This window comes from Actinoplanes rectilineatus (genome assembly GCF_000962825.1).
GTDB classification, from domain to species: domain Bacteria; phylum Actinomycetota; class Actinomycetes; order Mycobacteriales; family Micromonosporaceae; genus Actinoplanes; species Actinoplanes rectilineatus.
The window spans coordinates 1-57,671 of the sequence record NZ_JZKF01000021.1 but is presented as its reverse complement, the minus strand read 5'-3'; the positions used below and the strand labels follow the sequence as shown (position 1 = coordinate 57,671).

Sequence of the window (57,671 nt, the reverse complement as noted above, 5' to 3'; positions counted from 1 at the left end):
CTCCAACGACGTCGCGGCCACACCTGGCGCCGAGGCGACGGGCGAGCCGGCGGCGGAGTCCACCGAGGAGCCTGCCCCCGCCGATGAGGCGAACACGCCGGAGATCAGCGATGAGCTGGCCACCACCGAGTTGACCGCCAAGAAGGTCGCCCAGATGGGTTCGACCGTGCAGGACGAGGACGGCTGGGTCCTCTACCGGTTCGACGACGACGAGGACGACCCGGCGAAGTCGAACTGCAACGACACCTGCGCCAAGATCTGGCCGGCCGCTCTGACCAACGACGGCGAGCCGAAGCTCACGGGCGTCGACTCCAAGCTGGTCGGCACGGTGACCCGGGCGGACGGCACCAAGCAGCTGACCCTCAAGGGCTGGCCGCTCTACCGCTACATCGGCGACAAGAAGCCGGGGCAGTGGAAGGGCCAGAACGTCAGCGGCAAGTGGTTCGTGATCACGCCCACCGGTACCAAGAACCTGACCTGCCTGCCCAAGGTCTCCAAGCCCGTCGCGCCGCCGGCGGACGCCGCTGACGACGAGGCGTCGGACGACTCCGGCAGCGACTACAGCTACTGATCCCCTGACCTTTCCCATACCTGGCCCGGCACACCGAGGCAGCGGACTTTGGAGGACGACATGAAGGCCCGCCGTACCCCCCGATGGCTGGTCGGCACGGTTGCGCTCGCTCTGGCGTTCATGGTGACGCCGGCCGGCGTCGCCCACGCCGAGGACGAGGTTCCCGTTCCCCCGAACACTGGGCTGACCGATACGGGTCAGGGTCCGGTGAGCGATGCGGACAAGGACTTCGTCATCAAGGTCCGTCTCGCGGGCCTGTGGGAGATCCCGGCCGGCAACATCGTGGCCGAGGGTTCCGACAACCCGACCGTCGTCAACATCGGCAAGAGCATCGCCGCGCAGCACGTCGCGCTCGACAACCTCGACCGTGCGGTGGCGAAGAAGCTCGGCATCATGCTGCCGAACGAGCCGAACGACGACCAGAAGGGGTGGATCTCCGAAATGGAGAACGCCGCCACCCCGACCCAGCTCGACCAGATCTTCATCGACCGTCTCCGCGCCGCGCATGGCAAGATCTTCCCGGCCATCGGCACGATCCGCGCGTCGACGCGAAACGACAGCGTCCGGCTGCTTGCGCAGCAGGCCAACCAGTTCGTCATGACGCACATGACGCTCCTGGAGAGCAGCGGCATCGTCGACTACTCGGGGCTGCCCACGGCCCCGGCACCGGCCGCCCCCGCGGGGCAGGGTCCGGTCCCGATCGACAACCAGATGCTCGCTGCGGCCTCACAGGGCACCGGCCAGCCGGGGCTCAGCAACACCGTCATTCTGCTCGTCCTCGCCGCCGCCCTGGTGGTCGGGGTCATCACGACCATGCGCATCTTCCGCGCGCGGTAGGTATCACATCGCCCACGGCGACAAGAGGCGACAAGAAGGGTGTCACCCATGCGAAGGTCCAGTTACCGGCGCGCCAGCTCTCCGAAGTGGTTCAGCGGTCGTAACCGCATCATCGCGGTTGCTGCCACGCTGGTGGCGTTCGGCGGCATCGTGACTGTCACTCAGGTCTCGAACGCCAGCACCGACGCTCCACAGACGAAGGCTCTGGCGGCCTGCGACGACTTGAGTGCTCCCACCAAGAGCAAGTTGTCGACGGAAACCCGTAAGGGTACGTACACCACCAACAACGGCAAGGTCACGCAGCATGCCGACGACGGCGCCGGCGACGTGGCGACCGCCGCTGAGCTGCGCACGCGTTGCCGCAACTGGGTGATGAACAACGTCTCCAACGACGAGACCGAGGCCACCACCACCGCCCGCCGTGGCAACAACGGCCGCGGCAACGGCGGCAACAACGGTGGCGGCAACAACAACGGTGGGAACAACAACAACGGCGGCAACAACAACGGCGGTAACAACGGTGGTGGCGAGGCCAGCGCCGAGCCGTCCGTCGAGCCGTCCGAGGCGACCGGTGAGGACGGCGCCGACAACGGCGGCGACAACGCCGGCGGCGACCAGAACAACGGTGGCGACAACGCCGGTGGCGACAACGCCGGTGGCGACAACGCCGGCGGGGACAATGCCGGCGGGGACAACGGTGGCGACGCGGGCGACGACGGCGACGACGGCGGAGCGGTCGTCACGCCTCCTCCGGGCGCCGGCCTGGGTGTTCTGACCAACACCTGTGACACCAGCCAGCTGCCCCCGCACGACGGTTTCCAGAACGGCAACCGGTGCGTCTCCACCGAGTTCGGTGAGGTCGGTGCGGCCGCCAACAACTCGACGCTGCTGATCACCAACGCGCCGCGTCAGGTCAACCGGAACCAGGCCTTCACCATCCAGGTCAGCACCCGGAACCTGATCCGTGACCGCTTCCTCGCGGCCGGCCAGGGTGGTTACTACGTGGAGAGCTCGGTGCTGCAGAACGGCATCGTCCGCGGCCACTTCCACACCGCCTGCCGGATCCTGGACAGCAACAACGCTGCTCCCGCCCCGGACCCGGTGCCGGCGTTCTTCGTCGCGACCGAGGACAACCAGGGTGGTGCCCAGCCGGACACCGTCAACATCCAGGTGCCGGGTCTCGCGCAGGCCGGCAACTTCCAGTGCTCCTCCTGGGCTGGTGACGGCTCGCACCGTATCCCGATGATGGAGCGCGCCAACCAGACGCCCGCCTTCGACTCGGTCCGGGTCCGCGTCCGCTGACGCTGATCCCCACCGATCGGTTGCACCTCTGATACGCGGAGCAGCTGCCGTTCGCCGGGGCTGAACCGGACCGGGTTACCGCGACCCGGTCCGGGACCCCCCTTCGATCCCGGCGACCGTCCTTCCCCCTGCCGGACGGGAACACGGCAGGCGCCCGGCCACCACCGGGCGGGCTCCGCACCGGATGACCGGACCTTTCTCGGGTGTCCGGTCACCGCCCGATGGCCCTGACCCCGGAGCACGGTCAGGGCCATCGGCTTGCCCGGACGTCGGTGCCCGGTGACGGGGATCGGTGGCATAGTGGCGCGGTGACCGTGACCCGCCGGCTGACGCCACCCGAGCGTTACCAGTTCAGCGCGTCACTGCGGCCGCTGCTGGTGCCGAAACACGACCCGTGCGGACGGTTCGCCGACGGCGAGTTCGCGCTCGCGGCGCGTACCCCCGATGGACCGGCGGCGTTGCACCTGGCCCGCGCCGCGGGGGATCTCGTCGCCACCGGCCACGGACCGGGGGCGGGGTGGATCGTCGACCGCGCCGACGCGATCGCCGGACTCCGCGACGACCCGGGTGACTTCGCCGAGCTGGCCGGGCGGCATCCCCTGATCGCACGCCTCTTCCAGACCTTCTCCGGGGTACGCCTGGCGTCGACCGGCCGTGTCTTCCCCCGGCTGCTGCGCGCGATCCTGGAGCAGAAGGTCACCGGCAAGGAGGCGCATCACGCCTACCGGGCCGTCTGCCGCCACTTCGGGGAACCCGCTCCCGGACCCGCGGGCCTGGTGCTCCCGCCTGATCCGGCCGCGGTGGCCGCCTCCGCCTACTGGGTCTTCCACCCGTTCGGTGTCGAGCAGCGCCGGGCCCAGACCCTGATGCGTGCCGCTCAGGTGGCCGGCCGGCTGGAGCGCTGTGCCGATGCGGCGGAGGCGACCGCCCGGCTGATCGCGCTGCCCGGCATCGGCCCGTGGACCGCCGCCGAGACGGTCCGGCACGCGTTCGGCGACCGGGACGCGGTCAGCGTCGGTGACTTCCACATCCCGAACACGGTGGCGTGGGCGCTGGCCGGCGAGGCCCGGGGGACCGACGAGCGGATGCTCGAGTTGCTGGAGCCGTTCCGCGGGCACCGGGGCCGGGTCTGCGACCTGCTGGCCCTGGGTGGCATCACCGCCCCGAAGTTCGGTCCACGGATGCCGGTCCGGTCGTTCGCCCGGTTTTGACGTCTAGCCGATCGCCCGAATAGTTACGGTAATCCGGCATGATGTAAATCATCCGGAGGGTGGCTTGATGGGGGATTTCGCTGGTCCGATCCTGGTCGTGCTGGTGCTGATCCTTCTCAACGCGGTGTTCACCGGCAGCGAGATGGCCGTGATCTCGTTGCGGGAGAGCCAGCTGCACCGCCTGGAACGCCGGTCCCGGGGCGGCCGGGTGCTCGCCCGCCTCGCCCACGACGCCAACCGCTTCCTGGCCACCATCCAGATCGGCATCACCCTGGCCGGTTTCCTGGCCGCGGCGATCACCGCCCGGTTCCTCTCCGAACCGCTCGAGGAACGCCTCGGCGTGGTGGCCGCGACCCTGCTGATGACCACCGCCCTGACCTTCGTCACGCTGGTCCTCGGCGAGCTCGCGCCGAAGCGGATCGCGCTGCAGCGCAACGAGGCCTGGGCGCTGGTGATGGCCCGCCCGCTGGAACTGCTCGCCCGGCTGGCCCGGCCGGCCGTCTGGCTGCTCGGCAAGGCGACCGACGGGGCGGTCCGGCTGGTCGGCGCCGACCCGGCCGCCCGGCGCGACGAGGTGACCCCGGAGGAGATCCGCGACATGGTCGCCGCCCAGCGGGAGTTCTCCGCCGAGCAGCGGACCATCATCTCCGGCGCGTTCGCCATCGCCGACCGGATCCTGCGGGAGATCCTGGTGCCCCGCCGGGACGTGCTGACCCTGGCCAGCGGCATGCCGGCCGCGGAGGCGCTGCGGACCCTGATCGAGGGCGGGCACTCGCGGGCGCCGGTGATCGGCCCGGTGGCCGGGCTGGACGACGTGATCGGGGTGGTGCACCTGCGGGACCTCGTCGGCGCCCACGGTCCGGTCGACGACGCGGCCCGGCCCGGTCTCTACCTCCCGGAGACGCTGCGGGTGTCGGACGCGCTGCGGCAGCTGCGGACCGAGCGGCAGCCGCTGGCGCTGATCGTCGACGAGCGCGGCGCGGTGGACGGCATCGTCACCCTGGAGGACCTGGTCGAGGAGATCGTCGGGGAGATCTACGACGAGACCGACGCGGACGGCGCCCCGACCGTCCGGGAGGCCGACGGGGCGCTGCTGATGCCCGGCTCGTTCCCGATCCATGATCTGCCGGACATGGGCTTCCACCGGGACGCCCCGGAGGACGGCGACTACACCACGGTGGCCGGCATGGTGCTGGCCGCGCTCGGGCACATCCCGACCGAACCGGGCGAGGTGGTGGTCCTGCCGGAGTTCACCGCCGAGGTGGTCGAGGTGACCGGCCGGGCCATCACCCAGGTACGCGTCCGCGCCCTGGAGGAGTCCCGCGACTGACAGGGTGTGCGACTTCCGGCGTCCCGGAGCCCCCGATCACCGGTTCGAGCAGCGGGAACGCTTGCGGACGCGAATGTGCGGCATAGGCTCGCGTCCATGACAACGTCGTCGAACGCCTATGAGTACCTGGACAACGTCGGCCCGCAGGAGCAGGCCCGGCTCGCGGCGGTGCGCCGTTACCGGCTGGTGGACCAGCCTGTCGAGGACGCGTACGACCGGATCGCCTTCGTGGCGGGCGCCATCTTCGACACTCCGATCGCGACGGTCTCCCTCGTCGAACGGGACCGGGTGTGGCTGGCCGCCTGTCAGGGTCTGAGCGGGGTTCGGCAGATCGGCACCGAGCCCGGCCTGTGCGCGTCGGTCATCGCCCAGGACGACGTCTATGTGATCAACGACGCGGCCGTCGACCCGCGCACCCTGGAGCACCCGCTGGTCCGGGGCGAACTCGGTCTGCGGTTCTACGCCGCCGCGCCGATCCGCACCCACGACGGCTACCGCCTGGGCACGGTCAACGTGATCGACAACCGGCCGCGGGAGGCGTCCCCGCGTCAGCTGCGGGCCCTGGAGAACCTGGCCTCGATCGTCTCCGACGAGCTGGAGCTGCGCCTCATGGTCATCCGCAGTGCGGCCGCCGAGCAGCGGATGCGCGAGACGGTTAACTGATCTGTCACGGTGGGTATCCGTACCGCATGATCTGGAATTTTCTTCGCCGTATGGTCCTGACCGCCGTCCTCGTCCCGTTGGGTGTGGCCGGTGCCCGCAAGCTCAGTGACGCCGTCGAGCGTCGCCGCGGCCCGCAGAACCGGGCCTCCCGGTGGCTGCGGCAGGGTGCCGACACCGCCCAGACGCTGTTCGGGCGTAAGAAGCGCCGGCGATTCAGTTTCCGCTGACCTGGGTAACGGCGGCGACATGCAGACCCCCCGCACGATCGCCGTCGTTGCCCATCAGCGTAAGACCCTCGGTGGCGGACTCGACGAACTGCGCCGCAGGATCACCGGCCAGGGCGTCGACAAGCTGCTCTGGTTCGAGGTGCCGAAGAGCCGCAAAGCCCCCAAGCAGGTCCGCAAGGCCGTCAAGGCCGGCGTCGACCTGCTGGTGGTGTGGGGCGGTGACGGCATGGTCCAGCGCACCCTGGACGTGCTCGCCCAGGAGGGAAAGGCCGGCCGGAAGATCCCGGTGGCGATCATGCCGGCCGGCGCGGGCAACCTGCTCGCCGGCAACCTCGGCATCCCCACCGACCTGGAGAAGGCCGTGGAGATCGCGTTCACCGGCGAGCGCCGCCGGTTCGACCTCGGCAAGCTGGCCGGCGAGCACTTCGCGGTGATGGCCGGCGTCGGCTTCGACGGCGCGATGATCAAGGATGCCGACGGGGACCTCAAGGACCGGCTGGGCAAGCTGGCGTACGTCTGGACCGGCATCCGGCACGTCAACGGTGAGGCGCCCCGGGCCACCATCGCCGTGGACGGCGTCCCGTGGTTCGACGACGAGGCCAGCTGCGTGCTGATCGGCAACGTCGGCAAGATCACCGGTGGGATCCGCGCGTTCGACGACGCGGCCCCGGACGACGGCTGGCTCGACGTCGGCGTGGCCACCGCCCAGGGCGCGACGCAGTGGGCCCGCGCGCTGGGGACGATGGCGGTCGGAAGATCCGATAAGTCGCCTTTCGTCCGGACTACCCGCGCTCGTCGGGTTGACGTCACCCTGGAATCGAAGCTCGAATATGAGCTGGACGGCGGCGCCCGGGCGAAGACCAGGAAGTTCACCGCCGAGGTGGTCCCCTCAGCGGTCACCCTCTGCGTGCCGCGGCCTGACCTTTCGACTGACCGATAGCCGACAGCGCTTCCGGAGCGGTTTCTGGTGAATTGTGCTGCCGCTGGAAGTGCTGTGCCGTCGCGCCCAGACTGGCTGCTCATCACCGGAACACCAGGGGGTCGACCATGACGCAGTACCTCGCGGCGTACCTGGGTGCGCTGCTCACCGCGGGCGGATCACTCGCGTTCGCGTACCGGATGGGCCGGGCCAACACGGCCTGGCACGACGTCAGATCCGCCAAACTCGCGGTCCGTGCCACCCGGCGGATCGCCTGGGCGCACACGGTCCGATTAACCGCCGGCGCGATGGTCCTGCTCGCCGGACTGTTCGCCGCCGCTTTCGATCTCGCCCGCTGACGACGTGTGGCGATTTCGGGCGCGCTACGCGCCCGAAATCGCCACGCTGGGCGTCGGGTGTGGTGAGTTGGGGCGCGTGGCGCGCCCGAACCCACCACGGCGACCGTCAGGCGATCTGCTGCCACCAACCGTCGACCGCCGGCGGGTTGTCCACGTCGACCCGCTCGCCCGGCCGCGGCACCGCCAGTTTCACCCCCTGGGCCTTCGCCTCGCTCCAGGTGCGGTCGGCCGGCTCCGACCAGTCGTGCAGCGCCAGGTTGAACGTCGCCCAGTGCACCGGGATCATCAGGCCGCCGCGTACGTCGCGGTGGGTGGCCACGCCGTCCTCCGGCGTCATGTGGATGTCCGGCCAGGCGTCGCCGTACGCCCCGATCTGCACCAGCGTCGCGTCGAACGGCCCGTGCTCCGCGCCGATCTCCGCGAACCCCGGGAAGTAGCCGGTGTCGCCGGAGTAGAACACCTTCCGCGTCGGGCCGATGATCACCCAGCTGGACCAGAGGGTGTCGTCCCGGGTGAAACCACGGCCGGAGAAGTGCCGGGCCGGCGTCGCGACCAGGTCGATCCCGGCCACCTTCGCCTTCTCGTTCCAGTCCAGCTCGATGATCCGGCTCTCCGGCACGCCCCACCGTTCCAGGTGCGCCCCGACGCCCAGCGGCACCAGGAACGGCGCCGACTGCAGGTCCACCAGGTTCTGGATGGTGACCATGTCCAGGTGGTCGTAGTGGTCGTGGGAGATCAGCACCGCGTCGATCGGCGGGAGTTCCCGCAGCGGCATCGGCGGCTCGTGCAGACGCCGCGGGCCGGCCAGCCGGGACGGGGAACACCGGTCGCTCCAGACCGGGTCGAGCAGCACCCGGCGGCCCTCGATCTCCACCAGCGCGGAGGAGTGGCCGTACCAGGTGACGTGCAGGCCGTCCGCCGGTGTGCCCGGTGTCGGGACGACCACCGGCACCGGTTGATGCGGTCTGCGCATCTCCCGGCCGGTGAGCGTGGCCGCGGCGGCCTTCGGCATCGAGGTGCCGGTCAGCATCTCGGCCGGCAGTGAGTTGCGGAACTTCCCGTCCGCGAACTGTGGGGACGCGTCCATCCGGGCGCGCCGGGCGCCACGCGCCCGCGCGCCGAGTTGTGCGGGAATGTCGCGGGCGGCCCAGACCGCCGCGGCGCCGAGGGCCAGAGCCATCACGGTACGGGTACGAGCTCGCTTCGCCATGCGTCAAGTCTGGCCTGTTCGAGGGCCGCTCTGCCACCGACCTCCTCAGCCTGCCCTCAGCAACCTGCCGGTATGACACACTGCGGCCGTGACCCTCGACGTCCTTCAGGCACAGCACCGCCTCATAGTGCGGCAACGCATACGTTTCATGGTCAATCAGTACGAGGTACACGGGGTGACCCCGGACGGCCAGGAGGCCGGTGTCCTCGCCTTCGCCCAGCAGAAGCGCTTGGCGTTCAAGGAACAGGTGACCCTCTACACCGACGACACCAAGCAGTACCCGCTGCTCGGGTTCAAAGCCCGCCAGGTGATCGACCTCGGCGCCACGTACGACGTGACCGACCCGGCCGGCCAGCCGATCGGCCTGTTCCGCAAGAATTTCGCGGCGTCGCTGCTCCGGTCCACCTGGATCGTCGAACAGCCCGGCTACGGCGAGATCACCGGGCAGGAACGCAACATGTGGGTGGCCGTCCTGCGCCGCTTCGTCGACTACCTCTCCTGGTTGCCGTACCACTTCGACTTCACCATCGCCGGCCGCCCGGCGTTCTCGGTGGTCCGCAAGTGGGGTCTGCGGGACCGCTACGAGGTCAGCATCCACGACCAGTACCTCGACCGTCGCCTGGTGGTGGCGATGGCCGTCGCGTTGGACGCCCTGCAGTCCAGGTAGATTTCCGGGGATGGACGATCCCCGTGCCCAGCGCCTGTTCGGCGACACCCTGGTCGCCCCCGGCGACCTGGCCGCCAGCCCGTTCCGCGTCGACCGGGACCGGATCGTCAGTTCACCGTTCCTGGCCCGGCTGGCCGGCGTCACCCAGGTGATCAGCCCGGGCGGCGCCGGCCTGCTGGTGCACAACCGGCTCACCCACAGCCTCAAGGTGGCGCAGGTGGGCCGGGCCATCGCCGAACGCGTCCGGGCCGCTGAGCCCGACCTGGCCGAGAAGTTGGGCGGCTGCGACCCGGACGTGGTGGAGGCGGCGGCCCTCGCCCACGATCTGGGCCACCCGCCCTTCGGCCACCTGGGCGAACGCGTGCTGGACCGGCTGGCCCGGCACCGCCTCAACCTGCGTGACGGGTTCGAGGGCAACGCCCAGTCGTACCGGATCGTCACCAGCACCGAGATCGGCGGCCAGGCGACCGCCGGTCTCAACCTGACGAACGCGGTCCGCGCCGCGATCCTGAAATACCCGTGGACCCGGCGCACCCACCCGGACCCGCACCCGCGATTCATGGATCCGGCGCCCCGCGGTGCGGCGGTGGTCCCCGACGACCCGGACGGCGGTTCGCTGAAGTTCGGGGCCTATTCCACCGAGGTCGGCGACATGCGTGCCGCGCGGGCCCCGTTCACCGGCCGGGTCGCCGACTGGCAGCAGACCGTCGAGGCCTCGGTGATGGACACCGCCGACGACATCGCCTACGCCATCCACGACCTCGAGGACGTGCACCGCGTCGGCGTCCTGCAGCAGGGTGCGGTCGCCACCGAGCTGATGGCCTGGCAGCGCTGGGGCGCCGAGACCGACCTGACCCGGTCCGGTGGCGCGATCGAGTCGCTGCGCCGCCAGCTGCACCGCAAGGACGCATGGATCGCCGACGACGACGCTTTCGCGGATGCCGTCGAGCTGGTCCGTGCCGAGTTGGTCGACGGCCTGCTGGCCCGGCCGTTCGACGGTTCCATCGAGGCCGAGGCCCGGGTCGCCGCGTTCTCCGCCACGTGGACCCGCCGTCTGGTCGACTCGATCGAGGCAACCGGTCAGCCTGCGATCAGAAGCGGTCACGTGCAGCTGTCCCGGGCGCAGTGGCACGAGGTGCAGATCCTCAAGTTCGTACAGAATCGCTTCGTCCTGGAACGTCCCGATCTGGCGCTGCACCAGCGCGGGCAGGCCCGTCTGCTGGCCTCGCTGGTGGAGGCGCTGCTGGCCTGGCTCACCGACCCCGACGAGGAGCAGCGACTGCCCCGTCGCCTGCGTGACCTGGTCGAACTCGCCGAGGCCGAGCTTTCCGCCGAGATCCCGGACCGGCTGGAGCGCGCGCGTGGTCGGGCCGTCATCGACTTCGTCGCCGGCCTCACCGACAGCCAGGCGATCGGCCTGATGGAGGCGCTGTCCGGGCGGTCACGGCAGCTCTGGACGGACGCCTTCGTCCTGTAGGGCACGGAGGATCAAAATCGGAAGATCGATGTCGTAGCGGGGTGGTGGGTACAGACCGTCGCTCCCGCCGAGGGCCCGGCGACTCCCGCTGGCCGCTACGCGTCCAACCCGCGAGAGCCACCGGGCGACCTGCGTGCGCGGTTGCGCTCCTCAAAAGCCGGTCACATGAAGAGGCCGCCGGTGGCCCGGAGGTTCTGGCCGGTCAGCCAGGCCCCGTCGGGGGAGCAGAGGAACGCGACGACGGCGGCGATGTCAGCCGGGGTGCCGAGACGGCCCAGCGCGGTGACGGACGAGGTGACCGCCAGCAGCTCGGGTGGGTTGGTGGCGCGCAGCATGTCGGTGTCGGTCGCCCCGGAGGACACCGTGTTGACGGTGATCCCGCGCGGCCCGAGCTCGCGGGAGGCCACCCTGGTGAACTGCTCCAGGGCGCCCTTGCTCCCGCAGTAGAGCGCCAGCCCCGGAGCGGCCACCACGGTGTTGAGGCTGGAGACGGTGACGATGCGTCCGCCGTCACGGAGCAGCGGGATCGCCTCCCGGATGGCGAACAGCGGGAACGTCGCGTTGATCGTCATCACCCGCTCGTAGTGGTCCGTGGTCAGCTCACCGATCGGTGTCTGGTCCGCGACGGCGGCGTTGAGGACCAGGATGTCCAGGCCGCTGTCGCGTACCGGATCGAACATCGCCGGCAGAGTGCCGAGGTCGGCCTGGTCGCAGCGCACCGCCACCCCGTCGCCGATCTCGGCGGCCAGCTCGGCGGCCGCCTGCGAACTCTCCCGGTAGGTGAACACCACCCGGGCCCCGTCGGCCGCCAGACGCCGGACGATCGCCGCGCCGATGCCCCGCGAACCGCCGGTGACCAGTGCGACCCGTCCGGCGAGAGGGGCGGAATCGTGGAGTGTCATGACTGGGGACGCTAGGGCGTGCCGAAGGCGATGTCGACCGATCGAGGCATGTGGATCTTCAAAAGGGGAGCCGCAAGGCCGCCGGTGCGTGCGCCGGCACGACCGGCGATCGGGGCGGGACCGGCGCGACCCGGCGGTACGCCGCCCCGAGCGGCGGCCGCGGATCCGGGTCACCGTGCACGGGCCAGAGGGAGATCGCCCGCTCGGCCAGCGCGGTGATCGTCAGCGACGGGTTGACACCCAGGTTCGCCGGAACCGCCGAACCGTCCACCACATGCAGGCCCGGATGACCGAAGACCCGGTGGTAGGCGTCCACCACCCCGGTCTCCGCCGACTCGCCGATCGTGGCACCGCCCAGGATGTGCGCGGTCATCGGGATGTCGAAGACGTCGCCGACCGTGCCACCGGGGTAGCCGCCGATCCGGTCGGCGAGCCGCCGCACCGCCTCGTGGCCGACGGGGATCCAGCGCGGGTTCGGGTCACCGTGTCCGGGGCCGGTGGTGAGCCGTCCGCGCCGGGTCCGCCGTACCGTCAGGGAATTGTCCGCGGTCTGCATGACCAGGGCGATGATGGTCCGTTCGCTCCAGCGGCGCACCGACAGCGAGTGCGCCAGGACCACCGGGTGGCGCAGGGCCTGGCCGAGGAAGCGCAGCGGTCGCGGGACGCGCCCGCCGCCGTCCACCAGGATCGTCGACAGCAGGCCCATGGCGTTGCTGCCGGGGCCGTAGCGGACCGGTTCGATGTGGGTCCGTTCGTCCGGGTGGAACGACGAGGTGATCGCGACGCCGCGGGAGAACGGTTCGGCGGGCACGTCCCTGGTGGCCGCGCCGAGCAGTGCCTCGGAGTTGGTCCGGGTCAGCGTGCCCAGGCGGGGGGAGAGGGCGGGCAGCACCCCGGTGTCGCGCATCGCGTGCAGCAGACGCTGGGTGCCGAGCGCCCCGGCGGCCAGGACGACCTGCCCGGCGGTGTGGACCTGCCCGGTCCGGGTCTCCACCCGCCAGCCGTCGCCGTCCGGCCGCAGGGCGGTGACCTCGGTGTCCGGGTGGACGACCGCCCCGGCCCGCTCGGCCAGGTGCAGGTAGTTGACGTCGAGCCGGTTCTTCGCGCCGACCCGGCAGCCGATCATGCAGTCGCCGCACTGGGTGCACCCGGTCCGGTCCGGGCCGGCGCCCCCGAAGTACGGGTCGGGCACGGTCCGTCCCGGTTCGCCGAAGAAGACGCCGACCGGCGTGTGCCGGAACGTGTGCCCGACGCCCATGTCCTGCGCGACCTGCCGGATCGCGCGGTCGGCGGGCGTGGTGGCGGGCTGGTCGGTGACGCCGAGCATCCGGGACGCCTGGTCGTAGTGCCGGTCCAGTTCACCGGCCCAGTCGGTGATCCCGGACCAGCGCGGATCGTCGAAGAACGCGGCCGGCGGACGGTAGAGGGTGTTCGCGTACACCAGGGAGCCGCCGCCGACCCCGGCGGCGGAGAGCACCACGATGTCCTTGAGCAGGGTGATCCGCTGGATGCCGCGCAGGCCCAGCCGCGGCGCCCACAGGAAGTTCCGCAGGTCCCAGGAGCTGCGCGGCAGCGTCGCCGGGGTGAACCGGCGACCGGCCTCGAGCACGCCGACCCGGTAGCCCTTCTCGGCCAGCCGTAGAGCGCTGACACTGCCGCCGAATCCGCTGCCCACGATCACGACGTCGTAGTGCACCCCTGCAAAGTATCAGCGCCGGTAGATGGTTATCGAGTATCCGACCTGGTCGATCGGGGTGGCGCCGTCGAGCATCAGCTTCAGCCGGGGGGTGACGGTGGCGACCCGGGAGTCGGAGACGACGAGCAGACCGTGGATCTCCTCGGGCCGTACGGTGTACGGATCCCGGTAGTCGATCCCGTAGTAGCGGGGCACGCCACTGCCCTTGTAGACCAGCCACACCTGTTCGCCGGGGTAGTCGGCCTTCAGCTTCTGGGCGAGCCGGGCAAGGTCCTGACCCCAGTCGACGTTGGCGTCGTGCAGGTTGTTGTGGGTGTTCGCGGTGCCGCCGAACGCCTCGTTGGAGTAGGGCAGGTAGTAGGGGAAGGTGAGCATCGAGCTGACCGCCACCGCGAGGGCGAGCAGGCCGGCCACGATCTTCGCCCAGCGCCACCGGATCAGCACGACGGTGCCGGCCGCGACGGTCAGGAACATCGGCAGGAAGATGACGTACCGGGTGCCGAAGTTGCGGGAGCCGGTCATCGTGACGAGCAGCAGCACGGCGGAGACCGGCACCAGGTAGAGCAGCGCGGCGCGCAGCCGGGGGATCACCAGCATCGTGATCATGCCGGCCGCCCAGAGCGCCAGCATCCCCAGCGGCGTCTTGATCAGGATCGCGACCGGCATGTAGTACCAGGGGGAGCCCTTGTAGGACTCGCCGAGCAGGAAGCCGGTGTACGTCTTGTCCTCGAACTTGAACTGGGTGAGCATCCCGTCCTTGTAGGCCTGCGGGAACGGCAGCCACTCCACGGCGAGCCCGCGCAGCCCCAGGTCGTCCGGGTTCGGCAGGCCGACCGGGCTGGCCCAGTACATCCGGCGGTCGACGAGCAGGTAGGAGATCCACACGACCGCGATGGCGATCAGCCCGAGGGCGGTCGTCGCGGCGACGCTGACGCCGATCCGCCACCCCAGCGGGATGACGCCCTTCGGTTTCGGCTCGGGCTCCGCCTCAGGTTCGGGCTCGGGCTTCGCGTCGGGCTCGGGCTCCGAGGCGGGTTCCGGTTCGGGCTCCGGGGTGGGCTGCGCCGGGAGCGGACGTTGCGCATGCCAGGCGGACCAGGCCGCGAGAACAACCAGCAGGGGTACGGCCGGAAGCACGCTCATCCGGGTCGCCAGCGCCGCGCCCAGTGCCGCCCCGGCCAGAGGTAGGTAGGGCATCATCGTCGTCCGGGCGCGCCACGTCAGCCAGAAGGCGGTGAGCAGCATCCCGGCGGCCGGAACGTCGAGCGTCGCCAGCGACCCGTGGGCGATCACATCGGGCGAGAAGGAGTACAGCGCCAGCGCCAGCAGCCCGCCGGCCGGCCCGGCCAGGTCCCGCGCGAACGCCAGCACCACCAGCCCGAACACCAGGGTCAGCAGGATGATCGGCAGCCGGGCGTAGAGCAGCAGCTGGAACGGGTTGTTGCCGCTCTCGTACAGCAGATGACGGCCGAGCCGGGTCTGGTTGCCGGTGTACCCGGGGTCGAGCTTCGGGTCCGCGAACGCCGTCCCGGCCGCGATGATCAGCTTGCCGAGCGGCGGGTGCTCCGGGTTGTAACGCAGGCTGTGCTGCTGCCGGTACACCTCGGCGGTCGCCACGTAGACCGGTTCGTCGATGGTCGGCGTCTGCTGCATGGCGGTGGTGACCATGGCGAACGCCATCTGTCCCAGCATGGCCACAACGGCGAGCAGATAGAGGAGGCGGCGGCGCGGCATCGCGCAAATCTAGTCGGTGCCGGTGGAGTGGATCTCACCCGCCGGGTCGGAGGCCCACGGTACGGGTGGCGACCAGTCCCCGGACCGGGTCGCCGGTCACCGACGCGATCTCCAGGGGCCAGCCGCTGGTGAAGCAGGTGTCGGTGGCCAGGCTGACGTCGTCGAGGCGCCCGTGGGCCCACCCGTATGCCTGGGTGCAGGCGTCACCCGGAAGTGCGAGTTCGGCGGTGTGCTCCGGCGCGGAGCCGGGCGCCGGGCGGATCTCGACGTGCAGGTGCGGCCAGTGTCCCGGGTACGCCTCCGGGAAGACGCCGGCGAACCGTACCCAGCCGGCCTCGTCGGTGGTCCGCTGTTCCGGGGCCGGCCGCGTCGTGGCGGGGGAGCAGTCCCACATGCTCACCGCGTACCCCACGAGAACCCGCCCGGACCAGGCGCTCAGCAGGCGCAGGCGCACGGTGAGGGGGATGAGGGCCGCCCGCGAGGCGAGGGCGAAGGCGGAGTCCGGGGCCGGTGCCCGGGCGGGGAGCCGGACCCGGCCGGCGAGCGGTGTGCGGTGGTGGTCCTGCGGCTGGCGGACGGTCATGGCGCCTCCCAGGGTCGACGACCGTCTGTTCGGCACCGGGCGCCCGGGATCGGAAGGAACCGGGGGCACAAACAGTGGCACCCCGGAGCGTTCGCCCCGGGGTGCCACTGGTCGCGTGGTGGAAGGAAGGGTCAGACCGTTGTCGGAACGCGACCGGCCGAGTCGGTGTGGCCGGCCTGGTCGTCCTGCTCGGCCTGGTAGGCCGCCCACTTCTCCTCGGCGGCGGCGAGCTTCGCCGGGTAGGCGCGGCAGGCCTTGAGGAGCTTGTAGATCAGGAACAGCTCGAAGGCGAGCAGACCGGCGCCGGCCAGGATGGTGACCGGGATGATGAATCCGGTGACCGGCGCGATGATGAAGACGGTCATCTCGTATTCGATGCCACTGATCAGGTGGGTGCGGATCCGGCGGGCCCGCAGGAAGCTGCCGATCCGGCGCTTGAGCGACGGCTTGCCGGTGGTCGGCCGGGGCTGCGACGCGGTGTCCTCCTCGGGCATCTCGTCGGCCGGCTCGCCCATCTCGGCGGCGGGTGTCGGCTGGGTGGTCACCGGCGGCTTCAGCGCGTCCAGCTGGTCGCGCATGACCTTGCGGACCTTCTGCATCTGGGCGCTGTTCAGGTAACGGAACAGGTCCAGGAAGATGGCGATCGCCATCACCCAGAGGTAGGTGTCGTTACCGGTCTTCGCATACTGCCCGCCGAAGAGCGCCAGGGCGATGAAGAAGACCCGGACCCGGTCGAGGACGAAGTCGAGCCATTGGCCGAAGATCGTCCCGGTGCCGTTCAGCCGGGCGATCTTGCCGTCCATGCAGTCGACGACGAAGCTGAGGTGGAACAGAATGCCGCCGGCGACCAGCCACCAACGGTCACCGATGGCGAAACTGACCGCCGCTCCGGTGCCGAGAATGGTCGCGATCAGAGTCAGAACATTGGGCGTTATCCATCGGTACGGCGCCACCTGACGCACCAGTCGAGACGCCAACGGGTCGACCAGAAGCACGGTCCACCACGCGTCGACCGGCTTGTAGGTCCGCTCCCGGATCTCCTGCAAGGTCACCTTCACGCGCGGCACTTTAGACCTTCATCCTATGAAAATGCTAAGTACCCCGCCGGTTCACCTAAGCCCGCTACCTGCAGTGACGTCCGTTTCGCGTCGTGGTGACGAAACCGTTGCGTCCTGTGAGTGCGAGACATCGATCCGTGATGATCCACCGGGGGTGGGCCGTTCCCTGTGAGGACTCTATCCCGAGGCGTGCGGGACGGCCCAGGTGCGCTCGGCGGCCGTGGCTGGACCGATATCTTCGCCCGGGTGGCCCGACCGCCGGAACTTCCGGCCATCGGGCCCATTCCGGTCTACGCCCGCTTCGCCTGCCGCAACTCCGCACCGACGTCGTGCAGGTGCCGCAGCGCCTGCCGGTACGAATCGATCAGACCGGTCAACTCGTACGAGACACCGATCTCCTCGCAGTAACGCTGCACCAGCGGCTGGGCCTTGCGCAGGTTCGGCGTCGGCATCGCCGGGAACAGGTGATGCTCGATCTGGTAGTTCAGCCCGCCCAGCGCCGTGTCGACCAGCCAGCCGCCGCGGACGTTGCGCGAGGTCAGGACCTGCTTGCGGAGGAAGTCCTCGGAGCCGTCCGGGTGCGGCATGCCCTTGTGGTTCGGCGCGAACGTCATCCCCAGGTACACCCCGAAGAGACCCTGGTGCACCACGAAGAACACCAGCGCCTGCAGCGGGGACAGGACCAGCACCAGGGCGGCGAGATACCCCAGGATGTGCGCCGACACCAGCACCGACTCCAGGCCGCGCCGCTTGCCGCGCTCCCGGATCAGCCAGTTGATGCTGTCCTTGCGCAGTGACAGGCCCAGCAGGGAGAGCAGCGGGAAGAAGAACCAGGCCTGATGGCGGACCACGAAACCCCGGCCCCGGGCGTCCTCGGCGTTCCAGACCAGCACCTCCGGGCTGACATCCGGATCCAGATCGTCGTGGTTGGGATTGGCGTGGTGCTTGGTGTGCTTCTCCATCCAGTACCCGTAGGACATCCCGATCGCCACGTTGCCGAAGATCAGGCCGGCCCGGGCGCTCGGCTTGTTGGTCCGGAACACCTGCCGGTGCGCCAGGTCGTGGGCGACCAGCCCGACCTGCGCGAAGAGCACCCCGAGGAACACGGCCACGGCGATCGTCCACCAGGAGTCGCCGATCAGGAAGAAGGCGGCCCACCCGCCGGCCAGGGCGAGGGTCACCAGGCTCAGGCGTACGGCGTAGTAGGCCGGCCGCCGTCGTAGCAGGCCGGCCGCGTTGATGCGTCGGTTGAGTTCGGCGAAGTCACTTCCGCCGCCGGTCCTGGTCTCGGCTGTCATCGTCATACGCACAGCTAACCGGCGCGATGGCATTTGGTCAGGAGTATCCACTCCCTCGTGCATAGGAGGCTGACACCCCGGTGGGGAGTAGGGCTGGCACTACCGACACCGGTGGTGCCCGGGGCCCAGGATGAGGACATGGACTCGCGTGACTGGATCCGCGACGGCGTCCGGGCCCTGGCCGGGGGTGCACTCGCCATCCCGCTGGCGGTGCTCAACCTCCCGCTCCTCGTGCTCTCCGTCGTCTCCCTCGCCCTGGTGCTCGTGCCCGGTCTCGGGATGCTGCTCTTCCCCCTGGTCACCCGTTTGGTGCGGGCCCGCACCGGACTGGCGCGCCGGCTCGCCGGGCGGTACGGCGTGCCGATCGCCACGCCGTACCGTGTGCTGCCCGCCCCGGCCCGGATCGGCGGTCCCCGCCGACTGCGCTGGCTGCTCACCGACCCGGCGACCTGGCGCGACCTGGCCTGGCTCCTGCCCGGCGCGGTGGCCGGGTTCACCCTCGGCGTACTCACCCTGGCCGTCCCGATCTACGGGGTGGAGGGCATCCTGCTGATCCCACTATGGACGTGGCTGGGCGGCGTCTGGAGCGGCTACGGCGCCATCTGGCCGATCCAGACCGTCGGCGACGGCTTCCTCTCCCTGCCGCAGGGCACCCTGATCCTGATCATCGGCATCGCCGCGGCACCCCACCTGATGCAGGCCACCGCCCACGCCGACCGGCTGCTGCTCGCCCCGACCCGCAACGCCGAGTTGCGCCTGCGGGTCAGCCGGCTCACCGAGACCCGAGCCGACACGGTCGACGCGCAGGCCGCCGAACTGCGCCGGATCGAACGCGACCTGCACGACGGCGCCCAGGCCAGGCTGGTCTCCCTCGGCATGACCATCGGAATGGCCGAGGACATGGTCGAGGACGACCCGGCCGGCGCCCGCAAACTGCTCGCCGAAGCCCGCGAGGCCAGCACCGCGGCCCTGGTCGAGCTGCGCCACCTGGTCCGCGGCATCCACCCGCCGGTGCTCGCCGAACGCGGGCTGGAAGGCGCGGTCCGGGCGCTCGCCCTGGCCCTGCCGGTGCCGACCGAGGTGACCGCGGCGCTGCCCGCCCGGCTGGAGACCCCGGTCGAGTCGGCCGGCTACTTCGCGGTCGCCGAGGCGCTGGCCAACCTGACCCGGCACAGCTTCGCCCGGCACGCCTGGGTGGAGCTGTGGCACACCGGGGAGTCGCTGGTGATGCGGGTCGGCGACGACGGCCTCGGCGGAGCCGACCCGGCCGGCGGCACCGGGCTGCGAGGTATCGAACGCCGTCTCGCCGCCTTCGATGGCACGATGAGCCTGTCCAGCCCGCCGGGCGGACCGACCGTCGTGACCATGGAGCTGCCGTGCGCGTTGTCATCGCCGAGGACCTCGCCCTCCTCCGGGACGGCCTGATCCGACTGCTCGAGGCGTACGGGTTCGAGGTGGTGGCTGCGGTCGACAACGGACCGTCCCTGCTGCCGGCGCTGGTGGAGCACCGGCCGGACGTGGCGGTGGTGGACGTACGCCTGCCGCCCACCTTCACCGACGAGGGCCTGCAGGCGGCGATCGCGGCCCGCGTCGAGGTGCCCGGCCTCCCGGTGCTCGTCCTCTCCCAGCACGTCGAACCGCTGTACGCCCGCGAACTGCTGACCGACCGCAACGGCGGCGTCGGCTACCTGCTCAAGGACCGCATCGCGAACGTGACCCAGTTCGTCGACGCGGTCCGCCGGGTCGCCTCAGGTGGCACGGCGATGGACCCCGAGGTGGTGTCCCAGCTGCTCGCCCGCCGTCAGCCGCCGCTGGCCGCGTTGACCGTCCGCGAACGCGAGGTGCTGGGCCTGATGGCGGAGGGACGCTCGAACGGCGCGATCGCCCAGAAACTCTTCATCGGCGACAAAGCGGTCAGCAAGCACATCAACGGCATCTTCACCAAGTTGGCGCTGCCCCCGTCCGACGACGACCATCGGCGCGTCCTGGCCGTCCTCGCCTACCTCAACGCCTGACCGCTCGTGACTGTTGCTCACGGCTGTCGCGGCAGGGACAGCCGTGAGCAACAGCCGGACCCGTGTCGTTGCTTTCCGGATCGCCGTGCGACGCCTCCGCCGGACCCGCAACAGCGTGTTGCGCGTTCGTCGACGGCCTCGCTCACTGGACCTGGCCGCTCCGCCGGTGCCCGAAGGCGGCAGCGGGTCCACCGGCCGCCCCGCCGGAGAGCGCGGACGCGGCCCAGGGGCCCGCTGCCGGCGGGGTGAGGGTGGGAGTGCTTCAGTGCGTACCCCGTAGAAGGGCGACGCGGCCGTCCTGGCCGGAGGCCCAGCAGGCGCCGGACGCGCAAGCGACCGCGTCGAAACTGCCCGTGTCGAAGCGGCGCCACGTGGCGCCGCTGTCGTGGGTGATGTCGCTGCCGGTGGGGCCGACCGCGAGGGCGGTCCGGCCGCGTCCGGTCCAGGCCACGCCGGAACGGTAGGCGCCCGGAACCGTGCGGGAGACCGTCCAGGTGCGCCCGCCGTCGCGGCTGACCGCCGAGCCGTCCGGGGCCGAGTCCGGGACGGCGTAGTCGCCGCCGACCGCCAGGCCGGTGCGCTCGTCACGGAAAGCCAGGGCGTAGACACCGGCGCTGGGGCCGCTCGGGATCGGTGAGTCGGTGACCGACCAGGTTCGCCCGAAGTCGTGCGAGGCGAAGACCCGGGCGGTGGCGTCACCGCCGGTCGCGAACCAGGCGTGCCGGCCGGAGGCGACCAGGCAGGTGCCGCCGGCCGCGAAGGCGAACTCGCCGGGCAGCGCGTCCGGCATCCCGGTGGAGGGCAGGACCGTCCAGGAGCGGCCGCCGTCGCCGGTGGCGAGGATCCGGAAGCGCCCGTCGACCGGGTCGGACAGTGCCAGACCGTGCCGCTTGTCGCCGAACGCGACACAGTCGTAGAAGGCGGCCGGATCGTCGTTGCGGAACACTTCGGTCCAGGCGTGCCCGCCGTCGGCGGTGCGGTAGAGCCGCGAGTCGGCGCCGTTGCCGATGGTCAGCGCCACCGCGGTCCGCGCGTCGAAGGCCTCGATGTCACGGAATTGGAGGGCCGCCGCGTCGGCCGGCCCGGTGGAGGTCCAGTGCCGGCCGGCGTCGGTCGTGCGCAGGATCGTTCCGGCGCTGCCGGCCACCCAGGCGACCCGGCCGTCGACGGCGGCGAGCCCCCGGAACCGGGCGGTCGAGCCGGTGTCGGTGAGCTGCCAGGACGGTTCCGGCCCGCCGGTGAAGCCGAGGCCGCCGACCAGGGCGAGCGCGAGTGCGGCTATCGACAACTTTCGCTGCATTGTCATGCTGGCCGAACTTACCCGCCTCGGCAGGTGTGTGACACGGCACGGATTCGCCGACCGCAATACAGCGGCAACGTGGCGATACCACAATGTGGGACATGGAGTCCCCGCCGCAGCTCGCCGTCACCGTAGCCATCACCCGGCGCGCCGACCCCGGACGTACCGCGGAGATGGCCGCCTGGGTCCGCGCCGGCACCTCCCTGGCCGAGACCTTCCCCGGCTTCCTCGGCACCGGCTGGGTCCGCCCCGAGGTCGGCTCGGCCGAATGGCACATGCTCTACCGGTTCGCCGACGCCGAGGCGCTGCGCAACTGGGAGGAGTCCAGCCAGCGCCAGTGGTGGCTGTCGTCGGCCGAGGGCTTCGTCGAACACACCCGGGTCGAGCGGCGCACCGGCATCGAGGGCTGGTTCGACCCGCCCCGCGAACACGAGGTGGACGAGCCGGGCGCACCGGTGCCGGCCGCGCCACCGCGCTGGAAGCAGGCGGTCACCATCTGGCTCGGCTTCTTCCCGGTCAGCCTGCTCTCCGCGTTCCTGCTGATGCCGCACCTGACCAGCCTGAACACCGTGCTCCGCACCATGATCAGCACCCTGATCCTGACCCCGATCATGACGTACCTGGTGTTGCCGAGAGTGACCCGCCTGCTGCAGCCGTGGCTCAGGCGCTGATCGGGGTACGCGCTGAAGCACTCCCGCCCTCACCCACCGGCAGCGGGTCCCCGGGCGGTGTCCGCGCTCTCCGGCAAGGCGGCCGGTGGACCCGTCGCCGCCTCGGGCGCCGGCGGAGCGGCCAACAGCCGGCGGGCGGTGTCGGCTTGTCTAATTGTCGTCGTCGTGAGAATGACGTCAGGAGTCGAGGAGGGCTCGTAGGCGGAGGGTGTCGACGACGGTCCAGCCTGGAGGCGGGGCCAGCGCGGCCCAGGCGTCGACCGTCTCGGACTTGTAGACGTGGCCGTGGCCGGTCGGCACCTTGTTGGCGAATATCAGGTCGCAGGTGGTCTGCCAGAAGGTGACGACCGGGTACCAGTGCATGTCCGGGGTGACGTCCGGCCCGCGTTCGCCGGTCAGCCACTGCGGCTTCTTCCACAGCAGGTCCCAGCTCCACCAGACCACCGGGTCGGTGGCGTTCTGCAGGTAGACCAGCTTGGGGCGTTCGCCGGTGAGTTCGCGCAGGCTGGCGGCGTTCTCGGCGAACGCGACGGGCAGGTCCGGCAGCACCGGGTTCCACACCGGGCTGCCCTCGGCGCGGCTCTCGGTCAGCGAGCGGTGGATCGGGTTCGCGAACGTCGGGCCTTCGAGCAGCACGCCGTCGGCGCCGGCGATCAGGCGGTCCGCGGTGCGGTAGGTCTTCTCCAGCCCGTACGTCCCCAGGCTCTCCCCGAAGAGCAGCAGCGTGGGCCGGGTGTCCTCGGACAGCGCGTCCCAGCGTCGCTGCACCGCCGTGATCAGGGCGGAGGCCGCGGTCACCACCTCGGAACGGTCCGCGCCGAGGAACGCCGCCCAGCTCGGCAGGTACGAGTACTGCATGGACACCAGCGCGGTGTCCCCGGCGTACATGTACTCCAGGGAACTGGTGACCTTGCCGTCCACCCAGCCGGTGCCGGTGGGGGTGAAGACCGCGACGACGGCCCGGTCGAACGCGCCGGTCCGGTCCATCTCGCGGACCACCAGGTCGGCGCGGTCCTCGACGGTGTCGGCGGAGGTGAGGCCGGCGTAGAGGCGGATCGGCTCGGTGGCCGGGCGCCCGGCGAACTCGCCGAGTTGTTCCGGGGTGGGGGCGCCGGCGACGAACGCCCGGCCCTGCCGTCCCAGGCTGTCCCACGGGACCAGGGAGGGTGCGCTGCCCGAGCGCAGGGCGGAGGCCGGCATCAGTACGCCGGTGCCGGTGCCGTTGTTGGTGATCGCGGCGGACCGGTCGGCCATCGAGAACAGGTTCGCGACCAGCACGTTGTCGAGGGTGCCGTAGCTGAGCAGGGCGACCACGAGGGTGCCCGCGCAGTAGGCCGCGGCGTTCGGGACGATCCGCCGGAAGAGCCGCGCGCAGCCGTGGGTGGCGAGACGCAGGGCGCGGGCGATCAGCAGCAGCAGCCCGAAGGTGAGCAGGCTGATCCCGACGGTGCGGACCAGGTCGTACTCCTCGGTGGGTGGCATGCCGAGCCGTAGCCGCAGCGCGCTCTGCCAGCGGGTGCCGAGGGCGAGGAAGACCACGACCAGCAGCGGGGTGGCCGCGGCGAGGACGCGCCAGGCGATCCGGACGGTCCGCGCGCCGAAGGGGCGGCGCAGCCGGATCAGTGCGCCGACGCCGGTGCCGAGGGCGTAGCCCATCGCGGCGGTGACCCCGGCGACGACGCCTTGCAGGAACCAGACCCGGGGCAGCAGGGAGGGGGTGAAGGAGAGGCAGTAGAAGACGACGGCGAGGCCGACGCCGGTGATGCTGGGTCTGCTCGACATGATGGGAGGGCGGCGGGGTGCCGGGGCCTGCGTGGTGACGGGGGTGCGGGGCCGGGGGATCCGGGCGTGGAGTGGTGCGAGCCATCCTTCGGGTGGCGCCATCACCTGTCTGCGCATGCGGTGCTCCGTTCGCGCGTACCCGGGGTGACGACGTCGCCCCGCTACGTGTCTCCTCCATCATCCGGGTTCGGTGCCAGTGGACGCCGCCCCGTTTCCCCCTGGTTTCCCTCGGTCACTGCCCCTAGTGGAGGGCGAAAGTTAGTGCACACTGGGTGCATGGTGATGGCCGAGGTGTCCAAGGTTCTCTCCCGGCGCGATCTCGAGTTCCTCCTCTACGAATGGCTCGACGTGGAGGCGCTGACCTCGCACGAGCGGTTCGCCGACCATTCCCGGGAGACGTTCGATGCATTCCTCGACGTGTCGCAACGCATCGCCGAACGGGACTTCGCACCCCATAACCGGACCGCCGACCTGCGCGAGCCGACCTTCGACGGTGACAAGGTGGAGACCATCCCGGAGGTGGCCCGGGCGTTGCGGGTGTTCGCCGAGTCCGGCCTGATCGCCGCCACCATGGACGCCGAGCACGGTGGACTGCAGCTGCCGCACGTGGTGCAGCGGGCCTGTTTCCTCTGGTTCCAGGCGGCCAACACCGCCACCTCGGCGTACCCGATGCTGACCTCGGCGAACGCCCACCTGCTGGTGAAGTACGGCAGCGCGGAGCAGATCCGCCGGTTCGTCCAGCCGATGATCGAGGGCCGCTACACCGGGACGATGTGCCTGTCCGAGCCGCAGGCGGGTTCCTCGCTCAGTGACGTCACCACGAGGGCGACGCCGGCCGGCGACGGGACCTACCGGATCACCGGCGGCAAGATGTGGATCTCCGCGGGGGACCACGAGCTGAGCGAGAACATCGTGCACCTGGTCCTGGCCCGGGTGGCCGGAGCGCCGGCCGGGGTCAAGGGGCTCTCGCTGTTCATCGTCCCCAAGCTGATCCCGGAGACCGGTGAGCGCAACGGCGTCACGCTGGCCGGGCTCAACCACAAGATGGGGTTCCGCGGCACCACCAACGCGGTGCTGGCGTTCGACGACGCCACCGGTCACCTGGTGGGGGAGGCGGGCCGGGGCCTGCAGTACATGTTCCACATGATGAACGAGGCCCGGATCGGTGTCGGTGCCGGCGCGGTAGCCCTCGGCTACACCGGTTACCTGCACGCGCTCGCCTACGCCAAGGAGCGGGAGCAGGGCCGGCCGGTCACCGGCAAGGACCCGGCCGCCCCACCGGTGCCGATCATCAGGCACCCGGACGTCCGCCGGATGCTCGTCGCCTCCAAGTCCTACGTCGAGGGCGGGCTGGCCCTGGTCCTGTACGCCGCCCGGCTCCTCGACCAGCCGTCGGAGGAGAACGACCTGCTCCTCGACGTGCTGACCCCGATCGTCAAGGCGTGGCCGTCACAGTGGTGCCGGCTGGCCGACGACCACGCCATCCAGATCCACGGCGGGTACGGCTACACCCGCGAGTACCCGGTCGAGCAGTTCTACCGGGACAACCGCCTCAACTCGATCCACGAGGGCACCGACGGCATCCAGGCGCTGGACCTGCTCGGCCGCAAGGTGACGATGCGCGGCGGCGCCGGGCTGGAGCTGCTGCTCGACCGGATCCGGGCGACCGCCGACCGGGCGCCGAAGGACCTGGCCGACCCGGTGCACCGGGCCTGCGACCGGCTGGCGCGGACCACGGCGATGCTGTGGGCGGCCGGCGACGCGGGGCCGGCGCTGGCGAACGCTTCGGCGTACCTCGATGCCGCCGGACATCTGGTGATCGCCTGGATGTGGCTGGAGCAGCTGGTCGCCAGCGGTGACCGGGAGGGTGACTTCTACCAGGGCAAGCGCCTGACCGCGCACTACTTCGTCGCGCACGAGCTGCCCCGGATCGGCCCGCTGCTGGACCTGCTGGATTCCGGGGACACCCTGTTTCTCGACCTGAACGAGGCCTGGCTGGGCTAGTTTCAGACACATGGCCGGTAAAGCCACCGTCATCGAAGTCGGCGACCTCGAGGTCCGGGTCTCGAACCCGGACCGGGTCTACTTCCCGGAGCTCGGGGCGACCAAGCTCGACCTGGTGCGCTACTACCTCGCGGTGGGCGACGGCATCGTCCGGGCGCTGCGCGAGCGTCCCTGCATGCTGCACCGCTTCCCGGACGGACTGGCCGGGGAGAAGGTGCATCAGAAGCGGGTGCCGAACGGCGCCCCGCCCTGGCTGGAGACGGTCCGGGTGACGTTCCCCCGGTACAACAGGCACGCCGACGAGGTGTGCGTGACCAAGCCGGCCGACGTGATCTGGGCGGTGCAGATGTCCACCGTGGAGTTCCATCCGTGGAACTCGCGGCGGGCCGACGTCGAGCGGCCGGACGAGTGGCGCATCGACCTCGACCCGATGCCGGACTGCCCGTTCGGCACCGTGCGGCGGGTGGCCGGGGTGGTCCACGAGGTGCTCGACGAACTGGGCATCACCGGTTACCCGAAGACCTCCGGTGGGCGGGGCCTGCACGTCTACGTGCGCATCGCGCCACGGTGGGGCTTCGCCGAGGTACGCCGCGCCGCCCTCGCCTTCGCCCGTGAGGTGGAGCGCCGTGCCCCGGACGACGTGACGACCACCTGGTGGCGCAAGGACCGGGACCCGGGTTCGCTGTTCGTGGACTACAACCAGAACGCCCGTGATCACACGATCGCCAGCGCGTACTCGGTGCGGGGTGTCCCGGCCGCGACGGTCTCCACGCCGGTGCGCTGGGACGAGATCGCGGACGTGGAGCCGATGGAGCTGACCATCCGGACCGTTCCGGCGCGGTACGCCGAGCTGGGTGACCTGCACGCCGATATCGACGATCAGGAATTCTCGCTGGACACTCTGCTGGAGTGGGCGGACCGGGACGAGCGGGCCGGGCTCAGCGGGCCGAACTCTCCCGAATGATCAGCCGGTGCGGGGCCCTCAGTTCCAGGCCGGGTGGCGGGGTGGGACTGGTGATCCGTAGCAGCAGGCGTTCCACCGCGGTGGCCGCGATCCACTCCTTGTCCGGCGAGACGGTGCTGACCGTCGGATTGGAGAACGCGCCCTCCTCGATGTCGTCGTAGCCGATCACCGCGATGTCCTCGGGGACGCGCAGGCCCCGCGAGACGATCGTGTGGATGGCGCCGAGGGCCACCAGGTCGCTGTAGCAGAACACCGCGTCCGGGGGCTCCTCGAGATCCAGGAGGCGGGCCATGGCGTGGGCACCGTCGGGACGGTTGAAGCGTGGCGTACCGATGACGAGGTCTTCGTGGACGGCCTGGCCGCGCGCCTCGTGGGCCTCGCGGAATCCGCGCGTGCGCAGTTGGGCGGCCTCGCCGGTGGCGTACGGCTGGTCGCCTATGGCGGCGACGCGCCGGCGGCCGAGGCCGAGCAGGTGGTCGGTGGCCTGGCGGGAGGCGGCGACGTCGTCGATGCCGACGTGGTCGAAAGTTCCGTCGCTGCTGCGCTCACCGAGGATGACCAGGGGTAACGACGGGTCGCGGTCGGCCAGGGCCATCTGGTCGAGGCCGAGCGGGCTGAAGATGACGCCGTCGAAGAGCAGCCGGCGGGAGCCGTGCGCGATGAACGCGCGCTCGTGTTCGGGGTCGCCGTCGGTCTGGTCGATCAGGACGGTGTATCCGGCGGCCCGTGCGGCGCGCAGCACGCTCTGCAGCAGCTCGGAGAAGTAGGGAGTGTCCAGATAGGGCACTACCAGGGCGATCTGGCCGGACTTGCCCTGGGCCAGGTTGCGGGCCAGGACGTTGGGCCGGTACCCGAGTTCCTCGACCGCCCGCTGGACCCGTTCCCGGGTCCGGTCGGTCACTTTCGCGTAGCCGTTGACCACGTTGGAGACGGTGCGACTGGACACCCCAGCCAGCTCCGCCACGTCACGAAGAGTCACCTCGCGGCGCAATGTGCCCCCCTTTGCGGCATCCCGCCTACGCCAAGTTTCCGGCAGGTTACCCCTTGCCGACGTACTCACGTCCGTGCATGCTGTCTTTGCAGCGCTGCAAAATCGTAGCAACAACCGCCAACGCTGTGAATAAGACCTGGTGAAGGGGCTTGTCCGCCGACCTGAAGTGTGCCAGCACCGCAGGCCGGCTCCCCGACACGCATGACCCGGACACTCAGATTCGCGAAACCCCGGTGAGGACCCATGAATGTCAGGAACTTCAGTCTAGGACGAGCGGTGGTCGCGGCGGTCAGTGCGCTCGCACTCGCCGCCTGCAGCGGCGGTTCGTCCGACGCGGGGGCCGAGGACGGCCCCGTCACGATCAAGGTCTGGGCGTGGTACCCGGCGTTCCAGGGCGTCGTCGACGACTTCAACAAGACGCACACCGACATCAAGATCGAGTGGACCAACGCCGGTGCCGGCCAGGACCAGTACACCAAGCTGCAGACCGCGCTGAAGGCCGGCAAGGGCGCCCCCGACGTGGCGATGCTCGAGTTCCAGGAGATTCCCACCTTCCAGCTCACCAAGCACCTGGTCGACCTGGGCAAGTACGGCGCCAACGACGTGAAGAGCAGCTACGTCGACTGGGCGTGGAAGCAGGTCAGCACCGGCGACTCGGTCTACGCCATCCCGGTCGACGCGGGCCCGATGGCGATGCTCTACCGCGAGGACCTCTTCAAGCAGTACGGCCTGACCGTGCCGAAGACCTGGGCGGACTACAGAGCGCAGGCGGAGAAGCTGAAGACCGCCTCGGGCGGCAAGAGCTACATCACCGACTTCGGCGCCAACGACGGCGGGTTCATGACCGGTCTGCTGTGGCAGGCGGGGGCGAAGCCGTACACGTACGACATCGCCGACCCGTCGAGCATCGGGATCGCGGCCAACTCGGCCGAGGCCAAGAACGTCTTCGGGTACTGGGACGACCTGGTCAAGAACGGCCTGAGCGACACCGTCGCCTACGGCACCACCGACTTCTACAACGGCCTGGCCACCGGTAAGTACGTGACCTACCTGGCCGCCGGCTGGGGCCCGGGCTACCTGCAGAGCGTCGCCAAGACCACCTCCGGCAAGTGGCGGGCCGCGCCGCTGCCGCAGTGGACCGAGGGCGCCGACGCGCAGGGCGACTGGGGCGGCTCGTCGTTCGCGGTGACCGACCAGACGAAGCACCCGGAACAGGCCGCCAAGGTCGCCATGGAGATCTTCGGGGCGACGAACACCGACGCCTGGAAGATCGGCATCGACGAGGCGTACCTCTTCCCGACCGCCACGCCGATCCTGGAGTCGGACGCCTTCGTCAAGAAGGAGTACGAGTTCTTCGGCGGCCAGAAGGTCAACGAGGTGTTCGTGCCGGCCTACAACGGGATCACCGAGTTCGCCTGGAGCCCGTTCAACAGCTACAACTTCAACCAGCTGACCACCACGGTCGGCCAGGCGATCGAACAGAAGACGGCGTGGACTCAGGCGCTGGACACGGTCCAGACCAACGTCTCCACGTACGCCACCCAGCAGGGCTTCACGGTCAAGTAATGACCGAGGTCCGCTCCGCGCCCGCGACCGCTGTCCCGGCGGTCGCGGGTCCCCCATCCGGCCCGGCCGGCGGCTCCCGCCGGCGGGAACGGGCCAAGCAGGGTGCCGTCGGATGGCTGTTCGTGCTGCCGTTCGCGGTGCTGCTGGTCGCGTTCCTGCTGTTGCCGATGGCGTACGCGCTGAAGCTCAGCCTCTACCGTTCCACCCTGATCGAGGGCGAGGTCTTCGCCTTCCTGGACAACTACAAGCAGGCCTTCGAGGACCCGCTGGTCCGCCAGGGCGTCGTCCGGGTGCTGCTGTTCGGCCTGGTGCAGACCCCGGTGATGATCGGCATCGCGCTGCTGGCGGCGCTGCTCATCGACGGGGCGACCTCCCGGTTCTCCCGGTTCTTCCGGCTCGCCGCCTTCGTGCCGTACGCCGTGCCGGTGGTGATCGGCACGCTGATGTGGGGCTTCCTCTACAGCGGCAGCACCGGCCCGTTCCGGGGCCTGGGGATCGACTTCCTCTCCAGCGGCGTGGTGCTGGCCTCGCTCGGCAACATCGTCACCTGGCAGTGGGCCGGCTACAACATGATCGTCCTGTACGCGGCGTTGCAGGGCCTGCCGAAGGAGGTCTACGAGTCGGCCAGGCTCGACGGCGCCACCGGCACGCAGATCGCGCTCCGGATCAAGACGCCGATGATCTCGTCCGCGCTGGTGCTGGCCACCCTGTTCACCATCATGGGGACGCTGCAGTTCTTCACCGAGCCGCTGATCCTGCGGCCGCTCAACCCGGGCGCGATCACCGAGCACTACACCCCGAACCTGTACGCGTTCCACCAGGCGTTCTCGTTCCAGCAGTACAACTACTCGGCCGCGATCTCGTTCCTGCTCGGTGCGGTGGTGTTCGTCGGGTCGTACATCTTCCTGTTCGCCACGAGGAAGCGGAGCGCCCTGCGATGACCGAGAAGAAGGGCTCCATCGCGAGTCATCTGCTGATGGGCGTGATGGCGATCTACTTCCTGCTGCCGTTCTGGTGGCTGCTGGTGGCCGCGACCAAGGACAACGACGGCCTGTTCGGTTCGGCGCCGCTCTGGTTCTCCGACGTGCACCTGGTGGAGAACCTGCGACTGCTGTTCAGCCAGGAGAACGGCATCTACCTGACCTGGCTGCGCAACTCGGCGTTCTACGCGGTGGTCAGCGGTCTCGGCGCGACCGTGGTGTCGGCCCTGGCCGGGTACGCCTTCGCCAAGCTGCGGTTCCCCGGCCGGAACGCCCTGTTCGCCCTGCTCCTCGGGCTGATCATGGTGCCGGCCACCGCCCTGGTGCTGCCCACGTACCTGCTGATGTCGCAGGCCGGGATGGTCGACACGATCTGGGCGGTGATCCTGCCGTCGCTGCTCAACCCGTTCGGCGTCTACCTGTTGCGGGTGTACGTCCACGACTCGGTGCCGGACGAGATGCTCGAGGCGGCCCGGATCGACGGGGCCGGCGAGTTCCGGGTGTTCCGCAGCGTGGCCCTGCCGGCGATGCGCCCGGCCCTGGTGACGGTCCTGCTGTTCACCATGGTCGCGTCCTGGAACAACTTCTTCCTGCCGCTGGTGATGCTCAGTGACAGCAGCCTGTACCCGCTCACCGTGGGTCTGCGGACCTGGTTCATGACGGCGACCCTCGGCGGTGGTGGGCCCGCTCTGTTCAACGTGATCGTCGCCGGATCGCTGGTGGCGATCGTGCCCCTGATCGCCGCGTTCCTGCTGCTTCAGCGCCACTGGCGCAGTGGCCTGACCGTCGGCGCCGTCAAGTGAGAGAACAAAGGACGAACATGCTCCAAGCACGTGTCTCGCTGCATCCCTCCTCGGTGGTGGCGCCGGTCAGCCGGCGTACCTTCGGCTCGTTCGTCGAGCACATGGGACGGTGCGTCTACACCGGGATCTACGAGCCGGGCCACCCTCTCGCCGACGAGGACGGCTTCCGGACCGACGTGCTGGCGCTCGCCCGCGAGCTGGGCGTCACCGTGGTCCGCTACCCGGGCGGCAACTTCGTCTCCGGCTACCGCTGGGAGGACGGCGTCGGCCCCCGCGAGGACCGTCCGCGGCGGCGTGACCTGGCCTGGCACAGCATCGAGACGAACGAGGTCGGCATCGACGAGTTCGCCACCTGGGCCGCCAAGGCGGACGTCGAGATCATGTACGCGGTCAACCTCGGCACCCGTGGTGTGCAGGAGGCGCTCGACGTGCACGAGTACGTCAACCACCCGGAGGGCACCCACCTCTCCGAGCAGCGCCGGGCCAACGGCGCGGAGAAGCCGCACGGCATCAAGATGTGGTGTCTCGGCAACGAGCTGGACGGTCCGTGGCAGACCGGGCACAAGACCCCCGAGGAGTACGGCCTGCTGGCCGCCGCGACCGCGCGGGCGTTGCGGTCGGCGGAGCAGGATCTGGAACTGGTCGCGTGCGGCAGCTCCAACTCCGCGATGCCGCTCTTCGGCGCCTGGGAGTCCACGGTTCTGGAGCACGCGTACGAGGTGGTCGACTACGTGTCGCTGCACGCGTACTACCAGGAGTTCGACGGCGACCTGGGCTCGTTCCTGGCCAGCGCGGTCGACATGGACTACTTCGTGAACAGCATCGTGGCCACCGCGGACGCGGTCGGCGCGAAGTTGAAGAGCAAGAAGAAGATCAACCTGTCGTTCGACGAGTGGAACGTCTGGTACCAGTCCCGGTTCAACGACGCGCCGGTCCCGGAGAGCTGGGACGTCGCCCCGCGGGTGATCGAGGACCAGTACAACGTCGCGGACGCGGTGGTGGTCGGCAACCTGCTGATCTCGCTGCTGCGGCACAGCGACCGGGTCACCGCGGCCTGCCAGGCGCAGCTCGTCAACGTGATCGCCCCGATCATGACCGAGCCCGGCGGCCCGGCCTGGCGGCAGACCATCTTCTTCCCGTTCGCCCGGACCGCGGCCCTGGCCAAGGGCGACGTGCTGCAGACCCGGGTGCAGACGCCGACGTACGCCACCAAGCGCTTCGGTGAGGCGGACGTGGTGGACGCGGTGGCCACCCATGACGCGGCGACCGGGGACGTCGTGCTCTTCGTGGTCAACCGGGACCAGGGGCAGCCGGCCGAGCTGACCGTCGACCTGAGCGCCTTCGGCGGCGGTCTGTCGGTGGCCGGGTCCTGGCTGATGACTGACGACGACGTCTACGCGGGCAACACGAGGGACGACCCGGAGCGGGTGGGACTGCGGGAGCTCACCGGCGCTACGATCACCGACGGCATCGCCACGGTGACCCTTCCGCGGGTCTCCTGGAGCGCGATCCGCTTCAGCCGGAGTTGAGACTCGACCGGGCCGTGACTCAGGTCACGGCCCGGAAAAGTGTTATCCATGCGGCCGGAAAATCGTCGGCCTGCGACTTCCTTAAAGCAACGTTAAACAGCGCGCGAAAACGCGTCGCGGCATTTCATGATGGTCGGCGTCCCGGACCGATCCCATCGGAAAGGCCGCACCCCCATGCGCCGTAAAAGAAGTCTGATTCTCGCTGCGACGGCCACCGCCGCCGCGGTCGCCACCGCCTGGATCGCCCTTCCCGCTTCGGCGGCCGCCCCGACGGCCAGCCTGAAGACCGTCTCGAACTGGGGCACCGGCTGGCAGGACGAGGTCACGATCAGCAACACCGGAGCGTCGTCGCTCGACTCCTGGAAGGTCGAGTTCGACCTGCCCGCCGGTGCGAAGATCGGTAGCTTCTGGGAAGCCGACATGGCATTGTCCGGTTCCCACCTGACTTTCACGAACCGGTCCTGGAACGGTTCTCTCCCGGTGGGTTCAGCGGTCACTTTCGGGTTCGTCGGCTCGGGCGGGCAACCGATCAACTGCAAGTTGAACGGCGCCCCGTGCGGCGGTGAGGCGATCGTCCCGACCTCCGCGCCGGCCTCCGTCGCCGCGACCACCCGGCCGGCCACCACCGCGCCGACCGTCGAGGCCACCACGGCGGCTCCGGCCACCTCCGCGCCGAAGCCGAGCGCCACGAGCACGAAGACCACCGAGGCGGACACCGATGTGCCGCCGGCCGCGAACACGCTGCCGGTGACCTTCACCAACAGGTCCGGTCGCAGCGGGCAGGTCTTCGTCTACGTGCTGGGCACGAACCTGACCACCGGCAAGCTCGGCTACGTCGACGCCGCCGGCGGGTTCACCGCCTGGAGCGGCGGCGCCTCCACCCCGGTGCCCGCGCCGGACGTGGCGATCAGCGGCCCGGCGAACGGCGAGGCCAAGACGATCAACGTGCCGAAGAACCTGTCCGGCCGCGTCTACTTCTCGTTCGGTGAGAAGCTCGACTTCCGGCTCACCGCCGACGGTCTGGTGCAGCCCGCGCCGTGGAACTCCTCGGACCCGAACCACGACATCCTGTTCGACTGGAGCGAGTTCACCCTCAACGACTCCGGCCTGTGGCTGAACAGCTCGCAGGTCGACCAGTTCGCGGTCCCGCACGTCGTCAGCGTCACCGGCGGCTCCGGCACCACCAGCAAGACCGGTGAGCTCGTCGACGGCGGCCGCCAGAAGGTGATCAACGCGGTCAAGGGCGACGCCGACTTCGCCAAGAGCGTGGTCACCGCGGCCGACGGCACGGTGCTGCGGGTGCTCGCCCCGGGCAAGGCCGCGGACGCCGGCCTGATGAGCCCGACCTACCTGGACGGGTACATCACCAGCGCCTGGAACGCGTACACCTCGAAGAGCCTGACCGTGGTCCCCTTCACCGACCAGCCGAACCTCAGGTACACCGGGAAGACCGCCGGGGACGTCATGAGCTTCACCGACTCCACCGGCAAGACGGTCGCCTCCTTCACCAAGCCGTCCACCGCCAACGTGTGGGGCTGCGACGGCGCGCTCGGCGCCCCGAACGACCAGGTGGTCGGCCCGATCGCCCGGACCCTGTGCGCCGCCCTGTGGCGGACCACGCTGGGCGAGCTGGACACCCAGCCGAGTGGCACCGCGGCGGACTTCTACACCGGCTCGCCGGCCAACACCTACGCGAAGTCGATCCACGACAACATGGTCGACGGCAAGGCGTACGCCTTCGCCTTCGACGACGTGCAGAACCAGGAGTCGCTGGTCCACGACGGTGACCCGCGCAAGGCCGGGATCACCTTGACCCCGTTCTGACCGGTAGGTCGTTTCCCGCTTCAAAATCGATGAAGCCCGCTGTCTCAGACAGCGGGCTTCATTGCAATGTGTGACTAATCACCTGCACTACGCGGGTTTACCGGCTGGTAGGACCTGCCCTGGTGGGGACCCCTGTGGAGTGGATCAAGGCCGCACGACTCCATGCCCGGCACGCCCCGCGATGCCGTAGCCAAGTTTCCTTCTCGTGTCCTGCCGGTTAGCCTCCCCTCAAGTTAGGTAATGCTTACCTTATTTAGGAGGCTGCGTTGGAGGGGTCCGTTTCCCCGCATCTCTTCTCCGGGTCCACGCTGGACGGTTACACGTCCGGCGTCTGGCACGCGTCAGCGCTGCTGGCCGACCGGGTGAAGGCAGTGCGGCAGCCGTACTCCGGCGCTACCGTCGCAGAGCTCCAGGACCAGGTCGACGCCGTCGATCTGGACCGGCCGCTCGGCGACACGGGGGCGGCGCTGCACGAGGTCGCTCGGCTCTACCTGGACAACGCCGTCTGGTTCCACGAGCCGACCTACGTGGCACATCTGAACTGTCCGGTCGCCATCCCGGCGCTCAGCGCCGAGGTGCTGATCTCGGCGGTGAACTCGTCGGTCGACACCTGGGACCAGAGCGCCACCGGCACCCTGATCGAACGCCGTCTGATCGACTGGACGGCCGGGCGGATCGGTTTCGGGCCGGACGCCGACGGCGTGTTCACCAGTGGCGGCACCCAGTCGAACCTGCAGGGCCTGCTGCTGGCCCGGGAGGAGACGCTGGCGCACATCGAGGAGGACCGGGCCACCGCGATCCCGAAGCTGCGCATCCTGGCCACCGCGGAGAGCCACTTCAGTGTGGGCAAGTCGGCCGGCATCCTCGGACTGGCCGCCGACGCCGTCGTCGGGGTGCCCACCGACGACTCCGGCCGGATGGATCCGGGCGCCTTGGCGGCGGCTCTCGCGGGGGTACGCCGTGACGGCGCCGTTCCGATGGCCGTCGTGGCCACCGCCGGCACCACCGACCTGGGCCGCATCGATCCGGTCGACGCGATCGCCGTGATCTGTGCCGAGCAGGGCATCTGGTTCCACGTCGACGCCGCGTACGGCTGTGGGCTGCTGGTCTCCACCCGGCGCCGGCACCTGCTGGACGGCATCGAGCGGGCCGACTCGGTGACCGTCGACTTCCACAAGAGCTTCTTCCAGCCGGTCAGCTGCAGCGCCCTGGTGGTCCGCCGCGGCGAGACCATGCGCCGGATCGCGGTGCACGCCGACTACCTGAACCCGCGGACCGCCACGGTCCCCAACCAGGTGGACAAGAGCCTGCAGACGACCCGCCGGTTCGACGCGCTGAAGCTCTGGATGACCCTGCGCACCATCGGATCCGAGCAGATCGGCGACATGTTCGACGCCGTGGTCGACCGGACCCGCGACGCGCACCGGCTCGTCGAGGCCGACCCGGACTTCGAGGCGCTCACCGCACCGACGCTCAGCACGCTGCTGTTCCGGTTCCGTCCCGCGGACCTGGACGTGGCCGACTGCGACACGTTGATGCCGGCGCTGCGGCAGCGGCTGTTCCACGGCGGCCAGGCGATCGTCGCGGGCACCACCGTCGGCGGCCACTACTGGCTGAAGTTCACCATCCTCAACCCGAACACCACGAACGAGAACCTGACCGACGTGCTCAACCTGATCCGGGAGATCGGCCGCGAGATGCTGGGCCGGAACGAGATCGCGGTGGTGATGGCGTGATGCGGACCCACGACTTCGTCGCGATCGGTGTCGGACCGTTCAACCTGGGACTGGCCGCTCTCACCGAGGACCTGCCCGACGTGGACGGCGTCTTCCTCGAACAGCGCGACTCGTTCGACTGGCACCCCGGGCTGATGATCGAGGGGGTGACCATCCAGGTGCCGTTCATGGCGGACCTGGTCACCATGGCCGATCCGACGTCACGGTTCAGCTTCCTCAATTACCTCAAGCAGGTCGGGCGGCTCTACCCGTTCTACATCCGGGAGAACTTCTTCCCGCTGCGGGCCGAGTACAACGCGTACTGCAAGTGGGTGGCCGGCCAGCTGTCGTCGATCCACTGGAACACCCGGGTGGACAGCGTCACGCACGACGGTGAGGCCTACCTGGTGCACACCGGCGGCGAGACCTACCGGGCGTCGAAGCTGGTAGTGGGCATCGGCACCGAACCGCGGGTGCCGGCCGTCGCGGACCAGGGCCCGTACGTGCACAGCGCCGACTACCTGCAGAACAGGGAGCGGCTGCGGGAGCTCGACTCGATCACGGTGATCGGCAGCGGGCAGAGCGCGGCCGAGATCTACCACGATCTGCTCGCCGAGATCGACACCCGCGGGTACCACCTGAGCTGGATCACCCGCTCGCCCCGGTACTTCCCGATGGAGTACACCAAACTCACCCTCGAGATGACCTCGCCGGAGTACATCCGGTACCACCACGGACTGCCGATGGAGGTGCGCGACCGGCTCGGCCGTGAACAGCGCAACCTCTACAAGGGCATCAGCGGTGACCTGGTCGACGCCATCTACGAGACGCTCTACGCGAAGAGCCTGGCCGGCCCGGTGCCGACCACGCTGCTCACCGGCACGTCACTTGCGGGCGTGATCTGGGACGAGGCCGAACAGCGGTACACCCTCGCCCTGAACCACGCCGAACAGGGACGCTCGTTCACGGCCAGCACGCAGGGCCTGATCCTGGCCACCGGGTACACCCCCCGCGTCCCGTCCTTCCTCGATCCGATCAGCGACCGGATCAAGCGGGACGCCCGCGGCCGCCTCGACGTGGCGGTCGACTACGCCGTCGACGTCGACGGCAGCGAGGTGTTCGTGCAGAACGCCGAGGAGCACACGCACAGTGTCACCGCCCCGGACCTGGGCATGGGGCCGTACCGCAACTCCGTGATCCTCAAGGCGATCACCGGCCGGGAGATCTACAAGATCGAGGAGTCGATCGCCTTCCAGCAGTTCGGCGTCGGAAGCGCCGACATCCCCCGAGCGTTGGTGAACCGATGAGGCTCGTACCCCTGAATCTCGACCGCGACCTGGACCTGCTGCACGCGTGGGTGACCCATCCGCGCTCGCACTACTGGGGCCTGCAGGGCGCCTCCCCGGACCGGGTCCGCGCGGAGTACCAGAAGATCGCCGACAACCCGCACCACCACGCGTGGATCGGGCTCGACGACGACGACGTCCCGGTGTTCCTCGCCGAGACCTACGACCCGGCGCACAGCGAACTGGCCGAGCACTACGACGTCGCGCCCGGCGACGTGGGCATGCACGTGCTGGTCGCGCCGCCGACCCGGAAACGGTCCGGCCTCACCTCCGCGGTGATGCGCGCGGTGATGGACTTCTGCTTCGCCGACCCGCGGATCGCGCGCGTGGTGGTCGAGCCGGACGTGCGCAACGAGGCGATCGAACGCAAGAACGCCGAGGTCGGCTTCGTCGAGGAGCGGCACGTCACGCTGCACGACAAGGTCGCGCGGCTCAGTTTCTGCACGCGGGCGGCGTACGCGATGAGCGTCCCGCACCTGAACCCGGCGACGATCGCTCTCGCCCACCGCCGGTTGATCGCGAAAGCGATCGCCGAGTTCAGCCACGAGCGTCTCATCAGCCCGGTCGCCACGAAGGACGGACACTTCCGATTCGGCGAGATCGAGTTCGCGGCGAAACGGTTCGCCCTGGAGCACTGGGTGGTCGACCCGGCCTCGATCCGGGGCTGTGACAACGCCCTCGACTTCATCTCGGGACTGCGCGAGACGCTGGGCATTCCGGAGAAGCTGCTGGGCACGTACCTCGAGGAGATCTCCGCGACGCTGGGCGGCACCGCCTGGAAGATCGCCCACCGGCGGGAGACCGCCGAGGAACTGGTGCACGCCGGCTTCCAGACGATCGAGGCGGCGATGACCGAGGGACACCCCGGTTTCGTGGCCAACAACGGCCGGATCGGTTTCGGTCTGCGCGATCACGAGAGCTTCGCTCCCGAGACCGGCAGCCCGGTCCGCCTGCGCTGGGTGGCGGTCCTCAGGGCCGAGAGCGGTTTCGAGTACGGGGGAGCGGAGCGCGACTTCTACGCGGCGGAACTCGGGGCCGATGTCCTGGACCGCTTCGAGCGGCAGCTCCGTTCCAAGGGCCTGGACCCGGCCGACTACCGGTTCCTGCCGGTGCACCCGTGGCAGTGGGAGCACAAGGTCACCGTCACGTTCGCCCCCGACGTGGCCCGCCGGGCAATCGTGCCGCTCGACGAAAGCCCCGATCGTTATCGGGCACAGCAGTCGATCCGCACGTTCTTCAACACGGACCGGCCGGACCGGCACTACGTGAAGACCGCGATCGCCGTGCAGAACATGGGGTTCCTGCGGGGACTCTCGCCGAAGTACATGAGGGCCACGCCCGCGATCAACCAGTGGGTCGCCGACCTGGTCGCCGGCGACGAGGAGTTCCAGGCCGGCGGATTCGGGGTGCTGCGGGAACTGGCGTCGATCGGGTACACCGGGGACGCCTACCACCGGGTGGGCGTGCCTTCGGCGTACACGAAGATGCTCGCCGCTCTGTGGCGGGAGAGCCCGGTGCCGCAGCTGAGGGACGGCGAGCGGCTCGCCACCATGGCCAGTCTGCTGCACCGCGACCGGGACGGGAACTCCCTGGTCAGCGCCCTGATCGCGGCGTCCGGCGAGACGCCGGCCGCCTGGGTCGCGTCCTATCTGCGCGCCTACCTGCGTCCGGTGGTGCACTGCCTGCTCCGGCACGACCTGGTGTTCATGCCGCACGGCGAGAACCTGATCCTGGTGCTGGAGAACCACGTGCCGCGCCGGGTGTACATGAAGGACATCGGCGAGGAGGTGGCGGTGATGAACGACCAGCCGCTGCCGCCCGAGGTGGAACGCATCCGGGTCGACGTCACCGACGAGCTCAAGGAACTGGCGATCTTCACGGACGTCTTCGACGGCTTCCTGCGGCACCTCGGCGGGATCCTGGACGGCGACGGCGTGCTGCCCGAACGCGAGTTCTGGACCCTGGTCGGCGACTGCGTGCGCGAACACGCCAAGGACCACCCGACGCTGGCCGGGCGCCTCGACCTGTTCCGGCCGACCTTCGCGCACTCCTGCCTGAACCGGCTGCAACTGCGCAACACGCTGCAGATGGTGGACCTCACCGACCAGGCGAGCTCCCTCATCTTCGCCGGGACGTTAGACAACCCGATAGCTTCATGAGGCTCCGACGCGACGACTACGGGATCCCGCACCTGCGGGCCGGCTCGGTCCTCGAGCTGGCCTATCTTCAGGGGCGGGTGACCGCAACCGACCGTGGACGGCAACTCACGGTCGAGCGGCGACGCTCGGAGGGCACCCTCGCCGAGATCGCCGGAGCCGAGGAGGCGGGCTGGGACGTCTTCGCCCGCCGGGCCCGGCTCGACGACACCGCCCGGCGCTCGTTCGCCAACCTGTCCGGGGAGAGCCGCGCCTTCCTGGAGGCGTATGCGAACGGCGTCCGGGCGGCCGGTGTCGGCTGGCACCCCTGGTCCTCGATCGGGGTGTTCCTGGTGCAGAACATCCTGTTCGGCACGTTCCCCAGCAAGATGTGGCGGGCGCACGTCGCCCGTACGCTCGGGCCGGAGGCGGTGAAATGGTTCGCCGTCGAGGGCCCGGACGGTTCCGGGAGCAACGCCTGGGCGGTGCCCGGCCTGATCGCCGGAGACCCGCACCGGGTCCTCGAACTCCCCGGGATCTACCAGCAGGTCCGCCTCTCCTGCCCGGAGTTCGACGTGGCCGGGCTGACCTTCCCGGGCGTGCCCGGCGTGCAGCACTTCGGGCACACCGGGACGGTGGCCTGGGCGGTCACCAACGCGATGGCCGACTATCAGGACCTCTTCACCGAGGAGGTGCGGCAGGGCCCGGCGGGGACCGAGGTCCGGGGCCCGGGCGGCTGGGAGGCGGCGCTCGTCCTTCAGGAGACCGTTTTCGTACGCGACGCCGACCCGATCACCATCGACGTGGTGGAGACGCCACGTGGCCCGGTCGTCGACGGTCCACTGAGCCTGCGGACCCCGGCACGAGCCGCCCTCGAGACCGGCTTCGACACCCTGCTGCCGTTGCTGCGGGCGAGAACCGCGGACGACGTCGCCGACGCGTTCGCGCACTGGGTCGAACCGGTCAACAGCGTCCTGACCGCCGACACGACCGGCCGGATCCTGCAGCTCACCGCCGGCCGGGTGCCGGTCCGCGACGACCGCAACCGGTGGTACCCGGTCCCCGCCTGGGACTCCCGGTACGAGTGGAAGACCGGCTGGGCCGACCTGGCCCGCGAGCAGGTCCCGGACGCCGTCAACGCCAACGACCGCCGGCCGGACACCGCGATGCACGGCATCGACTTCGCCCCGCCCCTGCGGGCCGAACGGATCCGTGCCCTGCTCGACGCCGGCGCCGGCCCGCGCACGATCCACATGGACACGGCGTACCCGGTGGACTCGCTGGAGGCCGGCCGGCAGGCGGCGTGGCGGGCCGCGGTGGCCCGGGCCCTGCACGAGCATCCGGCGCTCGCGCCGCTGTTCGAACCGTCCGGCCACGACCCGCTGTTCGCCCCGTGGACCGACCCGCGGGCCCGGATCGGGTACGCCCTCGACGGCGTCCTGGCGGGCCTCGGCCTGGACCCGGCAACGCTCGCCGACCCGGCGGCGGTGGACTCGTCCGCGTCGTGGGGCGACCGGCACCTGCTGCACGCGGTCCAGCTGCCCGGGCTGTCCGTGTCCCTTCCGACGATCAGGCTGGGCGGTTCCGGGGACTGCGTACTCAACACCGCGAGCATCCCCGGGGTCACCGACGTGTGCTGGCGGGGACCGGTCGCCCGGTACGTCTGGGACCTGACCGACCGTTCCCGCAGCGGCTGGATCGTCCCGTTCGGCGCGTCCGGCGATCCGTCCTCGCCGCACTTCCTGGACCAGTTGCCGCTCTGGTCCCGCGGCGAGCTGATCCCTGTGTTCGACGACCGGGCTTCACCCGTCTCGCTGCCGGAGGACCTGACCATGCATCTGCTGTCGTCGTCGTTGCCCGGGCTCGGGGAACTCAGCATGATCCCGCTCGACCCGGCAGCCCACGGTGCGGTCGTGCACGCGTGGGTCACCAAGCCGCGGAACCGGTTCTGGGGGATGGGGTCGAACACTCTCGACGAGGTCCGCGACATCTACGAGTTCCTGGCGGGGCTGGACACGCATCACGCGTACCTGCTCCAACTGGACGACGAGCCGATCGGGATCTTCCAGACGTACGAGCCGGCCGAGGACCCGGTGGGCGCGTTCTACGACGTACGGCCCGGCGACTTCGGTATGCACCTGTTGCTGGACGCGGGTGACCGGGTGCTGCCGCACGTGACCAGTGCGGTCTTCCCGGTCCTGATGGACTGGCTGTTCGCCGAACCGTCCCGCCTGCGGATCGTCGCCGAGCCGGACGTCCGCAACGAGCGCATGATCGGCCGTCTGCGGCGGGAGGGTTTCACCCTGGGGCCGGAGATCGACCTGGACCACAAACGGGCCCGGCTGACCTTCCTGGACCGTCCCTCCTGACCATCGCATTTTCGGTCAGCTTCGGCCCGGCCGATCGATCAGTGTGCACGTCGACTCGCACACCTTGTCCGTTTGACCGTGCTGGCGCCGCGACACGCTCGGCGCCAGCACGTTCTTTCTGTGTTCTGACGACACGCCTTCGGCGTTCTGGCGACACGCTTCTGTGTTCTGACGACACGCACGGTGCCTTGTCCGATTTTTGCGGACAAAAAGGGCAAGAATGATTGTTGCCGGCCGGTCGGGGCAGGCAAGCGGTGGCCGGGGCGCGACGGAGGTGGCCGACGGAGGTGGGATCTGTGGCGGAGAATGAGATCGCGCTGAGAAGCCCGGCGACGGAGAACGCACTGGTCGAACCCCGGGGTGGCCTGCTCGACCGATGGCGCTTCCCGCCGTCCGCCCGCGACTGCCGGGCCCGCGACGGACTGATCCAGGCCCTCGTCCGGGTGCGCCGGCGCCGCAAGATGACCCAGGACCGGGCCGCCGCCGCCCTCGCCCTCTCCCAGTCGGCAGTGTCCGAACTGGAGAACGGCGTGACCGACGCCCGGCTGTCCACCCTGCAGACCTACGCCCGGGTTCTCGGCTGCAGCCTCGAACTGATCCTCCGCGAAGGCTCCACCCAGCACTTCACCTCCTGGGAACACCGGACCCTGCCGTACAAGGCGAACTCCCGCACCGAGGTCCGCCGAGGCGACGCCGCCGCCTGGGGATTCCGCGTCGGACCGGAGATCGTCACCCGGGCCGGGGTGCCCGTCCTGCTCCGCGCCGACCGCACCCGAGTCGACGACGTGCAGGTCGGCGTCGCCACCGACGACCGTTTCGTCCGCATGATGAGCGAGGCGGTAACCGCCGGGTGAGAGCGCGGCCCGACCTCCGCGAAGCCTCCGACCAGGTCCTCCGTCGAGCGTCCCTGGTCGACCTGCGACTCCGCAAACTCGACGCCGAACTCGTGCTCCCGATGGTCAGGCCGCCCCTCACGGTGCTGCTGGTCGACCTGCAGCGCGAGATGTCCCCGATCGCCGGGCACATGGTGTACGCCTGCTCGTACGAGCTGGAAGGCCAGGACGGCACCGGCCAGAAGTTCTTCAGCGTGAAGATCCGCCTGAACGCGGTGGTCGGCGTCCCCGACGATCCGCCGCTGACCCAGGGCCAGCTGAAAGCCTTCGGGGCGGTGGGACTGATCGAGATCGCCCACCCGTACATCCGCGAACTGGTCCATTCCCTGTCCGGCCGGATGGGTCTGCCCGCCCTGGTCGTCGAACTCGCTCCGCCCATCGCATGAGCACTTCCGGGGAATAGTCGGACGCCCACACTTCTGGTTTCCTTTGTAGGCCCGGAGACGGGGCCGGGCATCAACCGGCAGCCTTCATAGGGGAATCGATGTTCATCGAGTTTCGCGACCGAGCCAGGAGCGTCGGGGCGTGGGTGGGAATCGCCAGGAATCTGGGCTGGCTCGCCGTGGTGGTGGCCGGTGCGGTCTACGCGTCGGTCAATTACGCCATCTCCGACGGTCCGATACCCACATTGGTCTCGTACGCGTCGACCGGCCTGCTCACCTTCGGCGGCGGTCTTCTGGCCGGAACGCTGGCCATGCGAGCCTGGATAGGAAAGCCCGCCGAGTATTCCTGGGAGAGTGCCGAGTACGTCTACGAGTTCGACCCGCACGACGTCCTCAAACAGCAGCAGACCGTGAAGGTGACGATCCGGGCCAACAAGAACAAGGTCGAGAGGTTCCGGAACCGTTATATCTGGAGTGGGACGGGAGAGAATCCGCCGCCCAGGGTGCTGGGCGGTCACACGCTGGTCCCGGAGATCTCCCGTCCGGGACTCAGCGCATGGGATCTTCCGTGGCGCTACTACTACATCGTTCTCGACCGCCCGCTGAACAAGGGCGCGACGGCGGATCTGGAGATCCTGCAGGATCTGCACGACGTCGACCGGACCTTCCGGCCCACGCTGGCGAAGACCGTCACGGATCCGCTCGGCACCCTGAAGCTGCGGGTGATCTTCCCGCCGGGCATCCGGCCGGCCGAGGTGCGGGCCGTCGAATGGTCCTGGTCGAAGAGCAGCGACGGCGCATGGGACATCTCGGCGGAGAAGGCGATCCGGGTCGACTCGGTGACCGGTGAGGCGGTCTACGCCATTGAGAAGCCACGGGTGGGCGCGCGATACGAACTCATCTGGAACGACGAGAAGTACCCGAGGTGACGCGACGGCAGGCACCCAAGGTGACGAAGTGGTCGCTCAGGGAAGCGGCCTCTCCCCCGAATTAATGTAAATGGTGGCGTCTCGCTGCATTTTCCTGCCGGTTCAACTAGGCTCGCCCAGTGAATTCCTCAGGGAGAAGTGCGCCCGGCGAGAGGTTGGAAATGGATAACTGAGCGAATGTTCTTCGGTGTGCTTCGTCCGGCCGAGAGGTGGTTCGATCATGCGATGCGAAGACGAATCCAGGAAGCGCCGCGATGCCGGATTCCGGGCCGTCCGCCCGGGCCGCCGGATGAAAAAGGCGGTGGATTCTCGGCCTGCACCGAGAGCCCACCGCCTTTTGCCTGCGCCAGTTCTGATGATCCATCTGCTAGTTCTCCACCACTTACTCCCTAGTAGCCGAGACGCTGGGGGATGCGTTACCGGAACCACGGGTCGACTCCGGCCCCGACAGTATCGCGCGGTGACAATTTTCACCAACCCTTATTCCCTCATCGGCTGAGCCGGTATCCGCCCCGGAAGTTGTTTGAACGTGGTAACATAGCGCTCGCTTGACCTGCCTCTTCGGTGATCATTGAGGTCGGTCGGCGGTGGGCCGGCAGTATCGTGTGCATTCATTTTTCTCCACGATATGCAGTGGTGGCAATGGTGTCGCCCGTCCCGTTCCTCCGGTCGGCCATTCCGGTTGCGAGCACCCTCCGTGCAGTGGTCGGTACTCTAGGGTGGCGGCATGGAGTTTCGGGGAGAGCTGGAACGGACCGGGGGCTCCACGACCGGGTTCCGGGTGGCCGATGATCTGGTGACCGGGCTGGGCGGCGGCGGCCGTCCCAAAGTGGTCGTGACAGTCAACGGGTTCGAGTTCCGGTCGTCGATCGCGAAGATGGGCGGGGAGTACTGGCTGGGCGTCAGCGCCGACCGTCGGAAAGCCGCCGGCATCGAGGGCGGCCAGATCTACGACGTGACCGTCGCGCTGGACGAGGCCCCGCGGACTGTCGAAGTGCCGGACGACCTGAAAGCGGCGCTTGACGCGGAACCTTCGGTGCGCGGCTTCTGGGACACCGTCTCGTTCAGCAACCAGCGCTGGCACGCCGACCAGTTGACGTCGGCGAAGACCGCCGGGACCCGAGCCCGCCGCCTGGCGAAATCCTTGGACCTCCTGCGCGCCGGCAAACCCCGCTGACAGACCGGTTCCTCAACGTTGTCGGGATCGTCAATGGCGTCAGGTTCTTCAGCGTGAGGTCAGGCACGGTGACCCGCACTCAGCGGCGCCCGACCGCGAAGTCCGGGACGTCACCGTAAGGGCACTCCCTCGTCTTGGGGCTCATCCAAGAAGCACCCAGCGCGCCTCCCTTACGACCCGCGCCGCCCGCCGCGTCATCCAGCACCGATCTTGGTGCGCTGACCACCGCCGACGGTGGTCAGCGCACCAAGATCGGCGTGTCCGGGGGGCTATCGGTGAATGGGGCGTCGGGGGAGGGAAACCAGTGGGGAAGCGCCCTCGGTAGGTGGCTGTCGCGCCACGATCGGTACAGCGCGGGGCGAAGGGGTGGCTGGGCGGGCGGGTGCGGGAGTTGTAGTGAGCGGGTGAGGGCGGGAGTGCTTTGAGGCGTACACCAGGGAAGGCGGGAGAAAGGCGCCCGCGCCTCACGACGTGGGTTTGTAGGCGACCTCGGGATCCAGCAGCGGTGCCCAGTCGGGGCGCCACGACAGGTGGCGGGCGTCCATCTCGTCCTGCAGGTTGGTGCGCCACGGGCCGGACACCCCGTCGTCGTGCCACCACGGGGGCCAGGAGTCGTAGCGGCGTTCCACCTGGACGCCGGTGGGGCCGGTTTCGACGCGGAGGAAGAGCCAGCGGCCGTAGCGCGGGTCGGATTCGGCGCGGCGCAGGTTCCGGACCAGTTCGGTCATGCGGCGGAACGCGGTGAACCGTTCTTCGCCGGGGTGGTCGGCGGGTGGGGCGTCGCCGGGTTGCGTGCTGAAACTGGTGGCGTCGGCGTAGGCGAGCAGGGTGCACCGGCCGTCCTTGCCGGGGGAGCGCTCTCGGAGCCAGGCGAGCAGGGCGTCCAGTTCGGCGGTGGTGGGTGGGGACGGACGGCGGAGTTCGGTGGCGTCGTGCATGGCGGACCAGACGAGACGGTCGTGTTCGCCGTTGCTGAGCCGGCGGACGCGGCGCATCGGGGGCCGGCTGCCGGGTGCGATGCGGGGTGCCCGGCTGCCGGGGGTGAGGCCGCCGGAGGCCGCCACCTGCAAGGCGCCCGAGATGTTCAGTTTCAAGGAGTACGCGTCATCGGACGACGTGAGCGTCAGATGGTCGAGCAGATCCTGCAGGTGTACGGCGGCGATCTCGGTCCGGACCGCGGCGTGCAGCAGACGCTCGCCCGCCGCCCGCACCTCCTCGCGCCGGTCCGCTTCGAGCAGGTCACGGCGGTCGGTCACCACCCCGGCCAGGGCGGCTGCCGTCGCGTCCCCGGTGAGCAGCGTGCCGAGCAGCGCCGTCATCCCGTCCTGCAGGCCGTCGCGGTAGCGGACCCGGGACCACCGGCCGCTCTCGTGCCAGATCATGAAGCCCAGGTGGAGCGGGGTCAGCTCGTCCCAGGGCAGCCAGTCCGGCGCGCCGGTGAGCAGGTCGAGCGGCGGATCGGTCCGGGCGGTGGCGCTGTGCTCACGATGATGGCCGTAGAGCACGGCCCGCCGCCCGTCGAGCAGGGCGAACCGGGCCCAGCCTCCGGACGGGTCGTCGAGGCGGGCGCCGCGGTCGTCGATCGACCACACGCCGGTGTGGCCGATCGCGGTCAGCGTGGCGCTCAGCGTCGCCCAGCGGGTCCAGAGCAGTCCGGGCGCGGGCAGGTCCACGTCGGTCAGCATCCGTCCACTGTGCCAAAGAACGCGAGGAACTTGTCACCCCCCTGGTGTGTCTCCCGCAACCCTTCGGGGGACCCGTTCGGGTGATCCTGACGCGGGGAAAGGGCCGTGACCTGCGGAGGGGTGTCGCGTCGCACATCGGCAGTCCGGGTGGTGTGCATCGGCCTCCTACGATGCGGGCGTCTCGAGAAAAGGGGGAACTGCATGCCACTCCCACGCCCGCGCTTATTGATCGCCGGGGTTGCCGGTGTCGCCCTCGCGGTGAGCGCGTCCGTCCCGGCATCCGCGTTCGGGCCGGCCGCTGCTGAGGCGAAGGCCACCGCCGCGGCGAAACCCGCCACCACGAGCAAGGCCGAGAAGAAGCGCCTGGACACGCTGCCCACGCCGAAGCTGGGCTGGTACAAGTGCTACGAGATCGCCGAGTGCGCCACCGTGAAGGTGCCGCTCGACTACGACAAACCCAAGGGCGCCAAGACCGAGATCGCGGTGCTGCGGGTCAAGGCGAAGAACCAGAAGACGAAGATCGGCAGTCTGTTCCTCAACCCGGGCGGCCCGGGTGGTTCGGCCACCGACTTCGCCCTGTACGCGCCGTACTTCCTGAGCGACTCGGTGCTGGAGCGTTTCGACATCGTCGGTGTCGACCCCCGTGGCATCGGGGCGAGCGCCAACATCAAGTGCTTCAGGTCGGTCAAGGACCAGACCGCGGTCCTCAGCGGCATGAACGTGGCCTTCCCGCTCGGCAAGACCGAGGAGGCGAAGTACGTCAAGTCGGCGAAGGCGTTCGGTAAGGCGTGCTCGACCACCGGCAAGACCCTCGCCGGTGCCATGTCGACGGCCGAGGTGGCCCGGGACATGGAGCTGATGCGCCGAGCGGTCGGCGACAAGAAGCTGTCCTACCTGGGCTTCAGCTACGGCACCGCGCTGGGGCAGTACTACGCGAACATGTTCCCGGACCGGTTCCGCGCGATCGCGGTGGACGGCAACATCGACCCGCGGCAGTGGACCGGGGCCGGCGGCACCGGCAGCAAGATCCTGGACGCCCGGATGCGGTCCGCGGACGGGGCGTGGGCGGCGCTGAAGGAGATCTTCAAGCGGTGTGACGCGGCCGGCGAGGAGTACTGCGCGTTCGCCGCGGGCGACCCGGCGAAGAACTTCGAGGCGATCGCGAAGAGCCTGCGGGCCAAGCCCCTGGTGATCACCGACGAGACGGGCACCGCGAAGATCACCTATGCCGACTTCATCGGCGCCTCACTGAGCTACCTCTATTCGCCGTACGCGGGTGAGAACGTCATGCAACTCGCGGCGGACCTGAAGGCGCTCATCGACGGCGGTGCGACCGCGGCCGTGGCGAAGAAGTCGGTGCTGCAGCGGGTTCAGACCGCCAAGTCGATCGGGTACGACTTCCCGTACGACAACAGTTTCGAGGCGCAGGCCTCGGTGATCTGCACGGACGGCACGCACCCGAAGAACGCGTCGAGCTGGCCGGCCGCCACGGCGACCCGTGACCTGACCGCCAAGTACTTCGGCCGCCCGTGGGGCTGGTTGAGTGCCCAGTGCGCGAGCTCCACGTGGACAGTCCGGGACGAGGACGCGTACAAGGGGCCGTTCAACAAGCAGACCGCCGCACCGGTGCTGCTCATCGGCAACTACTGGGACCCGGCGACGAACTACGCCGCGTCCGTGTCGTCGAGCAGGCTGGTGCCGAACTCGCGGCTGTTGTCCAGCGACAACTGGGGGCACACCGCGTACGGGACGGGCGTCTGCGCGACGAGCGCGATCGACCAGTACCTGCTGGGCGGGAAGCTGCCGGCGAAGGGCACCGTCTGCAAGGCGGAGCACCAGCCGTTCACCGAGAAGCTGACGGTTCCGGAGGACCCGTCGGTGCTGTCGTCGTCCGCGGTGGGTGGCAAGAAGCTGCCGCCGGTCGTGGCGCCGAAGCCGGTCTCGGTTCTCACCGGTGGCCGTTAGGAACCGGTGACACACAGGGTTGCCGGGCCGGTGTTCGTGGGCGGTCCGGCAACCCGCGGCGTCACACAGTGCCTGCTCGGTAAGGGATGGCTGGGCCACGCCGCAACCCAGCCATCCCTTACCGAGCAGGCACTGAACGAGTCACGGACGCGGGACCTGCTGGGCGGCGGCGAGCCAGTCCAGGGCGTACTCCAGATCGGCCGCCGCGGAACGACGGCGATAGACGTCGTCGTTGCGGGCGCTCCCCGCACAGGCGTCGAGCCGTTCCCGCAGCACCGGATGGAACGTCGCCTCGTCGACCAGAGCCGCACCGGGGTACGCCTGCCGAGCCCGCCGCCGGCGCACCAGGTGCAGGATCGCCAGGCAGGCGGCCCCGGCCCACAGCCCGGCCACCGCCACCACGCCCGTCACGAGGGGACGCAGTGGCACGCCGGTCACCCCGGCCAGGGCCGCGACCAGGAAGAACCCGCCCGCCCCGGCCGCGACCGCCCACGGGTCGACGGGAATCGGGGTGGCCCGGTAACGCCGGGCGGCGGTGGACGTCTCGGCCCGGGCCTGCCCGAGCCGTGCGAACGTGACCCGGTCCGGCCGGTCCGCCGTCCAGTCCCGGACCTGCGCGTCGACCACCGCGGCGTCGAGCTCACGGATGATTCCGCGCAGTCGTCTCCGCACGGACACCCCGTCGTCCGGAGTCCGTGCCGGATCGGCAGATCGTCTTGTCACGGCCACCCGTTCGCGAGGTCGTCGAGATGGCGTTCCAGGCAGTCGATCGCCTGGCAGAGCAGCAGGTCGGCGTGGGCCAGCCGGCGGATCACCGGGTCCGCGCGGGCGGCGTGCCGCAACTCCGCGACACTCCAGTGCCCGGAGCCCGCCTGCCGTAGTGTCGCCGACACCAGCCGTCCCCGGGCCCGGATCAGGCTCTCCGGCACGTCGTGGAGCAGGACGGCCGGTGACTTGTCCGGCAGCCCGCCCAGCCGCCGCCGGCCCAGCGCGCGGACGGCCCGGCGCCACACCCAGGGCGTCGCCGCCGCGAGCACGAGCAGCGCCACGCCCGCGGCCAGCAGCGTCCCGGCGATCCCCAGACCCGCCAGCCCGGCCAGGGCGACGGCCGTGGCCACCGTCGCGAAGCAGGCCACCGTCGCGACCGGCAGCCGGATCCACGCCTGCGGCACGCCGGCCGCCTCCACCAGGACCTCGTCGAGCAGGGTCAGCCGCGCGCACGCCGACCGGATCCAGAACCGCCCAGGGTCGCTGGTCGCACCGGTGACCTCGGCGAGTCCGTCCGCGACCAGGGCACGGACCGCACTCAGCTCGGCATGCAGCGCCCGGACCGCCATGGGACGAGCCTGCCATCGATCAGCCCCGGCGGAACTGTCGGTTTTCCGCACCCCCGGTGGGGTCAGGCGACCGATCGTTGTCTGATCGCCGCGACGGCCTCCTCCGGCGTGGCAAGCACCGGCACGTCCGGGAGCCGGGGGCGGTCCACCACGATCACCGGCAGACCCAGGTCGCGGGCCGCGACCAGTTTGGCGTCCGAGCCGCCGCTGTCCTTGGTGATCAGCACGTCGATGCGGTGGCCGCGCATCAGCTCCCGTTCGCCGGCCGCGGTGAACGGTCCCCGGTCCAGCAGCACCGTCATCCGACGCGGCGCCGGCGGGTCCGGCGGCTCCACCGAACGGGCCAGGAACCAGCAGTCGTCCACCGCGGCGAAGGCGGCCAGGCCCTGTCGGCCGGTGGTCAGGAAGACGCGCCGGCCGAGCCGGGGGAGCGCGGCGGCGGCTGCGGTGAGCGACGCGACGCGGTGCCACTCGTCGCCCGGCGCGGCGCTCCAGCCCTCCCTGCGCACGATCATGAGGGGTACGCCGGAAGCACCCGTCGCCGCCACCGCGTTCGCCGTGATCCGTTCCGCGAACGGATGGGTCACGTCCACGACCAGGGCGATCCGCTCGTCGTGCAGGTAGCCGGCCAGCCCGTCCGCCCCGCCGAACCCGCCGATCCGCACCGCGCCCGCGGGTAGCAGCGGATCCCGGGTCCGGCCGGCCAGCGAGCTGATCACCGTGTGCCCGTCCGCGACCAGCAGACCGGCCAGCCGCCGTGCCTCGGTGGTCCCGCCGAGCAGCAGGATCCTCACGGCCGGCAGCGGTCGGTGGAGTACAGGTGGCTGTCCGGGAACTGTCCCGCGGTCAGTGCCGCGCCGACCACGATCACCGCGGTCCGCTTGATCCCGGCCTCTTTCACCCGGGCGGCGATGTCGGCCAGGGTGCCGCGCACGATCAGCTCGTCCGGACGGCTGGCCCGGGCCACCACCGCGACCGGGCAGTCCGTGCCGTAGTTGCCGACCAGGTCGGCGACCACCGCGTCGATCCGCTGCACGGCCAGGTGCAGCACCATGGTGGCCCGGCTCGCCCCGAGGGTGGCCAGGTCCTCGCCGGGCGGCATCGCGGTGGCGCGCTCCGCGGTCCGGGTCAGGATCACCGTCTGCGCCACCTCGGGCACGGTGAACTCACGGTTCAGCGCGGCGGCCGCGGCGGCGAACGCCGGAACCCCGGGGGTCACGTCGTACGGCACGCCGGCCGTGTCGAGCCGGCGCATCTGCTCGGCGACCGCGCTGAACACCGACGGGTCACCGGAGTGCAGACGGGCGACGTCGTGGCCGGCCCGGTGTGCGGCGACCATCTCGGCGACGATCTCGTCCAGGTTCAGGTTCGCGGTGTCGACCTTGCGGGCGCCGGGCGGGCAGGCGTCGAGGAGCTCGGCCGGGACCAGGCTGCCGGCGTACAGGCAGACCGGCGCGGCGGCGATCAGCCGGTGGCCGCGCAGGGTGATGAGATCGGCGGCGCCGGGACCGGCGCCGATGAAGTGAACGGTCATCGTGGCACCACCGACCAGATCGTGACGGGCATGAACGAACGCCAGCCGGTGAAGCCGCCGACCGGCGAGCCGCGCTGCACGGTGAGCCGGGTCAGCTCACCGCCGAGCCGGGCGTAACCGGCGGCGACCGCGGCCTCGGACTCGACCGTCACCGCGTTGACCACCAGCCGGCCGCCCGGGCGCAGCGCCGCCAGGCAGCTGTCCAGGACGCCGTCGCGGGTCAGTCCGCCGCCGATGAAGATCGTGTCGGGGGCGGGCAGGCCGTCCAGCGCGTCCGGGGCGCGGCCGTGCACCACGCGCAGGCCGGGCACCCCGAGCGCGGTGGCGTTCGCGGTGATCGTGGCGGCCCGGTCGGCCGACGACTCCACGGCGACCGCGCGGCAGGACGGGTGCGCCCGCATCCACTCGATGCCGATGCTTCCCGAACCGGCGCCGACGTCCCAGAGCAGCGCACCGGGGGAGGGGGTGAGGGCGGCCAGCGTGACCGCCCGGACCTCCCGCTTGGTGAGTTGGCCGTCTCCGGCGTACGCGTCATCGGGAAGACCGGCCACCCACGAGGCCGGCGGCCCGTCGCCGCACTCCACCGCGATCACGTTGAGCGGATCGCCGGGTGGGAGCACCCACGTGCCGGCCGTGCCGGTGACGACCCGTTCGGCCGGACCGCCCAGCTGTTCCAGAACGGTCATCGCCGACGAGCCGAAACCCCGGTCGGCGAGCAGCCCGGCGACCGCCTCCGGGGTGTGCGCGCCGGCCGAGAGCACCAGGATCCGGCGGCCCGGACTGAGGATCCGGCCGAGGGCGGCGACCGGTGCGGTGACCAAGCTCACCACGTCGGCGGTGGCAAGATCCCAGCCCAGACGGGCTGCCGCCAGCGACACCGACGAGGGGTGCGGCAGTACGCGCAGACGGTCCGGGCCGATCAGCCGGGAGAGAGTGGCGCCGATCCCGTGGAACATCGGGTCACCGCTGGCGAGCACGCAGATCCGCTGCCCGCGTTCCGCCTCCAGGAGTCCGGGCAGTGCCGGGACCAGCGGAGACGGCCAGGCGACGCGGCGCGCGCTCACCTGCTGCGGCACGAGATCCAATTGACGGGGGCCACCGAACAGCACCTCGGCGCCGGTGAGGGCGCTTCGAGCCGTACCCGAGAGATCCGGCCACCCGCCGGCACCGATGCCGATCACCGTGACCACATCTTCCACACGCACCCGGTGAACCTATCCCCCTCCCACACTCGGAGATTTTCCGGTCGGCATTGAGCCAACCCGGCGTGAGGCGCGTACCCATCCCTGACGGCCCACCGCTGACCGGGTGCTGTCACGTCGGCCGCAGGGGTGGCAGACGCCGTGAGACGACTGCCGAGCGGGTGAGGACGATGGCGATACCGACGTACCAGGATCGGCGCGGGCTGCCCGACGACGACGACGGTTACTTCTCCGACCTGCGGGCGCCCGCCGCCGACTTCCGGCCGGAGAACAACCGCCCGCCCGCCTCCTGGGACGACTACCGGGACCGGGACGACTACCGGGACCGGGACTACGGGCAGCAGCAGTACGCCCCCGCGCCGCAGTACGGGAACCAGCCGGAGTACGTCGGCGACCCCTACCGGCGCGGCGACATCGTCCTCGAGTCGGAGACCTCGGCGACCGGCTGGAAGGTCGGCACCGGCGTCCCGATCCCGGAGGAGCAACGGCCGCCGGGCGAGGCCAGCAGCGGCAACCGGCTCTTCACCGTGTTGCTGTTCCTCTCCGGTCTCGGGACCAGCATCGCGCTCTGGCTGTTCAACACCCAGGCCGGCGCGGTCAAGGACACGTACACGACGATGCTCGCGGCCGGCCGGATCACCGGTCTGGTCGCCGGCTACGTGCTCTTCATCCAGGTGCTGATGATGAGCCGGGTCTCCTGGCTCGAGGAGTGGGTCGGCTCCCGCGACCTGCTGCGCTGGCATCGCTGGCTGGGCACCTCACTGGTGCTCGCGCTCGTCGGTCACATCGTCTTCATCGTGTACGCGTACTCGATCCCGGCCGGCACCGGCGTGGTCGAGCAGGGCTGGACCGTGATCACCACGTTCCCGGACATGATGAGCGCGACCGTCGCGACCGGCCTGATCGGGCTGATCGCCCTGATCTCGATCCGTTTCGTGCGCAACATCCTGCCGTACGAGCTGTGGCACCTGATCCACCTGACCAGCTACGGCGCGCTGCTCCTCGGGTACGCCCACCAGATCACCCTGGGCGCCGACATGAGCGGCCGGTTCGCCTCGGTGTTCTGGCCCGCGCTCGGCTGCCTCACCATCTCCGCATTCGTCTGGGGCCGGGTCGTCGAGCCGTTCTGGCTCAACACGCGGCACCGGTTCAGCGTCGCCGAGGTGGTCGGTGAGGGCGCCAACACGTTCTCCATCTACATCGAGGGCAAGCGCCTCGAGAAGCTGCCCGCCCAGGCCGGCCAGTTCATGCGCTGGCGGTTCCTGACCGCCAACGGCTGGTGGCAGTCGCACCCGTTCTCGCTGTCCGCGGCGCCGAACGCCAAGTGGCTGCGGCTCACCGTCACGGTGGCCGGCGGGCACACCCGCAAGCTCGCCTCGATGCGGCCCGGCACCCCGGTCTGGGCCGAGGGACCGTTCGGCACGTTCACCGCCGACCGGCGTACCCGGCGGCGGGCCCTGCTCATCGCCGGCGGCAGCGGCATCGCCCCGATCCGGGCGCTGCTCGAGGACATGCCGGCCGACACGATCGTCATCTACCGCGCCCGCCGCCCCGAGGAACTGGTCTTCCGCACCGAACTGGAGGACCTGGCCGAGGAGCGGGACGCCTGGGTGCGGTACATCGTCGGCGGCCGCAACGATCCCGGCCCGCGCCGGCTGTTCACCCCGGAAGGCCTGCGCGGCCTGGTGCCGGACGTGAACCGCCGCGACGTGTATCTCTGCGGCCCGCCCGGACTGGTCAACGCCGCGGTCGACACGATCAAGCAGCTCAAGGTGCCGGACAGCCAGATCCACCTCGACCCGTTCGAGTTCTGAGCCCGTTTTCTCGTTCCCTAGGACTTGGGAGTTCTCGCGATGCGACGTAGTACCGCAGCAGCCGTCGGCACCCTCACCGGCGCGGCCCTGATCCTCGGGGTCCGCCTGAGCGTGACCCCGCCGGACGCGCCGGTGGCGACAGCGCCGGTCGCGCAGGAGCAGGAAGAGGTCGCCGAGGAGCCGGAGGCCGGCGGCACCGCCGAACCCACCGAGGGCGCCTCGAAGGGAGCCTCGAAGGGCGCCGACAAGGACGACGACAAGAAGGACGACGAGAAGGCCGAGGAAGAGGAGACCGGGCTCAAGGCCGGCACCTACAAGGGCAAGGCCGTACAGAACCAGTACGGCACGGTCCAGGTGACGATCAAGGTCAGCGGCGGCAAGATCACGGCGGCGAACGCGACAGCGCCCACCGACGGCTTCAGCGGCACGATCAACCCGAACGCGGTCAAGACCCTCGCCGCGGCGACCCTGAAATCGCAGAGCGCCGAGGTCGACGCGGTCTCCGGCGCCACCTTCACCAGCCAGTCGTACGTCGCATCCCTGCAGGCCGCACTGGACAAGGCCGGGGCGTAGGGTCTCGGTTCGTGCGCCACGTCGAACAGGTGATGGGAACGGTCGTCAGCATCGAACTCGCCGACGACCTGCCGGCCCCGCGACAGCAGGAGCTCATCGACGCCACCTGCACCTGGCTCCACGAGGTCGACGCGCGGTTCAGCACGTACAAGGACGACAGCGAGGTGTGCCGGTTCCGCGACGGCACCCTGCGACTCGAGGACGCCTCGGCGGACCTGCGGCTCGTCCTGGACCGGTGCGCAGACCTGTGGCGAGACACGGACGGCTACTTCGACGCGTACGCGGGCGGCCGGCTCGACCCGTCCGGCTACGTCAAAGGCTGGTCCGTCGAAGTGGCCTCGCAACGTCTCACCGCCGCCGGATCCACCCGGCACTACATCGGTGCCGGCGGCGACATCCGGATGCGCGGCACGGGCCCCACCGGCGGCCCCTGGCGGGTCGGCGTCCGCCACCCGTGGGAGGCCGACAAACTGAGCTGGGTCCTCGGCGTGACCGACGGGGCGGTGGCGACGTCGGGCACCTACGAGCGTGGCGCCCACGTGTTCGACCCGCGTACCGGCAAGGCCGCGAGCGGCCTGCGGTCGGTCACCGTCGTCGGACCGGATCTGGCACTCGCCGACGCGTACGCGACCGCGGCGCTCGCAATGGGCGAAGCCGGCCTGACCTGGCTCGCCAAGAAGACCGACGAGGGGTACGAATCGGCGGCCGTGACCGACGACGGCCGGGCGTTCACCTCCGCCGGTCTCCCGATCCTCTCCTAGCACTAGAAGTTCGCACACACCCACGGCAACTGCCGGGGGAACAACGTGCGCAACGCGTCGAAGGCGTCCACCGGGACGGAGCCCAGCCCGCGGGTCACCACGTCCACCGGGTCCAGGACGCCGTAGACGAGACCACTGAGGCCGGCGGCGGTGAGCGTGGCCGACGGCTCCGCGGTGCCCTTGGCGACCGTGAGAGCCCCGCCCGCGCCGCTCAACGACCAGACGCCGCCGATCAGCTCGTCGTCCACCACCTCGACCGTCACGTCCGCCTCGCCGGCGGGCAACCCGGCCAGCGCGGGCAGACTCGACACCCGGGCCATCGGCGCCCGGTGCAGCGGACTGGACACCCGGGACTCGATCGTCGCCGTCAGGTCGGTGGCCCACAACTCCGGCGCCTCCGCCGGATCGACCCGCAGCGTGATCCGCTCGACCTGGTCGACGTGCCGGGCCAGGAATCCGAGCAGCAGCGCCCGGCCCAGCGGACCGGTGGTCAACAGGTCCTCACCGGTGAGTTCCCCGCCGAAACCGTCGATCCGGTACCGCAGCACGCCGACGACCTCCCCGCCGGAACGGGCCACCGCCACCCACACCGGGTCCCCGCGCCACTCCTCGAAACGGGTCTCGTCGTAGACGGCGAAACCGTGCCGCCGGGAGGCCACGAGGGCGGTCGTCTGCGCGTACACATCAAAGGCCTCGCGGTTGGGCAGGAGCTGGACCGACGCCCCCGGCACCTCGACACGGCCCAGGCCCGCCGGGTCGAGCGAGACCAGCCGGCGCTGCGGCAACCCGACGAACCCGAACCGGGCGTAGAAACTCGGCCGGAACGGGTAGAGGCAGCTCACCGTCCTGCCCTCGTCGTTCCCCTGACGCAGCAGCCGGTTCACCAGATCCCGCGCGAACCCCCGCCGGCGCGCCTCCGGATGCACCGCCACCGACGCGATCGCCTGCATGTCGTGCAGCACGCCCCGCACGTTCTGCCGCATCGGCATGCCCGCCGCGCAGGCCAGCGCCCGCCCGTCCTCCTCGGCCACCAGACTCGTCGTCGTCGTGAAGTACCTGACCCTCGCCTGCTGGGCGACGACGTCGGCAGGACTGCCCGGCGAACCCTCGAAGGCGTATCCCTGCAGCGGAAACATGGTCGACGGGCGCTCGTCGGCGCTGATCTGCCGGATCTCCATCCGCCCATCCTGCCCGTCGCCGACACGCCAGGGGACCCCGGTTTGATGTGGGTGGACGGGACAGGCTAATGTTTTGTCCGTCGCCGGGGAATACGCCGGATGGCATGCGGACGTGGCGCAGTGGTAGCGCATCACCTTGCCAAGGTGAGGGTCGCGGGTTCGAATCCCGTCGTCCGCTCGGAGAGGCTGCTGCTTGCGATTT

Annotated in this window: 50 protein-coding genes, 1 tRNA gene and 1 pseudogene (1 of these 52 running past the window's edge); 35 read left to right on the top strand and 17 right to left on the bottom strand. The window is 70.2% G+C overall.

What is annotated here, in order from left to right; all coding sequences use genetic code 11:
• From WH85_RS17965 to WH85_RS17925, 9 genes are all read left to right on the top strand, one after another.
• Positions 1-571: the 3' portion of a hypothetical protein gene (locus WH85_RS17965; protein ID WP_245673988.1), read on the top strand. 113 nt of this gene lie to the left of the window's left edge; 571 of the gene's 684 nt are visible here — the last part of the coding sequence; the start codon falls outside the window, past its left edge; it ends in the stop codon at positions 569-571.
• Positions 572-631: 60 nt separating this feature from the next.
• Positions 632-1,408 carry a DUF4142 domain-containing protein gene (locus WH85_RS17960; RefSeq protein WP_045743042.1) on the top strand — a complete coding sequence of 259 codons (777 nt, stop codon included), beginning with the start codon at positions 632-634 and terminating at the stop codon, positions 1,406-1,408.
• A 48-nt stretch (positions 1,409-1,456) separates the two neighbouring features.
• The gene (locus WH85_RS17955; protein WP_045743041.1) at positions 1,457-2,710 is read left to right on the top strand and encodes a hypothetical protein; all 1,254 of its coding nucleotides are present in this window, start codon (positions 1,457-1,459) and stop codon (positions 2,708-2,710) included.
• Between the two features lie 314 nt (positions 2,711-3,024).
• Positions 3,025-3,921, top strand: coding sequence for a DNA-3-methyladenine glycosylase family protein (locus tag WH85_RS17950; protein WP_425394651.1), 897 nt, complete (start codon positions 3,025-3,027; stop codon positions 3,919-3,921).
• Between the two features lie 67 nt (positions 3,922-3,988).
• Positions 3,989-5,251, top strand: coding sequence for a hemolysin family protein (locus tag WH85_RS17945; protein ID WP_045743039.1), 1,263 nt, complete (start codon positions 3,989-3,991; stop codon positions 5,249-5,251).
• 96 nt (positions 5,252-5,347) lie between these two features.
• On the top strand, positions 5,348-5,914 hold the full coding sequence (locus tag WH85_RS17940) for a GAF domain-containing protein (RefSeq protein WP_045743038.1): 567 nt from the start codon (positions 5,348-5,350) through the stop codon (positions 5,912-5,914).
• A gap of 50 nt (positions 5,915-5,964) precedes the next feature.
• Positions 5,965-6,141 carry a hypothetical protein gene (locus WH85_RS17935; RefSeq protein WP_245673987.1) on the top strand — a complete coding sequence of 59 codons (177 nt, stop codon included), beginning with the start codon at positions 5,965-5,967 and terminating at the stop codon, positions 6,139-6,141.
• 19 nt (positions 6,142-6,160) lie between these two features.
• Complete coding sequence (locus tag WH85_RS17930; protein ID WP_045743036.1) at positions 6,161-7,081, top strand: diacylglycerol/lipid kinase family protein; 921 nt, start codon at positions 6,161-6,163, stop codon at positions 7,079-7,081.
• 107 nt (positions 7,082-7,188) lie between these two features.
• A complete protein-coding gene (locus tag WH85_RS17925) occupies positions 7,189-7,419 on the top strand; it encodes a hypothetical protein (RefSeq protein WP_045743035.1) in 231 nt (76 codons plus the stop codon).
• A gap of 106 nt (positions 7,420-7,525) precedes the next feature.
• On the opposite strand, the gene WH85_RS17920 is transcribed toward WH85_RS17925, so the two are convergent.
• The gene (locus WH85_RS17920) at positions 7,526-8,629 is read right to left on the bottom strand and encodes an MBL fold metallo-hydrolase (protein ID WP_045743034.1); all 1,104 of its coding nucleotides are present in this window, start codon (positions 8,627-8,629) and stop codon (positions 7,526-7,528) included.
• 148 nt (positions 8,630-8,777) lie between these two features.
• On the opposite strand from WH85_RS17920, the gene WH85_RS17915 reads away from it, so the two are divergent.
• Together WH85_RS17915 and WH85_RS17910 are read left to right on the top strand one after the other, a co-directional pair.
• The gene (locus tag WH85_RS17915) at positions 8,778-9,296 is read left to right on the top strand and encodes an LURP-one-related family protein (RefSeq protein ID WP_425394649.1); all 519 of its coding nucleotides are present in this window, start codon (positions 8,778-8,780) and stop codon (positions 9,294-9,296) included.
• A 10-nt stretch (positions 9,297-9,306) separates the two neighbouring features.
• Positions 9,307-10,773 (top strand): deoxyguanosinetriphosphate triphosphohydrolase family protein, encoded by a 1,467-nt coding sequence (locus tag WH85_RS17910; protein ID WP_045743032.1) that lies wholly within the window; start codon positions 9,307-9,309, stop codon positions 10,771-10,773.
• 161 nt (positions 10,774-10,934) lie between these two features.
• Here WH85_RS17910 and WH85_RS17905 read toward each other — a convergent pair whose 3' ends face one another.
• From WH85_RS17905 to WH85_RS17880, 6 genes are all read right to left on the bottom strand, one after another.
• Entirely contained in the window at positions 10,935-11,675 is a 741-nt protein-coding gene (locus WH85_RS17905) for an SDR family NAD(P)-dependent oxidoreductase (RefSeq protein WP_045743031.1), read from the bottom strand.
• Positions 11,676-11,733: 58 nt separating this feature from the next.
• Positions 11,734-13,371 (bottom strand): FAD-dependent oxidoreductase, encoded by a 1,638-nt coding sequence (locus WH85_RS17900; RefSeq protein WP_045743030.1) that lies wholly within the window; start codon positions 13,369-13,371, stop codon positions 11,734-11,736.
• A 12-nt stretch (positions 13,372-13,383) separates the two neighbouring features.
• Entirely contained in the window at positions 13,384-15,105 is a 1,722-nt protein-coding gene (locus WH85_RS52970; RefSeq protein ID WP_045743029.1) for a phospholipid carrier-dependent glycosyltransferase, read from the bottom strand.
• Between the two features lie 34 nt (positions 15,106-15,139).
• On the bottom strand, positions 15,140-15,688 hold the full coding sequence (locus WH85_RS47050; RefSeq protein WP_052720522.1) for a peptidase associated/transthyretin-like domain-containing protein: 549 nt from the start codon (positions 15,686-15,688) through the stop codon (positions 15,140-15,142).
• A 131-nt stretch (positions 15,689-15,819) separates the two neighbouring features.
• Positions 15,820-16,746, bottom strand: coding sequence for a CDP-alcohol phosphatidyltransferase family protein (locus WH85_RS17885; protein WP_063775523.1), 927 nt, complete (start codon positions 16,744-16,746; stop codon positions 15,820-15,822).
• 290 nt (positions 16,747-17,036) lie between these two features.
• Complete coding sequence (locus WH85_RS17880; RefSeq protein ID WP_157411069.1) at positions 17,037-18,050, bottom strand: fatty acid desaturase family protein; 1,014 nt, start codon at positions 18,048-18,050, stop codon at positions 17,037-17,039.
• Positions 18,051-18,182: 132 nt separating this feature from the next.
• Between WH85_RS17880 and WH85_RS17875 the strand changes: the two genes are divergently transcribed.
• Positions 18,183-19,469: a sensor histidine kinase gene (locus WH85_RS17875; RefSeq protein ID WP_045743028.1), complete on the top strand. Its 1,287-nt coding sequence runs from the start codon at positions 18,183-18,185 to the stop codon at positions 19,467-19,469.
• Positions 19,421-20,059, top strand: a complete 639-nt coding sequence (locus tag WH85_RS17870; protein WP_045743027.1) for a response regulator transcription factor — start codon at positions 19,421-19,423, stop codon at positions 20,057-20,059. Before WH85_RS17875 ends, WH85_RS17870 begins: the two co-directional genes overlap by 49 nt.
• 262 nt (positions 20,060-20,321) lie before the next feature.
• On the opposite strand, the gene WH85_RS17865 is transcribed toward WH85_RS17870, so the two are convergent.
• The gene (locus WH85_RS17865; protein WP_045743026.1) at positions 20,322-21,365 is read right to left on the bottom strand and encodes a WD40/YVTN/BNR-like repeat-containing protein; all 1,044 of its coding nucleotides are present in this window, start codon (positions 21,363-21,365) and stop codon (positions 20,322-20,324) included.
• A 95-nt stretch (positions 21,366-21,460) separates the two neighbouring features.
• Between WH85_RS17865 and WH85_RS17860 the strand changes: the two genes are divergently transcribed.
• A complete protein-coding gene (locus WH85_RS17860; RefSeq protein ID WP_045743108.1) occupies positions 21,461-22,030 on the top strand; it encodes an antibiotic biosynthesis monooxygenase in 570 nt (189 codons plus the stop codon).
• Between the two features lie 177 nt (positions 22,031-22,207).
• On the opposite strand, the gene WH85_RS17855 is transcribed toward WH85_RS17860, so the two are convergent.
• A complete protein-coding gene (locus WH85_RS17855; RefSeq protein WP_052720521.1) occupies positions 22,208-23,929 on the bottom strand; it encodes an alpha/beta hydrolase in 1,722 nt (573 codons plus the stop codon).
• A 165-nt stretch (positions 23,930-24,094) separates the two neighbouring features.
• On the opposite strand from WH85_RS17855, the gene WH85_RS17850 reads away from it, so the two are divergent.
• Together WH85_RS17850 and ligD are read left to right on the top strand one after the other, a co-directional pair.
• Positions 24,095-25,816, top strand: a complete 1,722-nt coding sequence (locus tag WH85_RS17850; protein ID WP_045743107.1) for an acyl-CoA dehydrogenase — start codon at positions 24,095-24,097, stop codon at positions 25,814-25,816.
• Positions 25,817-25,826: 10 nt separating this feature from the next.
• Positions 25,827-26,780 (top strand): non-homologous end-joining DNA ligase, encoded by a 954-nt coding sequence (ligD, locus tag WH85_RS17845; RefSeq protein ID WP_045743024.1) that lies wholly within the window; start codon positions 25,827-25,829, stop codon positions 26,778-26,780.
• Here the strand turns inward: ligD and WH85_RS17840 are convergent.
• On the bottom strand, positions 26,755-27,744 hold the full coding sequence (locus WH85_RS17840) for a LacI family DNA-binding transcriptional regulator (protein ID WP_245673985.1): 990 nt from the start codon (positions 27,742-27,744) through the stop codon (positions 26,755-26,757). The two genes, ligD and WH85_RS17840, sit on opposite strands and share 26 nt — an antisense overlap.
• 303 nt (positions 27,745-28,047) lie before the next feature.
• Between WH85_RS17840 and WH85_RS17835 the strand changes: the two genes are divergently transcribed.
• From WH85_RS17835 to WH85_RS17775, 14 genes and pseudogenes are all read left to right on the top strand, one after another.
• Positions 28,048-29,337 (top strand): ABC transporter substrate-binding protein, encoded by a 1,290-nt coding sequence (locus tag WH85_RS17835; protein ID WP_052720520.1) that lies wholly within the window; start codon positions 28,048-28,050, stop codon positions 29,335-29,337.
• On the top strand, positions 29,337-30,278 hold the full coding sequence (locus tag WH85_RS17830) for a carbohydrate ABC transporter permease (protein ID WP_045743021.1): 942 nt from the start codon (positions 29,337-29,339) through the stop codon (positions 30,276-30,278). The genes WH85_RS17835 and WH85_RS17830 overlap by 1 nt, the downstream gene beginning before the upstream one ends.
• Positions 30,275-31,120 (top strand): carbohydrate ABC transporter permease, encoded by an 846-nt coding sequence (locus WH85_RS17825; RefSeq protein ID WP_045743020.1) that lies wholly within the window; start codon positions 30,275-30,277, stop codon positions 31,118-31,120. The genes WH85_RS17830 and WH85_RS17825 overlap by 4 nt, the downstream gene beginning before the upstream one ends.
• A gap of 17 nt (positions 31,121-31,137) precedes the next feature.
• Positions 31,138-32,649 carry an arabinosylfuranosidase ArfA gene (arfA, locus tag WH85_RS17820; RefSeq protein WP_045743019.1) on the top strand — a complete coding sequence of 504 codons (1,512 nt, stop codon included), beginning with the start codon at positions 31,138-31,140 and terminating at the stop codon, positions 32,647-32,649.
• Positions 32,650-32,823: 174 nt separating this feature from the next.
• On the top strand, positions 32,824-34,473 hold the full coding sequence (locus WH85_RS17815; RefSeq protein ID WP_083449073.1) for a beta-1,3-glucanase family protein: 1,650 nt from the start codon (positions 32,824-32,826) through the stop codon (positions 34,471-34,473).
• A gap of 266 nt (positions 34,474-34,739) precedes the next feature.
• On the top strand, positions 34,740-36,209 hold the full coding sequence (locus WH85_RS17810) for a pyridoxal phosphate-dependent decarboxylase family protein (RefSeq protein WP_052720519.1): 1,470 nt from the start codon (positions 34,740-34,742) through the stop codon (positions 36,207-36,209).
• A complete protein-coding gene (locus tag WH85_RS17805; RefSeq protein ID WP_045743018.1) occupies positions 36,209-37,495 on the top strand; it encodes a lysine N(6)-hydroxylase/L-ornithine N(5)-oxygenase family protein in 1,287 nt (428 codons plus the stop codon). Before WH85_RS17810 ends, WH85_RS17805 begins: the two co-directional genes overlap by 1 nt.
• Positions 37,492-39,693 (top strand): GNAT family N-acetyltransferase, encoded by a 2,202-nt coding sequence (locus WH85_RS17800; RefSeq protein ID WP_045743017.1) that lies wholly within the window; start codon positions 37,492-37,494, stop codon positions 39,691-39,693. The genes WH85_RS17805 and WH85_RS17800 overlap by 4 nt, the downstream gene beginning before the upstream one ends.
• A pseudogene (locus WH85_RS17795) lies at positions 39,690-41,447 on the top strand (penicillin acylase family protein); the annotation flags it as partial. The gene WH85_RS17800 and the pseudogene WH85_RS17795, both read left to right, overlap by 4 nt.
• A gap of 54 nt (positions 41,448-41,501) precedes the next feature.
• Positions 41,502-42,038: a GNAT family N-acetyltransferase gene (locus WH85_RS54125; protein WP_425394650.1), complete on the top strand. Its 537-nt coding sequence runs from the start codon at positions 41,502-41,504 to the stop codon at positions 42,036-42,038.
• Between the two features lie 296 nt (positions 42,039-42,334).
• A complete protein-coding gene (locus WH85_RS17790; RefSeq protein ID WP_045743015.1) occupies positions 42,335-42,892 on the top strand; it encodes a helix-turn-helix domain-containing protein in 558 nt (185 codons plus the stop codon).
• On the top strand, positions 42,889-43,317 hold the full coding sequence (locus tag WH85_RS17785; RefSeq protein WP_045743014.1) for a hypothetical protein: 429 nt from the start codon (positions 42,889-42,891) through the stop codon (positions 43,315-43,317). The genes WH85_RS17790 and WH85_RS17785 overlap by 4 nt, the downstream gene beginning before the upstream one ends.
• A 143-nt stretch (positions 43,318-43,460) precedes the next feature.
• Entirely contained in the window at positions 43,461-44,243 is a 783-nt protein-coding gene (locus WH85_RS17780; RefSeq protein ID WP_157411068.1) for a hypothetical protein, read from the top strand.
• A gap of 727 nt (positions 44,244-44,970) precedes the next feature.
• Positions 44,971-45,420 carry a YdeI/OmpD-associated family protein gene (locus tag WH85_RS17775; RefSeq protein WP_045743012.1) on the top strand — a complete coding sequence of 150 codons (450 nt, stop codon included), beginning with the start codon at positions 44,971-44,973 and terminating at the stop codon, positions 45,418-45,420.
• 464 nt (positions 45,421-45,884) lie between these two features.
• Here the strand turns inward: WH85_RS17775 and WH85_RS17770 are convergent, their stop codons facing one another.
• Complete coding sequence (locus WH85_RS17770) at positions 45,885-47,105, bottom strand: hypothetical protein (RefSeq protein WP_045743011.1); 1,221 nt, start codon at positions 47,103-47,105, stop codon at positions 45,885-45,887.
• A 201-nt stretch (positions 47,106-47,306) separates the two neighbouring features.
• Between WH85_RS17770 and WH85_RS17765 the strand changes: the two genes are divergently transcribed.
• Positions 47,307-49,070 carry an alpha/beta hydrolase gene (locus WH85_RS17765; protein ID WP_045743010.1) on the top strand — a complete coding sequence of 588 codons (1,764 nt, stop codon included), beginning with the start codon at positions 47,307-47,309 and terminating at the stop codon, positions 49,068-49,070.
• Positions 49,071-49,211: 141 nt separating this feature from the next.
• On the opposite strand, the gene WH85_RS17760 is transcribed toward WH85_RS17765, so the two are convergent.
• From WH85_RS17760 to WH85_RS17740, 5 genes are all read right to left on the bottom strand, one after another.
• On the bottom strand, positions 49,212-49,742 hold the full coding sequence (locus WH85_RS17760) for a hypothetical protein (protein ID WP_157411067.1): 531 nt from the start codon (positions 49,740-49,742) through the stop codon (positions 49,212-49,214).
• Positions 49,743-49,789: 47 nt separating this feature from the next.
• Positions 49,790-50,407, bottom strand: a complete 618-nt coding sequence (locus WH85_RS17755; RefSeq protein WP_045743008.1) for a hypothetical protein — start codon at positions 50,405-50,407, stop codon at positions 49,790-49,792.
• 62 nt (positions 50,408-50,469) lie between these two features.
• On the bottom strand, positions 50,470-51,201 hold the full coding sequence (locus WH85_RS17750) for a cobalt-precorrin-6A reductase (RefSeq protein ID WP_045743007.1): 732 nt from the start codon (positions 51,199-51,201) through the stop codon (positions 50,470-50,472).
• On the bottom strand, positions 51,198-51,941 hold the full coding sequence (gene cobM / locus WH85_RS17745; RefSeq protein ID WP_045743006.1) for a precorrin-4 C(11)-methyltransferase: 744 nt from the start codon (positions 51,939-51,941) through the stop codon (positions 51,198-51,200). Before cobM ends, WH85_RS17750 begins: the two co-directional genes overlap by 4 nt.
• Positions 51,938-53,146 carry a bifunctional cobalt-precorrin-7 (C(5))-methyltransferase/cobalt-precorrin-6B (C(15))-methyltransferase gene (locus tag WH85_RS17740; protein ID WP_045743005.1) on the bottom strand — a complete coding sequence of 403 codons (1,209 nt, stop codon included), beginning with the start codon at positions 53,144-53,146 and terminating at the stop codon, positions 51,938-51,940. The genes cobM and WH85_RS17740 overlap by 4 nt, the downstream gene beginning before the upstream one ends.
• A gap of 167 nt (positions 53,147-53,313) precedes the next feature.
• Here WH85_RS17740 and WH85_RS17735 point away from each other — a divergent pair, with 167 nt between their 5' ends.
• The 3 genes from WH85_RS17735 to WH85_RS17725 are packed head-to-tail and all read left to right on the top strand — an operon-like array spanning position 53,314 to position 56,291.
• Positions 53,314-54,957 carry a ferredoxin reductase family protein gene (locus WH85_RS17735; RefSeq protein WP_052720518.1) on the top strand — a complete coding sequence of 548 codons (1,644 nt, stop codon included), beginning with the start codon at positions 53,314-53,316 and terminating at the stop codon, positions 54,955-54,957.
• A 39-nt stretch (positions 54,958-54,996) separates the two neighbouring features.
• Positions 54,997-55,530: an FMN-binding protein gene (locus tag WH85_RS17730; protein ID WP_045743004.1), complete on the top strand. Its 534-nt coding sequence runs from the start codon at positions 54,997-54,999 to the stop codon at positions 55,528-55,530.
• A gap of 32 nt (positions 55,531-55,562) precedes the next feature.
• The gene (locus tag WH85_RS17725; RefSeq protein ID WP_045743103.1) at positions 55,563-56,291 is read left to right on the top strand and encodes an FAD:protein FMN transferase; all 729 of its coding nucleotides are present in this window, start codon (positions 55,563-55,565) and stop codon (positions 56,289-56,291) included.
• Positions 56,292-56,293: 2 nt separating this feature from the next.
• Here the strand turns inward: WH85_RS17725 and WH85_RS17720 are convergent, their stop codons facing one another.
• Positions 56,294-57,469, bottom strand: coding sequence for a GNAT family N-acetyltransferase (locus WH85_RS17720; RefSeq protein WP_045743003.1), 1,176 nt, complete (start codon positions 57,467-57,469; stop codon positions 56,294-56,296).
• 106 nt (positions 57,470-57,575) lie between these two features.
• Here WH85_RS17720 and WH85_RS17715 point away from each other — a divergent pair.
• A tRNA-Gly gene (locus tag WH85_RS17715) sits at positions 57,576-57,647 on the top strand.
• Positions 57,648-57,671 lie beyond the last annotated feature (24 nt).

Bases quoted from the DNA above. Each gene is read 5' to 3' on its own strand.
- WH85_RS17915 (WP_425394649.1), top strand. From the start codon at position 8,778: ATGGTCAATCAGTACGAGGTACACGGGGTGACCCCGGACGGCCAGGAG.
- WH85_RS17910 (WP_045743032.1), top strand. From the start codon at position 9,307: ATGGACGATCCCCGTGCCCAGCGCCTGTTCGGCGACACCCTGGTCGCC.
- cobM (WP_045743006.1), bottom strand. From the start codon at position 51,941: ATGACCGTTCACTTCATCGGCGCCGGTCCCGGCGCCGCCGATCTCATC.
- WH85_RS17945 (WP_045743039.1), top strand. From the start codon at position 3,989: ATGGGGGATTTCGCTGGTCCGATCCTGGTCGTGCTGGTGCTGATCCTT.
- WH85_RS17800 (WP_045743017.1), top strand. From the start codon at position 37,492: ATGAGGCTCGTACCCCTGAATCTCGACCGCGACCTGGACCTGCTGCAC.
- WH85_RS17960 (WP_045743042.1), top strand. From the start codon at position 632: ATGAAGGCCCGCCGTACCCCCCGATGGCTGGTCGGCACGGTTGCGCTC.
- WH85_RS17940 (WP_045743038.1), top strand. From the start codon at position 5,348: ATGACAACGTCGTCGAACGCCTATGAGTACCTGGACAACGTCGGCCCG.
- WH85_RS17775 (WP_045743012.1), top strand. From the start codon at position 44,971: ATGGAGTTTCGGGGAGAGCTGGAACGGACCGGGGGCTCCACGACCGGG.
- WH85_RS17830 (WP_045743021.1), top strand. From the start codon at position 29,337: ATGACCGAGGTCCGCTCCGCGCCCGCGACCGCTGTCCCGGCGGTCGCG.
- WH85_RS17815 (WP_083449073.1), top strand. From the start codon at position 32,824: ATGCGCCGTAAAAGAAGTCTGATTCTCGCTGCGACGGCCACCGCCGCC.
- WH85_RS17905 (WP_045743031.1), bottom strand. From the start codon at position 11,675: ATGACACTCCACGATTCCGCCCCTCTCGCCGGACGGGTCGCACTGGTC.
- WH85_RS17725 (WP_045743103.1), top strand. From the start codon at position 55,563: ATGGGAACGGTCGTCAGCATCGAACTCGCCGACGACCTGCCGGCCCCG.
- WH85_RS17920 (WP_045743034.1), bottom strand. From the start codon at position 8,629: ATGGCGAAGCGAGCTCGTACCCGTACCGTGATGGCTCTGGCCCTCGGC.
- WH85_RS17735 (WP_052720518.1), top strand. From the start codon at position 53,314: ATGGCGATACCGACGTACCAGGATCGGCGCGGGCTGCCCGACGACGAC.
- WH85_RS17765 (WP_045743010.1), top strand. From the start codon at position 47,307: ATGCCACTCCCACGCCCGCGCTTATTGATCGCCGGGGTTGCCGGTGTC.
- WH85_RS17755 (WP_045743008.1), bottom strand. From the start codon at position 50,407: ATGGCGGTCCGGGCGCTGCATGCCGAGCTGAGTGCGGTCCGTGCCCTG.
- WH85_RS17730 (WP_045743004.1), top strand. From the start codon at position 54,997: ATGCGACGTAGTACCGCAGCAGCCGTCGGCACCCTCACCGGCGCGGCC.
- WH85_RS17955 (WP_045743041.1), top strand. From the start codon at position 1,457: ATGCGAAGGTCCAGTTACCGGCGCGCCAGCTCTCCGAAGTGGTTCAGC.
- WH85_RS17720 (WP_045743003.1), bottom strand. From the start codon at position 57,469: ATGGAGATCCGGCAGATCAGCGCCGACGAGCGCCCGTCGACCATGTTT.
- arfA (WP_045743019.1), top strand. From the start codon at position 31,138: ATGCTCCAAGCACGTGTCTCGCTGCATCCCTCCTCGGTGGTGGCGCCG.
- WH85_RS17825 (WP_045743020.1), top strand. From the start codon at position 30,275: ATGACCGAGAAGAAGGGCTCCATCGCGAGTCATCTGCTGATGGGCGTG.
- WH85_RS17875 (WP_045743028.1), top strand. From the start codon at position 18,183: ATGGACTCGCGTGACTGGATCCGCGACGGCGTCCGGGCCCTGGCCGGG.
- WH85_RS17925 (WP_045743035.1), top strand. From the start codon at position 7,189: ATGACGCAGTACCTCGCGGCGTACCTGGGTGCGCTGCTCACCGCGGGC.
- WH85_RS17880 (WP_157411069.1), bottom strand. From the start codon at position 18,050: ATGACGATGACAGCCGAGACCAGGACCGGCGGCGGAAGTGACTTCGCC.
- WH85_RS17855 (WP_052720521.1), bottom strand. From the start codon at position 23,929: ATGCGCAGACAGGTGATGGCGCCACCCGAAGGATGGCTCGCACCACTC.
- WH85_RS17805 (WP_045743018.1), top strand. From the start codon at position 36,209: ATGCGGACCCACGACTTCGTCGCGATCGGTGTCGGACCGTTCAACCTG.
- WH85_RS47050 (WP_052720522.1), bottom strand. From the start codon at position 15,688: ATGACCGTCCGCCAGCCGCAGGACCACCACCGCACACCGCTCGCCGGC.
- WH85_RS17930 (WP_045743036.1), top strand. From the start codon at position 6,161: ATGCAGACCCCCCGCACGATCGCCGTCGTTGCCCATCAGCGTAAGACC.
- WH85_RS52970 (WP_045743029.1), bottom strand. From the start codon at position 15,105: ATGCCGCGCCGCCGCCTCCTCTATCTGCTCGCCGTTGTGGCCATGCTG.
- WH85_RS17865 (WP_045743026.1), bottom strand. From the start codon at position 21,365: ATGACAATGCAGCGAAAGTTGTCGATAGCCGCACTCGCGCTCGCCCTG.
- WH85_RS17860 (WP_045743108.1), top strand. From the start codon at position 21,461: ATGGAGTCCCCGCCGCAGCTCGCCGTCACCGTAGCCATCACCCGGCGC.
- WH85_RS17770 (WP_045743011.1), bottom strand. From the start codon at position 47,105: ATGCTGACCGACGTGGACCTGCCCGCGCCCGGACTGCTCTGGACCCGC.
- WH85_RS17935 (WP_245673987.1), top strand. From the start codon at position 5,965: ATGGTCCTGACCGCCGTCCTCGTCCCGTTGGGTGTGGCCGGTGCCCGC.
- WH85_RS54125 (WP_425394650.1), top strand. From the start codon at position 41,502: ATGCATCTGCTGTCGTCGTCGTTGCCCGGGCTCGGGGAACTCAGCATG.
- WH85_RS17850 (WP_045743107.1), top strand. From the start codon at position 24,095: ATGGCCGAGGTGTCCAAGGTTCTCTCCCGGCGCGATCTCGAGTTCCTC.
- ligD (WP_045743024.1), top strand. From the start codon at position 25,827: ATGGCCGGTAAAGCCACCGTCATCGAAGTCGGCGACCTCGAGGTCCGG.